43 protein-coding genes are annotated in these 46976 nt (G+C 53.5%); 35 read left to right on the forward strand and 8 right to left on the reverse strand.

Annotated features, from left to right (window positions below):
* Positions 1-821: 821 nt before the first annotated feature.
* The 6 genes from M0R70_13685 to prmA form a co-directional block, all read right to left on the reverse strand.
* Positions 822-2192: a cbb3-type cytochrome c oxidase subunit I gene (locus M0R70_13685; GenBank protein ID MCK9420416.1), complete on the reverse strand. Its 1371-nt coding sequence runs from the start codon at positions 2190-2192 to the stop codon at positions 822-824.
* 110 nt (positions 2193-2302) lie between these two features.
* Positions 2303-2980, reverse strand: a complete 678-nt coding sequence (locus M0R70_13690) for a c-type cytochrome (protein MCK9420417.1) — start codon at positions 2978-2980, stop codon at positions 2303-2305.
* A 390-nt stretch (positions 2981-3370) separates the two neighbouring features.
* Positions 3371-3685, reverse strand: a complete 315-nt coding sequence (locus M0R70_13695; protein ID MCK9420418.1) for a cupin domain-containing protein — start codon at positions 3683-3685, stop codon at positions 3371-3373.
* Positions 3686-3840: 155 nt separating this feature from the next.
* Positions 3841-5766, reverse strand: a complete 1926-nt coding sequence (locus tag M0R70_13700) for a response regulator (protein ID MCK9420419.1) — start codon at positions 5764-5766, stop codon at positions 3841-3843.
* A 238-nt stretch (positions 5767-6004) separates the two neighbouring features.
* The gene (locus tag M0R70_13705; GenBank protein ID MCK9420420.1) at positions 6005-6877 is read right to left on the reverse strand and encodes a cytochrome B5; all 873 of its coding nucleotides are present in this window, start codon (positions 6875-6877) and stop codon (positions 6005-6007) included.
* A 173-nt stretch (positions 6878-7050) separates the two neighbouring features.
* Positions 7051-7905: a 50S ribosomal protein L11 methyltransferase gene (gene prmA, locus M0R70_13710; protein MCK9420421.1), complete on the reverse strand. Its 855-nt coding sequence runs from the start codon at positions 7903-7905 to the stop codon at positions 7051-7053.
* 180 nt (positions 7906-8085) lie between these two features.
* Between prmA and rplU the strand changes: the two genes are divergently transcribed.
* The 21 genes from rplU to M0R70_13815 all read left to right on the forward strand — a co-directional run bounded on the left by rplU (position 8086) and on the right by M0R70_13815 (position 28171).
* Positions 8086-8397, forward strand: a complete 312-nt coding sequence (gene rplU, locus M0R70_13715) for a 50S ribosomal protein L21 (protein ID MCK9420422.1) — start codon at positions 8086-8088, stop codon at positions 8395-8397.
* Positions 8398-8527: 130 nt separating this feature from the next.
* Entirely contained in the window at positions 8528-8800 is a 273-nt protein-coding gene (gene rpmA, locus M0R70_13720) for a 50S ribosomal protein L27 (GenBank protein ID MCK9420423.1), read from the forward strand.
* A gap of 454 nt (positions 8801-9254) precedes the next feature.
* Positions 9255-10310: a GTPase ObgE gene (gene obgE, locus M0R70_13725; GenBank protein MCK9420424.1), complete on the forward strand. Its 1056-nt coding sequence runs from the start codon at positions 9255-9257 to the stop codon at positions 10308-10310.
* Between the two features lie 146 nt (positions 10311-10456).
* Positions 10457-11599 (forward strand): glutamate 5-kinase, encoded by a 1143-nt coding sequence (gene proB, locus M0R70_13730; protein MCK9420425.1) that lies wholly within the window; start codon positions 10457-10459, stop codon positions 11597-11599.
* A 105-nt stretch (positions 11600-11704) separates the two neighbouring features.
* Complete coding sequence (locus M0R70_13735; protein MCK9420426.1) at positions 11705-12217, forward strand: TlpA family protein disulfide reductase; 513 nt, start codon at positions 11705-11707, stop codon at positions 12215-12217.
* A 126-nt stretch (positions 12218-12343) separates the two neighbouring features.
* Entirely contained in the window at positions 12344-12544 is a 201-nt protein-coding gene (locus tag M0R70_13740) for a type II toxin-antitoxin system HicB family antitoxin (protein ID MCK9420427.1), read from the forward strand.
* A gap of 95 nt (positions 12545-12639) precedes the next feature.
* A complete protein-coding gene (locus M0R70_13745; protein MCK9420428.1) occupies positions 12640-12765 on the forward strand; it encodes a type II toxin-antitoxin system HicA family toxin in 126 nt (41 codons plus the stop codon).
* Between the two features lie 74 nt (positions 12766-12839).
* A complete protein-coding gene (locus M0R70_13750) occupies positions 12840-14096 on the forward strand; it encodes a glutamate-5-semialdehyde dehydrogenase (protein ID MCK9420429.1) in 1257 nt (418 codons plus the stop codon).
* Positions 14097-14234: 138 nt separating this feature from the next.
* On the forward strand, positions 14235-14894 hold the full coding sequence (gene nadD / locus M0R70_13755; protein ID MCK9420430.1) for a nicotinate-nucleotide adenylyltransferase: 660 nt from the start codon (positions 14235-14237) through the stop codon (positions 14892-14894).
* On the forward strand, positions 14887-15264 hold the full coding sequence (gene rsfS, locus M0R70_13760; GenBank protein MCK9420431.1) for a ribosome silencing factor: 378 nt from the start codon (positions 14887-14889) through the stop codon (positions 15262-15264). Before nadD ends, rsfS begins: the two co-directional genes overlap by 8 nt.
* Entirely contained in the window at positions 15261-15731 is a 471-nt protein-coding gene (locus tag M0R70_13765; protein ID MCK9420432.1) for a 23S rRNA (pseudouridine(1915)-N(3))-methyltransferase RlmH, read from the forward strand. Before rsfS ends, M0R70_13765 begins: the two co-directional genes overlap by 4 nt.
* A 60-nt stretch (positions 15732-15791) precedes the next feature.
* Positions 15792-17099 (forward strand): tetratricopeptide repeat protein, encoded by a 1308-nt coding sequence (locus M0R70_13770; protein ID MCK9420433.1) that lies wholly within the window; start codon positions 15792-15794, stop codon positions 17097-17099.
* Positions 17100-17433: 334 nt separating this feature from the next.
* Positions 17434-18987: a 2,3-bisphosphoglycerate-independent phosphoglycerate mutase gene (gene gpmI / locus M0R70_13775; protein MCK9420434.1), complete on the forward strand. Its 1554-nt coding sequence runs from the start codon at positions 17434-17436 to the stop codon at positions 18985-18987.
* Positions 18988-19173: 186 nt separating this feature from the next.
* Positions 19174-19896 carry a ComF family protein gene (locus tag M0R70_13780; GenBank protein ID MCK9420435.1) on the forward strand — a complete coding sequence of 241 codons (723 nt, stop codon included), beginning with the start codon at positions 19174-19176 and terminating at the stop codon, positions 19894-19896.
* Positions 19897-20054: 158 nt separating this feature from the next.
* Entirely contained in the window at positions 20055-20915 is an 861-nt protein-coding gene (locus tag M0R70_13785) for an LPP20 family lipoprotein (GenBank protein ID MCK9420436.1), read from the forward strand.
* Between the two features lie 97 nt (positions 20916-21012).
* On the forward strand, positions 21013-22164 hold the full coding sequence (locus M0R70_13790) for an S-layer homology domain-containing protein (protein MCK9420437.1): 1152 nt from the start codon (positions 21013-21015) through the stop codon (positions 22162-22164).
* Positions 22165-22370: 206 nt separating this feature from the next.
* Positions 22371-23753 carry a transglutaminase domain-containing protein gene (locus M0R70_13795; GenBank protein MCK9420438.1) on the forward strand — a complete coding sequence of 461 codons (1383 nt, stop codon included), beginning with the start codon at positions 22371-22373 and terminating at the stop codon, positions 23751-23753.
* Between the two features lie 63 nt (positions 23754-23816).
* Positions 23817-24863, forward strand: a complete 1047-nt coding sequence (locus M0R70_13800; protein ID MCK9420439.1) for a hypothetical protein — start codon at positions 23817-23819, stop codon at positions 24861-24863.
* 132 nt (positions 24864-24995) lie between these two features.
* A complete protein-coding gene (locus M0R70_13805) occupies positions 24996-26369 on the forward strand; it encodes a DUF799 family lipoprotein (GenBank protein ID MCK9420440.1) in 1374 nt (457 codons plus the stop codon).
* A 40-nt stretch (positions 26370-26409) separates the two neighbouring features.
* A complete protein-coding gene (locus M0R70_13810; protein MCK9420441.1) occupies positions 26410-27378 on the forward strand; it encodes a CsgG/HfaB family protein in 969 nt (322 codons plus the stop codon).
* A 31-nt stretch (positions 27379-27409) separates the two neighbouring features.
* Positions 27410-28171, forward strand: a complete 762-nt coding sequence (locus M0R70_13815) for a FecR family protein (protein MCK9420442.1) — start codon at positions 27410-27412, stop codon at positions 28169-28171.
* 172 nt (positions 28172-28343) lie between these two features.
* On the opposite strand, the gene M0R70_13820 is transcribed toward M0R70_13815, so the two are convergent.
* The gene (locus tag M0R70_13820) at positions 28344-29000 is read right to left on the reverse strand and encodes a hypothetical protein (protein MCK9420443.1); all 657 of its coding nucleotides are present in this window, start codon (positions 28998-29000) and stop codon (positions 28344-28346) included.
* Between the two features lie 222 nt (positions 29001-29222).
* On the opposite strand from M0R70_13820, the gene M0R70_13825 reads away from it, so the two are divergent.
* From M0R70_13825 to M0R70_13840, 4 genes are all read left to right on the forward strand, one after another.
* On the forward strand, positions 29223-29672 hold the full coding sequence (locus M0R70_13825; GenBank protein ID MCK9420444.1) for a transcriptional repressor: 450 nt from the start codon (positions 29223-29225) through the stop codon (positions 29670-29672).
* 43 nt (positions 29673-29715) lie between these two features.
* Positions 29716-31701 carry a ferrous iron transport protein B gene (gene feoB, locus M0R70_13830; GenBank protein ID MCK9420445.1) on the forward strand — a complete coding sequence of 662 codons (1986 nt, stop codon included), beginning with the start codon at positions 29716-29718 and terminating at the stop codon, positions 31699-31701.
* 106 nt (positions 31702-31807) lie between these two features.
* Complete coding sequence (locus M0R70_13835) at positions 31808-32518, forward strand: metal-dependent transcriptional regulator (protein MCK9420446.1); 711 nt, start codon at positions 31808-31810, stop codon at positions 32516-32518.
* A 174-nt stretch (positions 32519-32692) separates the two neighbouring features.
* Complete coding sequence (locus M0R70_13840) at positions 32693-33361, forward strand: response regulator (protein ID MCK9420447.1); 669 nt, start codon at positions 32693-32695, stop codon at positions 33359-33361.
* A gap of 65 nt (positions 33362-33426) precedes the next feature.
* On the opposite strand, the gene M0R70_13845 is transcribed toward M0R70_13840, so the two are convergent.
* The gene (locus M0R70_13845; protein ID MCK9420448.1) at positions 33427-33981 is read right to left on the reverse strand and encodes a DUF4416 family protein; all 555 of its coding nucleotides are present in this window, start codon (positions 33979-33981) and stop codon (positions 33427-33429) included.
* 162 nt (positions 33982-34143) lie between these two features.
* Between M0R70_13845 and M0R70_13850 the strand changes: the two genes are divergently transcribed.
* From M0R70_13850 to M0R70_13895, 10 genes are all read left to right on the forward strand, one after another.
* Complete coding sequence (locus M0R70_13850; protein MCK9420449.1) at positions 34144-34551, forward strand: Rrf2 family transcriptional regulator; 408 nt, start codon at positions 34144-34146, stop codon at positions 34549-34551.
* 42 nt (positions 34552-34593) lie between these two features.
* A complete protein-coding gene (locus M0R70_13855) occupies positions 34594-35988 on the forward strand; it encodes a cbb3-type cytochrome c oxidase subunit I (GenBank protein ID MCK9420450.1) in 1395 nt (464 codons plus the stop codon).
* 68 nt (positions 35989-36056) lie between these two features.
* On the forward strand, positions 36057-36629 hold the full coding sequence (locus tag M0R70_13860) for a cbb3-type cytochrome c oxidase subunit II (protein MCK9420451.1): 573 nt from the start codon (positions 36057-36059) through the stop codon (positions 36627-36629).
* A gap of 1 nt (position 36630) precedes the next feature.
* Complete coding sequence (locus M0R70_13865; protein ID MCK9420452.1) at positions 36631-36771, forward strand: cbb3-type cytochrome c oxidase subunit 3; 141 nt, start codon at positions 36631-36633, stop codon at positions 36769-36771.
* Between the two features lie 188 nt (positions 36772-36959).
* Positions 36960-37436: a c-type cytochrome gene (locus M0R70_13870; protein MCK9420453.1), complete on the forward strand. Its 477-nt coding sequence runs from the start codon at positions 36960-36962 to the stop codon at positions 37434-37436.
* A gap of 6 nt (positions 37437-37442) precedes the next feature.
* Positions 37443-38693: a 4Fe-4S binding protein gene (locus M0R70_13875; GenBank protein ID MCK9420454.1), complete on the forward strand. Its 1251-nt coding sequence runs from the start codon at positions 37443-37445 to the stop codon at positions 38691-38693.
* 1 nt (position 38694) lies between these two features.
* The gene (locus tag M0R70_13880; protein ID MCK9420455.1) at positions 38695-41247 is read left to right on the forward strand and encodes a heavy metal translocating P-type ATPase metal-binding domain-containing protein; all 2553 of its coding nucleotides are present in this window, start codon (positions 38695-38697) and stop codon (positions 41245-41247) included.
* A 210-nt stretch (positions 41248-41457) separates the two neighbouring features.
* Positions 41458-41601, forward strand: a complete 144-nt coding sequence (gene ccoS / locus M0R70_13885) for a cbb3-type cytochrome oxidase assembly protein CcoS (GenBank protein ID MCK9420456.1) — start codon at positions 41458-41460, stop codon at positions 41599-41601.
* Positions 41602-41652: 51 nt separating this feature from the next.
* A complete protein-coding gene (locus M0R70_13890; protein ID MCK9420457.1) occupies positions 41653-42249 on the forward strand; it encodes a nucleoside deaminase in 597 nt (198 codons plus the stop codon).
* Positions 42250-43625: 1376 nt separating this feature from the next.
* Positions 43626-46976: hypothetical protein (locus M0R70_13895; GenBank protein MCK9420458.1), on the forward strand; the 3351-nt coding region annotated here is incomplete at its 3' end.

Raw genomic sequence — 46976 nt, forward strand, 5'->3', positions numbered from 1 at the left:
GTGAAACCCTGTTCCAGGCCGAGGCCCCAGACCTGGCCGAACATGATCAGCTCATGGGTGTCCGTGTCATACCGGAAGATATTCAGCACCGGCATGAGGAAGATGAAGAGGATGAAAGAAACCTGTGATATTCGTCTGTACGTGATCAACTTCATAGTACTTTATAGCACGGTCATCCTCTCTATGGTTATGACCTGTATCATAATAAAAAAGGAACTTCCGGGTTTTGTATGGGTAGTTTTTCACCCTTTATCTATTTTCTTGCATATCCCCTTCGTGGCCTGAATTAAATTTTTGACCCGACTAAGGCCACGTCCGCTCGCCCGCGTAAACTCGGCCTACGGCCTCAGACACCGTGCTCTTGCGATAACGCTGGTGCAGGCAGTACTTTGCGTTCGCCCCAGAGGGACGCTGCCTTAGGCCAAGACGGGTGCCCAAAAATTTTATAGGGCCGCTCCGGGGACATGCGGGGTTGGTTTAAAGACGTTTCACCAAAAGCTTCCCATGCGAAAATCTAGGCATGCGACCGAGTCCGAGGGTTAAACATTTCGGACTGTCTGAGCCCGAAGGGCGAGTTTCCGAAATGTACCGAGGACGACCGAGCATGCCGTAAAGGATTTTCGCCGGGTGCCCTTCTTTCGGTCACATTTCTTGGGCAAGCAAGAAAGGTGACAACAAATGTGAAAAAGGGGCGATAATACTGCATAATAAGTCATATAGGCGCTTATTCCACCCACATGAAAGTCAGAAGAGCCATAAAAAAAGAGGACGGTAAATTCACCGTCCTCTTTAATAGCCATGAATATCCTGTTTTTCTTACCTTACGCGCGGACCGCCGCCCTTTCCCGGAGCGTGAAAAAATCATATGCGAAGATCCCGACGCCGACCAGGAACCCGACGCCGAAGATCGCTCGGAAGATCCAGAACCAGAGATTGTAGGTAGTCTTGACCGCGACATAATCAAGGCCCATGAGCCGCTCCATGTATACCTGGACCATGCCCGCACCGGTGATGGTGATGACGATGAAGACCATTGAGATGGTCATCCACCAGAACGCAAGGTACGCCCGGGAGGGGTCATAGTCCTTGATACCGCGAATGGACGGCAGGGTCACGTAAATTATTGCGATGATGAGCAGGACGTAGGCCCCGTAGAACGCTAGGTGGCCATGGGCCGTGGTGATCTGCGTGCCGTGGGTCCACTGGTTCACCTGCGGCAGGGTATGGATCACTCCCCAGAGACCTGCGCCCACGAAGTTGAATATGGCATGGGCCACGGTATAGAACAGCCCGGCTTTGTTCGTCACGTTCCGCGCTTCCCTCGTGGTCCTGAAAGCGTCCCATACCATGAGCAGGAGCGGGACGGGTTCAAGGGCGCTGAAAAAACCGCCTATCCAGTGCCAGTACTTCGGCGTGCCGATGAAATAATAGTGATGGCCCGTGCCGAGGATGCCGGTGAACAGCACGAGTCCCACTTCAATGTACATCCACTTCTCGAGCACTTCGCGCTTGGCGCCGATGGTCTTCATCAGCATGAAGGCGAGCAGCGCGCCGGCAATCACTTCCCAGGAACCCTCGACCCAGAGATGGATGACCCACCACCACCAGTACTGGTCCTTGATCATGTTCTTCGAATAATACATGCCCGGCAGGTACATGAGGGCCAGGAACACGAGCCCGAAAAGCAGTACCCCCTGGATGCCGGTCCACTTCCTGGTCTTGAGCATGGTCATGAACATGTTGAAGAGGAAGGTCAGCACCGAGACCACGATCAGCACATCGGCCCATCGGGGCGCCTCGATGTACTCGCGCCCTTCATTCAGCAGCTGGGCGCCCAGAACGAGCTTGTTCGCCTGCGGATCGAGGCCCATCCAGATGTATCCCACGATGACCAGCGTGACCGTAACCACGGTCGCCCAGAACTGAATCAGGGCAAGGGGGACGCTCCAAACCTCGGTCTCCGATTCCTCGGGGACCACGTAGTAGGTCGCGCCCATGAGCCCCGACAGGAGCCATACAACCAGGGCGTTGATATGCAGCGTCCTGATGGTATTGAAGTTCAGGATGAAGATATCGGGATACATGAACTGGATCGCCGCGATGATCCCGACCAGCACCTGCACGAGGAAAAGAATGACGGAGAATGTGTAAAAATACTGCGCAATTTTTTGGCTCTGATATTTGACGGTCATTAGTTTCACCTCCTAAGAATGATAAACCACTTCGTCTGATGCCCCTCACTTCAACTCCCCTCCCGCGCCGGGAGAGAAAACAAGTTCAGGGGTGACGAGACGAGAGAGGGTCATTGTAACGTGACGAGATATGCTGCCAGCGATTTAATGTCATCATCCGGTACGCCGGCATACGGGGGCATCGCCGAGTTCGGTACGACAGAACGCGGATCTTTCAGATGTTTCACATGCCATTCCACATCCTTCCGGGTCTTGCCGACGTTCGTCAGATCAGGACCGCTGGTCCCGCCGATGCCGTAGATGGTGTGGCATCCGGAACAGCCCTGCGACTGGTATATCTGCTGGCCCCGGGACTGTTCCTTCCCGCCGAGGCCCGCTGCAGCGGCCAGGATCGGTTTGGGCGGCCAGCCGTTGGTGTCAATCTTGGATATCCAGGTGAGAAATGTGACGAGGTTTTCCGCCTCCTCGGAGCTGAGCCCCAGATTCGGCATCGCGGCCTTCGGGTTGACACCCCGGGGGTCCATCAGAAACTGCTTGAGGTATCCGGCCGGTTTACGATCAACGACCTTGGTCATGTCCGGGGCAAAGTATGACCCGTTGCCCAGGATGGTGTGACACCCGATGCAATCGTACTTCTGCCAGACCAGTTTTCCGGCCTCCACCTCCTTCGTGATCTCCGGGGCCCGACCATCGATCTGTTTCATCGTGTCGTACGTGAGGCCGAGAAAGATCACGAAAAAGAAGAGACTGCCGAAAATAAACAAATTCCTTGCAACCTTGTTGCTCATATGCACCTCCTTCAGCGTTATTGAGTTTCCTTTGCAGAGAGAATAATCAAAATCGAGTTATTTGACTATGATATGAATCATAGTATAGATGATGATTAAAGCGGATGTGAAAGTATTCGATAAAAGTTGTAACTGTAACTTTTATTCCCGTTAGCATGATTTGCATACTTTTGTAGCAAGAAGGTGCGGACATTTGGAGACAACTGCGCGTTTATCTGCATAGACGATAAGCAGGGCAAATGCGATTCTGACAGGAAAATAAAGTATGGATAGTGTTAACCTGCAAAAAGCAAAAGCCCCCATCTACCGAGACGGGGGCTTTATTATTGGTTATATCAGAGTACCAGATCACTGTTCTTGGTCGCCGATGGAATTCGAAGACCTCAGCGCTTACTCCACCGGCGTAACGATCGCCATGACCACGAGCTTTTCTCCCTTGTCAGCGGCAAAACCGTGCTGTACGTTGGGCTCGCACAGGATGCAGGTCTTCTCATCCGCTTCCATCTTCTCCTCGCCCACGGTAAAGGTCCCTTTGCCCTGGACACAGTACATCATGAGACGAAGCGGCGCCTTATGGGGATCGAGCTTCTGGCCCGCATCAAGGCACATGAGGGCAACGCGCATTTCAGGTTTGTCCGAAAGCATCTCGCGCGAGATCCGGTCGGGTTTGAATTGAATCAATTTCTTCAGGTCGAGCACTTCCATGGTATCCTCCGTATGGCGGGTTAACGTTCTCGGTTAAATGTTCAGGGTTCAGAGTTCTATAGAAACCCATCAATTCCATTGTTTCGCATTTCTTATTCGAGCTTACGATAGCATGAATGCGATGAAGAAGCTATGACCTGCGTCATACGGAATACTCAGGTTTTATCTCCCGCGATCACCGCATGTACCGTTTCGCTCAGCGCCTTGAGCGTGTAGGGTTTGGATACGACGCCGCTGAAGCCATAGTCTTTGAAGCGAGACATGATGGGGTCATCTGAATAACCGCTTGAGACGATCGCTTTTACCCCCGGATCGATCCTGCGCAGTTTGATCACCGCTTCCTTGCCGCCCATGCCTCCCGGTATGGTCAGGTCCATGATGACAGCGTCGAACGGCTTGCCGTTTTTCAGGGCTTGTTCATAGAGGGTGACCGCTTCATTCCCATCAAGCGCACTGACCACTTCGTAGCCGAGATGAGTGAGTGATCTCTGAAGTACGTCCCTCACAATATCTTCGTCGTCCATGACCAGTATCCTGCCGGTCCCGTGCAGGGGTGCTCGACCGGTGTCTGGAGCGGCGGGAACGGTCTGCACTGAAGAGGCGGGAAGATACAGGGAAAATGTTGATCCAGCGCCCGGCGTTGATGTAACGGTGACGTGTCCATCGTGATGTTTCATGATCGAGTAGCAGGTGGCAAGACCGAGACCGATCCCCTTATCTTTCGTGGTGAAATAAGGATCGAAGATCTTTTTGAGGTTGTCATTCGGAATGCCGATGCCCTGGTCCGCCACGGATATCCTGATGTAGTCCCCCGGTTTGAGCAGAAGAGAATTGTCCGTCTTCAAGGTGACATTCTCACCGCTCACTGTAATCGTGCCGCCTTCAGGCATGGACTGATCGGCGTTCATGACCAGGTTGTTGATCACCTGCCCCAGTTGTCCCTCGTCCGCTTCGATGACCCGGAGGTCGGGCGCGATCTTGAATTCGCACCGGGACTTGGAACCCCGGATGGCAAAGCCGGCGGAATCCACGATCAGTGTTTTCACCGCAAGAGGCTTCTTGACAGGTGAGCCTCCCCGGGCGAAGGTGAGTAATTGCTGGGTGAGGCTCTGCGCCCGTGAAGTCGCTTGCTCGGCGATATCCAGAAAGCTTGATACGCTTTCGCCGGGCAGCGTGTTCAGCTTTGCCAGGGAAATATTGCCGATGATCGCGGTGAGCAGGTTGTTAAAATCATGAGCAAGGCCGCCGGCCAGAACGCCGAGTGATTCGAGCTTCTGTGACCTCAACATGTTTTCCTTCATCAATTTTTGTTCCGTAATATCATTCGCGAGAATAAGATGCGCCCGGACATCGCCGAGCATGAGGTTGTGCGAGGTGATCTCAACGTCGATGAGAGACCCGTTTTTCAGCCGGTGCTTCCAAACTCCGCGTTGTTTTTCTCCCTGGTCTATCTTTGACAGGATGCTCAGCAAAGCCGGCATTTCTTCCGGAGTATAGACGTCGCTGACGTTCAAAGAAAGAAACTCCTCGTACGTATAGCCGTAATGGGCCAGGGCGGCTTCATTGACCGCCACGAATTTGAGCGTCTGGAGATCGTAGGCCATGCTGGGGATGGGGTTGCTGTCAAAGAGCAACCGGTAGCGTTCTTCGCTTTCACGGAGCACCCCGAGCATCTTCTGCCGATCCCTGAGCATCTGCTGCCGGTACAGCACCTGGTCGATCACGGTAGGGAGCAGGTCGAGGTATTTCATGTCCGTGTCTTTGACGATGTAATCCGCGGCCCCGAGCTTGAGGGCCTCGACCGCCACCATTTCATTGCCTTCGCCGGTAACCATGATCGTCGGGGGCAGCGCGTTTTTGGCTGAAAGAGCGCGTATGACATCGATCCCGCCCAGGAACGGCATATTGTAATCGATGAGCAGAAGCTCGTAGTGATTTGCATCGAGCATCGAGAGACCTTCTTCGCCATTGGTGGCGATGTCGATGACAAATCCGCGCCGCTGGAGGATCTTCTGGAGCAGGCGCGCGAGACCCGGGTCATCTTCCATATAAAGTATGCGGGTGAGAATTGTTTCGGTCACGTTGTGCTCCTTCACGGTAAGTATATCACAGAGTTCGATAGCGATTCGGTTCTGCGCAGGGGCGATCATTCCCGGTTTACATTAACAGGTTGTTGAAAAAGTCATGAGAGTGGTTCGACAAGCTCACCACGAACGGATAAAGAACAACTATTTCAATGCTCGTTCCGTTCGCCCTGAGCCCGTCGAAGGGTAAACGGAACCTTTTTCAACAACCTGTTAAGTCTCTTTCAAAGGACGTTTACCACCATCTCCAGAGCGCGATAACAAACGTGATGACGAAAACGAGAATGAGATTCATGTAGGCAAAAAAATAGAAGAGCTTCATGTGGAACGGCCGCCTGGGTTTTTCTGCGGGAGCAAGCAGCCTTCCCGCTCGAGGCATTGCCAGTATCTTATCTTCACCGTGAGGCGCGGTCTTCAGGATGTCCGTCAGATCATTGCCTGCCGCATGTTTCATCATGTGCGAGCCATTCTTCCAGAGCCTGCTTCCGGTCATGTCGTAGATGAGCCCCTTGTATGCCACGTAGGCCGGGCGTCCGTCTTTTCCGTCAAACTGGCCGAGGGCGTCGAGCGTGGAGGCGCCGTCGGCGTCCATTGCGGGGACAAGCGTCTTCTGTTTTCTCAATTTTGGCCCGATATAGATGGTAACGACAAGGGCGCTGGAAAGCATGATGAGGTACAGGGATATTTTGATACCCAGGAGGATGCCGAACCGTGTAGTGAAGAACGTGTCCCACGACGGTATTCTTGCAATGGTCAGGAGCGTGCCCGTTATCAGGAGCACGAGCATCGAGAGCCAGCCGAGCCTGAGCTCGCCCTTGGGCAGGCCCTTCGAGGCATACGCCGGCTTCAGGAGGATGTGTACATACATGATCGTCCCGAACCACATGATGGCCGCTATCATGTGGAGGTAGCCGATGATAAGGCGCACGACATGCTGGGTCATGGTCAATGGGCGGATGAGGCCCCTGGACTTCATATCGAATAGATAATCACTGCCCTCCCGGGTAAGCTGACCGCCGCCGATGACATCGACGTGACACTGCCCGCACGCGAAGCCTGTCTGACGCGCGTAGTCCGGAGTGGCGAAAGCGAAACGGGGGGAAAACACGAGCATTCCAATAAAGGAAATGAGTAGAAAAGTGAATAACCGTAGCGGTCGTGTATTTGTCATCTCTGTAATTATAAACAAACAGGTTTTAATTGTACAGTCATATTTAATCAGTCAACGCTCGGTTTAAAACAGTGTTCGATGAGCAGCGTAATGGAAAAGGAGTATGCGACTCAGGATTTCCTGTCCCGTTCCATGACCAGCGACACCCACTTGCCATCACGGTATGTTTCCCGTAACAACAATCCCGCCTGTTCCATTGCCTCGATCACCTCGCCGTTCTGACCAACGAGGATGCCCGAGAGAATAGCAATGCCGCCGGGGTTCATGCGCGAAAACAGCGCCGGAGCAAGCAGGACCAGGACTCCGGATATGAGGTTTGCCGCAATGACATCAAAGTGCTCATCGAGTTCTTCAAGAAGGTCTTCGCGTATCTCAACATCCGGGACATTATTAATGACGATGTTTTCCCGTGCGGCATCGATGGCGAGGATGTCCGTATCAATGCCGATGACATGCCGGTATCCGAGTTTCCTTGCGGCAATGGCGAGGATTCCCGTACCGGTGCCGAGATCAAGAAAGTTCTCTTTGTCGGTCTTTGGCGCATAGTGCTCCATGAGCACAAGGCAGGACCGTGTGGTCTCATGGTGGCCGGTTCCGAAAGCCATTCCGGGGTCTATGACCAGGTTGATCCGGTCCTTTTTTTCTTTTTCCCAGGGTGGAAGGATGGTGAACCGCTGTCCCGCATCAACGGGCTGAAAGCTCTTTTTCCATGTTTCGTTCCAGTCCTTTTCAGGAATGAGGGCATACTCATAGGTCAGTTCATGGCTATGTCCCGCTTTTTCAAGCAATGTTTGAAGGAGCGTAAGGTCGTTCTTGATCGTGTCGATGTCAAGGGATGACGGGAAATAGACCGTGAGGGAGTCATCATTTTCTATCATGCCGAGACATCCCGTTTCGGTCAGCCGCTGGATGAGTGCATCCCTGAAGGCGTCGGATATTCTGATGAAGAATTCATAATAGGGCATGGATTGATTGATCGAACTGTTGTTCAATTGTAGCAGGATGTCAGGGAACATGTCAAACAAGGAGGGGAAGCAGGTTTTTTTCTAATAAACCTGTTTTTTCCCTTGACAAGTCCACAAGTTACATGGTATTTTATGCGCTCTCATTACGAGTGAATGTGTTCGTTCAAGGAGGCGGTAAATATGTACGCAGTTATCACGAGCGGTGGAAAACAGTACAAGGTATCTCCCGGTGATATCGTCAGGGTGGAGACCCTTGAAGGTCAAAAAGGCGATATGATCGAGATCAAGGATGTATTCATGATCGTCGATGGCGACACGATGTCCGTGGGCACGCCCATGCTCGCATCGGCAAAGGTAACAGGTGAGGTCGTGGAGCAGGGCAGGGGCGAGAAGCTTATTATATTCAAACACCGCAGGCGCAAGGGTTACCGCAATACCAACGGTCATCGTCAGAATTACACGGCGATCAAGGTAAAAGAGATTACGGCGTAAGACCACAAAACATTACCACGAAGGCACCCCCGACAGAAACATTCGAGGGCGGGCTCCGACACGAAGAAAAAAGAGAGAATTTCTTAGTGTCTTGGTGTCTGAGTGATTTACGGATTTTGGAGGATTTGATATGGCTCATAAAAAAGGCGTTGGCAGTTCAAGGAACGGAAGAGACAGCAAACCGCAGTACCTTGGCGTAAAGAGGTATGACGGCGAGAAGGTGCACGCGGGAACGATCATCATGCGTCAGCGCGGGACCAGGATCCACCCGGGTGAGAACGTGGGCAAGGGCTGCGACGATACGCTCTTTGCAAAGATCAACGGCGTGGTAAAGTTCGAGCGCTATGACAAGACCCGCAAGCAGGTGAGCGTGTACGCAGCAGAGGCGGCAGCAGAGGCGTAACCGGTTCACAAAAAGAATTAATTGCGAAGGCGGCATAGATGTTTATGCCGCCTTTTTTATTCTTTATACCTTTCCAGCTTGCCCCATTAATGGATGGTCATTCAAAGGGTATTATTATATTGAATACAGAGAAAAGGAAGAATATCCATTAACGGGGCTTGCATTTTAGGGCATATAACGGTATATTTCATTGAAAACATTGTTCAAATCTCCCTTTTAGAATTGCAACTACTCAGGTCAGTTACTTCGCTTTGTCGCAAGGAGCGCTGGGGACATTGATTTTCCCGGCATGAACAGCATTCGCGGCGCTTCCGCTTCGCCCGCGCCGCCTGGATTTTCAGTGGACCGCCGCTGAATCCGGCAGACGCGCTCTTATTGCGACTACGCTCCGCAACCGACCCGAGTAATTACTTAATATTGAGAGAAGGCGAGCCAGGGGGATTTCAAAACAGAGATGTCTAATTTTATTGATAGAGTCAAGATCGAAGTGATAGCAGGCCACGGCGGGCCGGGCTGCGTGAGTTTCCGGCGCGAGGCCTATGTTCCGCGGGGGGGGCCGAACGGGGGCAACGGCGGCAAGGGCGGCGACGTGATCATCAAGGCCGACAAGCAGCTTGGTACGCTGATCGACCTCAAGTACCAGCAGCAGTATCGCGCAAAGGACGGTGAGCAAGGCCGCGGCAAGGACCAGTATGGCGCCGATGCGGACGATGTCATTGTCCGCGTGCCCGTGGGTACGATCGTGAACGATGCCGAGAACCACACCATGATTGTTGACCTCGACACGGACGGAATGTACTACGTCATTGCCAAGGGCGGCAGGGGCGGCAAAGGGAACACCTTTTTCAAGACCGCCACGAACCAGGCGCCCCGGCACGCACAACCGGGTGAAGAGGGAGAAGAACAGTGGCTGTTCCTTGAGCTTAAGCTCCTTGCCGACGTCGGGCTCGTGGGGCTTCCGAATGCGGGCAAGTCCACGCTCATATCGCGCATTTCGGCAGCCAAGCCCAAGATCGCGGATTACCCGTTCACCACGCTGTCACCGGTGCTCGGCGTGGTGAAACCGGATAACAGGACAAGCTTGGTTGTCGCCGATATCCCCGGACTGATCGAGAATGCGCACAAGGGAGCGGGGCTGGGTTTCGAGTTTCTGCGCCACGTGGAGCGGACATCAATCCTTCTGCATCTGGTCGATGTGTCAGGCATCGTGCCGGGCGATCCGGTCGAGAACTTTAAAAAGATCAATACGGAACTGGGGCTCTACAGCGAAGCCCTGAAGAACAAGTATATGGCTGTCGCGGCGACCAAGATCGACGCCGCTGATCCCGGCATGCTTGAATCATTGACTGACCACTGTCTTGGGAACGGGTACAAATTTTTCCCCATCTCGGCCGTGAGCGGTGCGGGCCTGGAGCCTCTTCTCAGATTTTTAGCGGACCGGGTGGAAGAGGAGAGGGAGAGAAGGGCGAAAGAGAGTGCGGAATGCGGAGTGAGGAGTCAGCATTCATAGCAAGAATGATGGACCTGCAAAAAATCGGATTTTCACACGAAGTCACAAAGAGCACAAAGAAAGGCGCTGAAAATTTATTGATTTATTCTTTGTGTCTTCGTGTCTTTGTGTGAGACAAAGACTTTTACGACTTTGTTAAGAATAAGATGAAAAATATTCAAATCAATCGAAAAACCATATTCTCCAGATCCCGGCGGATCGTGATCAAGGTCGGCAGCGCGGTATTGACCTCATCTGACCGGGGACTCGACCAGAGCCGCATCGAGCGGCTCGCGTCGGACATCGTTGCCATCATGGCACAGGGTCACGAGGTGGTCCTGGTCTCATCGGGAGCGATCGCGGCCGGACTGGCAAAGCTGGGACTGAAGAAGACAAAGGGCATGCCTCTATCACTCAAACAGGCTGCGGCGGCCATCGGACAGTCCGGCCTCATGTGGATGTATGAAAAGACCTTCGACACGCACGGGAAAAAGGTCGCGCAGGTGCTGCTCACGCGAGAGGACCTCTCGAACCGTACAAGATTTTTGAATGCCCGAAACACGCTCCAGACGCTTTTGGATTACGGTGTCATCCCCATCATCAACGAGAACGATACGGTCTCGGTGGATGAGATCAAGTTCGGTGACAATGACAACCTGTCCAGCATGGTGGTGCATCTTACCGATGCGGACCTGCTGGTCATCCTCTCGGATATCGAGGGTCTCTATACTGCGGACCCCAAAATAGATTCTTCGGCAGTACTGATCCCTCTTGTGGAAAAGATCACCGCCGAGGTTGAGCGCTGCGCGGGTGGTTCCCATACGACCATTGGCACGGGGGGCATGTGTTCGAAGCTCATGACCGCGAAGAAGGTCGGTGCGTACGGCGTGCCCATGGTGATCGTGGACGGGAAGAAGAACGGCGTGCTTCAGGCATTATTCGAGGGCGCGGAGGTCGGCACGCTCTTTTTGCCGAAGCCGGAAAAGCAGGACAGCCGGAAGCACTGGATCGCGTACACGGTCTGCTCCAACGGCAGGGTCATGGTGGATGACGGCGCGCTTGAAGCCCTGATGAACAAGGGCAAGAGCCTGCTGCCGGGCGGCATCGTGAAGGTGGAGGGGAACTTCAAGGTCGGCGACTGTGTGACCTGTGTTGACCGGTCTGAACGTGCATTCGCGAGGGGTCTGGTCAAGTATTCTTCGGCCGATCTGGAACGGATCAAGGGGCTCAAGACGTCGCAGATCGAAGCCGTGCTCGGGCACAAGGACTATGACGAAGTGATACACCGGGATGATCTGGTGATACTCTGAATCGTTGTTTTCTTTGCCGTCATTCCCGAAATGTTTTATCGGGAATCCATTTTTAACAAGATCCCCGATAGGTGCGTTCGGGGATGACAACAAAAAGATATTCAAGTGCATAAAATATTTTTCGTAATATTGTCGACTTTTCTGCTCGCTTCTTCAGCTTTTGCCGCACTCAAGTTGAATGAAAACGCTCCGACTTTTTCCCTTCGCGACAGGGAGGGAAGGGACTTTTATCTGAGCGATGTGGTCGGGCCGAAGAGCAAGACGAGAGCCGGCGGTGTTGTCCTGAGCTTTTTCGCTTCGTGGTGCGTGCCCTGCAGGAAAGAGCTTCCGCTTATCAACGCGCTGGTGGATGAATTTAATAGTAAGGGCGTCAAGGTTGTTATCGTGGACGTCAAAGACGATGCTGATGCCATTGGGGAGCTTCTTGACGAACTGAAAGTGGACAAGCCCATTGTTTTGAGCGACCGCTACGGAAAGACAGCAGAGAAGTATCAGGTTAGAACTTTACCGGTGACGTTTTTTATAGGCGCTGATGGAAAAGTGAAGCATATCATTTTCGGCGAGATTCAAGACAAACAGGAATTGAAAACAGGCGGCGAGAAGTTGTTTAAAAAGTAGCAAGTGGAGCATGCTCAGGGAGTAAAGCGAGGCGGTTTCTTAGATTAACATTCATGTATTATAATTGCTATTTACGCCGCTCTTTGTTAATCTTTATCAGACAGCATGGCGCAGGAAGGTGCAGAATTGAAACTTCATATCAAAATAGAGCAGGATGAATCAGGGTACTATGTTGCTGAAGTTCCGGCCCTTCCCGGGTGTCTTTCCCAGGGGAAAACACATGAAGAAGCTCTTGCGAACATCAAGGAGGCAATAGAGGGGTGGATCGAAGTGATGGAGTCCAAACAGCCTCTTAATTTCGCAACGCTTACGGAAGTTACTGTATAATGGGCAAGGACCTGAAGCTCTGCTCGGGTTTCGATGCAGTCAGATAATTTCAGAAAGCAGGATGGACCGTTGCCCGCCAAAAAGGTTCTCACGTGATGCTCACAAAACCGGGTTATCAATGGACGGTGTCGGTACCTCTCCATGATGAACTGGGGCCTGGCCTCTTGCGTAAACTGCTCAAACAAGCCGAGCTTATCCCGGAACAGATTAATGATCTTTAATCCTGATCGTGACGCGTCTTGGTTCTACAATAAACAATTAAGATATCAAAAAGAACATATCACATGGGGGTTCCATGGACATAAAACAATACATTTCCGATAAAGCAAAAAAAGCCAAGGCCGCATCCCGGGTGCTTGCGAACATCTCGACGGAGATCAAGAACAGCGCGCTTTTCAAGATGGCCGCAGGGCTTGAGAAAGAATCAGCGAAGTTGATCGCCGAGAACAAGAAGGACCTAGTTGCCGCGGAACAAAAGGGCCTGTCCAAGGCCATGATCGACCGCTTGACGCTGAACGCGGAGCGCATCAAGGCCATGGCGGACGGGCTTCGCGAGGTGGCGGCGCTTCCCGATCCCGTCGGCGAGGTGCTCGGCATCCGGCGAAGACCGAACGGAATGGAAGTAGGAAAGATGCGCGTACCGATCGGGCTTATCGGCATCATCTACGAATCGCGGCCAAATGTGACCGCTGATACGGCGGCGCTCTGCCTCAAGTCCGGCAACGGGGTAATACTTCGCGGGGGGTCCGAGGCCGTGCATTCGAACACGGCCATCGTTGAGGTACTCTCCAGGGCAGGAGCAGAGGCGGGCATTCCTGAAGGAGCAGTATCGTTCATCGAGAACCCCGACCGCGCCTGCGTCATGGCGATGCTGAAACTGAACGGCATTATCGATCTCATCATCCCGCGCGGCGGCGAAGGGCTCATCCGCATGGTATCGGAGAACTCCACCATCCCGGTGATAAAACATGACAAGGGCGTCTGCCACGTCTATGTGGACAGCAAGGCCGACCTCGCCATGGCAGAGGAGATCTGTTTTAACGCCAAGGTCCAGCGGCCGGGCACGTGCAACGCCATGGAGGCCATGCTGGTTCACCAGAACGTGGCGAAGACATTCCTTCCCGCGATCATCAACAGGATGAAGAAGGCCGGCGTCGAGATCCGCGGCTGCGCGAAGACCAGGGCGATCGTCCACGACATCAAGGACGCAACGGACAAGGACTGGGACACGGAGTACAACGACCTAATTGTGAATGTGAAGACCGTCACGAGCATGGAAGAGGCCATGGAGCATATCGCGGTCCACGGTTCACAGCATTCCGAAGCCATTGTTACGAACGACTACCGGAACGCTCACCGGTTCCAGCGCGAGGTTGACGCATCAGCTGTTTTCGTGAATGCATCCACGCGGCTGAATGACGGGTTTGAGTTCGGGCTTGGGGCTGAGATCGGCATTTCCACCACCCGGATCCACGCACGCGGCCCCATGGGCCTGGAAGAACTCACCTCGACCAAGTTTATCGTGAACGGAGACGGACAGATTAGGAAGTAGGGGCGACGGACGACAGACGATGGACGAGGGACGAAGGACGAGAGACGTAAAAGCTTTTACGTCCGTCGTCCAAGCGAAGCGGTCGTCTATCGTCCATCGTGTAATGCCATCGTCCCTCGTGGTCTAACCGGAGGTCATTTGTCGCAAAGACTCGGCATCCTCGGCGGAACATTCAATCCCATCCACTACGGCCACCTTGCCGCGGCTGAAGAGGTCCGGGGCCGGCTGAAGCTGGAACGGATACTGTTCATCCCTTCTCATCTTCCGCCTCATAAATTTGAAGGGGAGGTCCCGTCAGCTCTTCAACGGCTGGAGCTGGTGCGGCTCGCGACATTGGATAACCCGTTTTTTGAACCTTCGGAGATCGAGATCAAACGGGGCGGGAGATCCTACACCGTTGATACGGTCGAGGCGCTCCGGCAGGAATTCCCCGGCACGGAACTTTTTTTTATCACCGGTCTTGATTCGTTCCTCGAGATACAGACCTGGCACCAGTGGGAGCAGCTTCTGACCCTCTGCAATTTTGTGGTGATCTCCAGGCCGGGATATCATTTTGTTGATCTTGCGAAGATCAGTTTCATGAAAGGCGCCGCACACGAACTGGCAGGGCTGGACCGGGGTGACCTGCAGCAGGCAGTGGTCCGGTCCGCCGCATTCACCATCTTTCTGGAGATGATTCCGCTCTTCGACATATCATCCACTGACATCCGCAACAGGGTGAAAGCGGGTGTAAGCATCAAATATCTCTTGCCTGATGCAATCGAAACCTATATAATTACAAATAAGTTATATGCTTAATTCATCGGAAACCGCGCAGCTTTGCGCCGAGGCTGCGGACAGCAAAAAGGCCTTTGAAATCCTGGTTCTTGATCTCAGCAAACTTACCTCGATCTGCGATTATTTTGTGATCTGCTCGGGGAGCAATTCCACTCAGGTTGGGGCCATTGCCGAGGGGATAAGCCGGGACCTTGCGACGGTCGGCGTCCATCCTTCACACGTGGAAGGAGCGACGGAGGCGAACTGGGTGCTCATGGACTATGGTGATGTGGTGGTACATGTTTTTGAAGAGCAGACCAGGACCTACTACAGTCTTGAGAAGCTCTGGGGAGAGGCCCCCCGAATAGCCCCTGCCGCGGGGCCCAGGAAGCTGGCCGGCGCTTCAAAATGAAATTGACCGTCATCTGCATGGGAAAGACCAAGGAACGGTTCATTCAGGATGGGATCGCCAAGTATTCCGGATACCTGAAACATTATTCGGATTGCGAGATCAAGGAATTGAAAGAAGAGAAGATCCACGACCTCAGGGACGCTCCGCTTATCAGGAAGAAAGAAGCGGAGAGGATCTTCACGTCAGTCCCGGCGAACGCGTTTCTGGTGGCATTGGATGAGCGTGGGCAGGAATTCACCTCTCACGAGTTCGCGGAGTTCTTAAACAAGTCGCTCGAGTCGGGTGTGAGGGACATTGTGTTCGTGATCGGCGGCGCACTGGGTCTGGATGAGAGTGTGACCGGGCGCGCGAATAAGACAATAGCCATGTCTCGATGGACACTTACCCATGAGATGGCGAGGCTGGTGCTGCTTGAGCAGTTATACCGGGCGTTCACGATCATTAAAGGGAAGACGTATCATTATTAAAGACGAGTGCGGAGTACGGATTTCGGAGTGCGGAATTTTTAGATTAAGAAAGGACCGAGGATGAGATTTATCGTCACGTTGCTTCTGATCGCAGCAGTGATTTTCATTATGCTCCTGAGGGAGTTAAATCAGGGGATCATTACGGTCAACCTTCTCCCTTCCAAATCCTACGATATCACCAAATCCACCTTCTTCCTCCTGTCCCTGGCTTTCGGCGCCGGCATGGTATTCCTCCTCTATCTGCTGCGGGATGTCAAACGGTTCCTGCGAGGACTGCGGGTCCAGCGTGAGCAGAAAAAACGTCTCAAGGTCCAGGACCTCTATACCAAGGGCCTGAATTCCATGCTTGCCAAGCGGAATTCAGAGGCGATCAGCTTTTTTCAGAAGGTGCTCACTCTTGACTCGAACCACGTGGACACGCTTCTTCGCATGGGGATCAGCCAGCTCCGTGAGAAGAACCCGCAGGAGGCCATCCTGCTTCACCAAAAGGCACTGAGTCTGGATGAAGATAACCAGGAGGTCATGTTCTCGCTCGCCACGGACTATGAAGAAGCAAAGCGCTACGACGACGCACTTGGAATGTACCAGAACATCCTCTCCAAGGATTCATCCAACCTGACGGCATTGATCAAGATGCGCGATCTTTACCAGAAGCTGAACTACTGGGATAATTTATACGAGACGCAGCGCAAGCTGGTTGCCAATCCCCTCTCCTCCTCGGAACAGGAGGTCGAGCATCGCAAGCTTGTCGGTTTTAAATATGAATTCGGGCGCTCGCTGCTTGAAGCGGGCGATCTTGAGCGGGGGAAAAAGATATTCCGCGGCGTGATCAAGCTCGACAAGGATTTCATCCCCGCGTACCTCGGCCTGGGTGAGATATACCTTGACGAGGGTAAGGTCAAGGACGCGGCCGAACTCTGGGAAAAGGCCTATAAAATGACGTCCTCGGTACTGCTTCTTTACCGTCTCGAGGATCTTTACCTGAAACAGGGTGAACCGGGCAAGGCCATTGAGCTCTATACCCAGGCGGTGAGTTGGCAGCCTCAGGACATTATGATCAAATTCTTTCTCGGGAAACTCTACTATCGTCTTGAGATGATCGACGAGGCCTTCGACATCCTCTCCGCCGTGGACTGGGGGGACAAGGAGTTTCGGGACGTTCACAAACTGCTCGGCAATATCTATTTGCGCCGCGGCTCCCTTGGTCTAGCGGCGTCGGAGTTCAAAAAAGCGCTTGGCTTTAAGAAGCAGATTATCATACCCTACGTCTGCTCAAACTGCGATCTCAGGACCGTTGACTGGTCCGGCCGGTGCCCGAACTGCGGCAGATGGAACACCTTCGGGGTCAATCTCGAAAAGAACTGCTGATACCGCAAATACCAAATTTCAAGCATCGCCCGGCACTCGCGGCAGGCACTCGTTACCGCTGGGTGCGGGCAAATCCCAAATATATTCCAATACACAAGCATCAATAAGCAAACGCTTGGGATTCTATACTGGGATCTTGGAATTTAGTAACTACTCAGGTAAAAACATTATCCGCAGATTACGCCGATTTCATCACGCCTGGGCGTGACGTCCATCTGCGCAATCTGCGGATAAAAAAGATTCTCTGTTGTAAACTTTTCTGAATTCATCAGACATGCTGAATAGTTACGGAATTAATTTTTAATTTGGAGTTTTATCGGGTACGGGAGCTTTCATGTCAAGCAAGCGAGTAGTGCTGTTGGTCCTCGATGGATGGGGAATCAACACGAGCAAAAAAGGAAATGCCATTGCCTCGGCAAAAACCCCGGTCTATACCGGGATAATGCGCGAGTACCCGCATGTATTACTCCAGGCATCGGGAGAGGCGGTTGGTCTTCCCGAAGGACAGATGGGAAATTCCGAGGTGGGTCACCTGAACCTCGGAGCCGGCAGGACCGTGTACCAGGACTCGACACGGATCAGCAAGGCGATCAGTGACGGTGAGTTCTTTCACAATCCGGTCCTGCTTTCGACAATGGAAACCGTCAAACAATCCGGGGCGAAACTTCATCTGATGGGACTCCTTTCGGATGGCGGCGTCCATAGCCGGATGGACCATATTATCGCGATGTTCGATATGGTAAAGGCCCAGGGAATCACGAATGTCTTCTTCCACGCATTCCTGGACGGCAGGGACACTCCGCCCTCGAGTGCCATCCAATACATCACTCAGCTTGAAGAACATTTTGCCAGGATAGGCATCGGCAAGATTGCCTCGGTTTCAGGAAGATTTTATGCCATGGACCGCGATAAACGCTGGGAAAGGATCCAAAAGGCTTATGAGGTCCTGGTCATGGGCGAGGGGATAAGAAAATACTCGGCTCTCGATGCAGTCCAGCAGAGTTATGATCACCATAAGACCGACGAGTTTGTGCTCCCGACAGTGCTGCTCAACGGGAATACGAACAGGAGCATTGCCACGATCCAGAACAATGATGCGGTTATCTTCTGTAATTTCCGGTCAGACAGGGCCCGGGAAATCACCCGGGCGCTCACGGATCCGGAATTCGCGGCGTTCAAGCGGGACCAGGTCCCGAAGCTTTCCTCCTTTGTTTGTCTGACGACATACGACGAGACTTTTGAGCTGCCGGTGGCTTTTGGGCCGGTGCGGCTCGTCAATATCCTTGGAGAAGTGCTGAGCACGCACGGAATACGTCAACTCCGCATTGCGGAGACCGAGAAATACGCCCATGTCACCTTTTTTTTCAATGGAGGAGAAGAGCGCCCATTTGCTCTTGAAGAGCGGGTGCTGGTGGCGTCGTCGCGCGATGTTCCTACCTATGACAAAAAACCGGAGATGAGCGCGCGTGAGATCACCGATAAGCTCGTTGAACATATCGCATCACGCCAGTATGGCTTTATTCTCGCTAATTACGCTAATCCGGACATGGTCGGCCATACCGGGGTGATCGAGGCAACGGTCAAAGCGGTGGAAGTGATCGATGAATGCCTGGGTCGCGTGCTGACCGCGGCACGGGAAGAGGGAATGGTGGTGTTCATCACCGCCGACCATGGCAATGCCGAGATCATGCTCGATGCCTCGACCGGCCAGCCGCACACAGCGCACACGACCGATCCTGTTCCTTTTATTATCGTGCAAAAAAATGTTCGGGTCAGGGAATCCGGAATCCTTGCCGACGTTGCGCCGACCGTGCTCGACCTCATGGGTATCAGCATCCCAACGGAGATGACCGGAAAAAGTCTCATTCTCGAGGCGAACGCTAAATAACGCGTAGTTTTCAATGATAAAAATCGTCATACCCGCGAAGGCGGGTATCCAGTATCCATGCGACGACCTGAACAAACATAGATTCCCGTTTGCACGGGAATGACGAAAAAATGTTTTTATTTTATCCGAGATCATCCTATATAAGGTCAGCATTTGTGATTTGATTATTTACTATTTCGAGGTGCTATGCGCTTCTTCAGACGAATTCTGGATGTTATCCTTCCTACCTCCTGTTCCTTCTGCAATGATCCGGTTGGTGATTCCAACATCCCTTTTTTCTGTTCCGCCTGCTGGGCTGATTTCACCCTGATACACGGTCCGGTATGTCCATGCTGCGGAAGGCCCTTCGACTCGCCCGAGACGCTCACCCACAGTCCCGAGCATGTGTGCCATGAGTGCAGGCGGGAGCCGCCCCAGTTCGATCAGGCATTGTCGGTCGGATATTTTGAGGGTTCGTTGCGCGAGGCCGTGCACCAGTTCAAATACAGACCATGCAGGACCCTGGGATCGCCGCTGGGTGAATGGATGGCGGCGAATGTCCGTTTGGTCATGGACATCGATCTCGTAATGCCGGTGCCGCTCCACGTGAGCAGGCTTAAAGAGCGGGGCTTCAACCAGGCGCTCCTGCTCGCGCACCGGATGAGCGAAGCGCACCATATTCCGTTCTCCTGCGACAACCTCTGCCGGACAAGGCCCACCAGGCCGCAGGTGGAACTGTCAGGAGTGGAGCGGATACGGAACGTGGCCGGCGCTTTTGCGCTCCGACAGCCTGAAGTGGTGGCTGATAGAAACGTCGTTCTCATTGATGATGTTTTTACCACCGGCGCTACCATGAATGAATGTGCTTCGGTGCTCAAGCAGGCGGGGGCGGCGCATGTGACGGCGTTCACGCTTGCAAGGGCGGTGTAAACGGCATGATGAACGGCAGGTAATCTTGACAATTACTCTGTGGTTAGGTATAGTTTGACGTATGTTTATCCAGCCTAAACCATGAACCTTGAACCCGACAACCTGAGCAGTTACCCTGGATTTATCCATTTCAGAAAATCAACCGAAGGAGGTATACCATGTTCGTAACGAGATCAGCAGTTTTCGCAATAATCGTCTTAATCCTATTCACCGTTGTGGCAGGAAACGCATCAGCCCAGCTTGCGGGCACGATCAAGGATGTTGAGCAGTCGGTGGGCTCCTCGGGAAGGGTGGACTGGACCACAGGAGTGCTGACGGCGGTAGGTATCGGCGCTCCACCGGCACAACCCGCCAACGCGGCGCAGGCGAGGGCCATGGCAGAACGTGCGGCACAGGTGGTTGCGTACCGGAACCTGCTCGAGGCCGTGAAAGGGGTCCGGGTTGATTCCACTACTACGGTCGAGAATTTCATCATTACGAGCGATGTCATCAGGACCGAGGTGAGCGGTATCATCCAGGGGGCCACGATCATGGACAAAAAATACATGTCCGATGGTTCTGTGGAGGTGACCGTGGGGATGAAGCTTACGGGCGCGCTTGCCGAGTCCCTTCTCCCGAAGACGCCGCCGACACCCCCGACCGGTCTTACCGGCACGCTGGCGCCCGCTGCTCCAGGGCAGTTGTATACCGGCCTGATCGTGGACGCGCGGGGACTCGGTGTAAAGCCTGCCATGGCCCCGAAGATCCTGAATGAAGACGGCAAGGAAGTCTACGGCTCCGCCTGGATAAACCGGGATTATGCCGTGCGTGAGGGCATGGTCGGCTATCTCAAGGACCCTGTTCAGGCACAGACGAACCCCCGGGTAACGGATAAGCCCCTCATGGTAAAGGCAATCAAGGTTGCGGGAGACGCGAGAGTGGATATGGTCATCACCAACGCTGACGCAGCCATGCTGCACAGCGCTTCAGAGAACCTGAGCATGCTTCAGAAGTGCAGGGTCATTGTTCTGGTCGATTGATCTTATCCACAGACAGTTGTGGTGATTGTCGAATAGAGCGGGGCGGAGTGATTGCCCTGGTCCAAACTAAAACGTGCGAAATGATCGGAGGTTGGTAATGTCTACACAGATGAAACGCCTTATAGTGCTGGTGGCGGCCATGGCTCTCGTAATTGCCGGATGCGGCAAGAAGATAGCTCCCCCCGTGTCGGTGATGGACTCTCCCGAGTATCATTACAATAACGGACTGAAGTACCTCGACAGGGACCAGAGTGACGATGCCATGAAGTCCTTTGACCGTGCCGTCGCGCTCGACCCCAAGTCGCCGCTCGGGTATATCGGCAGGGGATTGGCATTCGGCAAAAAGGGAGAATTTAAACCCGCTCTCGACAACATGTCAAAGGCCAAAGGCCTTGACAAGGGCATTGAGGCCCCTATCGGTATGATCCGTCTTTACAGCATGCAGCGGGCTGCTGGCTGGGTCCCGGATGCTGAAAGCGAGTTCAAGGCCGCAAAGAAGAAAGACCCGGAGAGCGCACGGCTCCATTACTATATGGGGATGGCCTACAAGGTCGCCATGGATTTCGACAAGGCCGAGGAAATGTTCAAGATCGTTCTGGACATGAACAAGGAGTTCACCGGGGAGGCCAATGCCGAGTGGTCCCTGATCCAGAAGATCCAGCGGGCCGCGCCGGGGACCGAGATCGGCAAGAAGATAGCCCTCATCGACAAGATCGACCGCGCTGATACAGCCGCACTCTTCGACCAGGAGATGAACCTGGAAAAGCTCTTCACCAAGCGCGGCGTCAAGACCTATGATACGGAATTCAAGGCGCCGACAGAAGCATCCATAGCAATGAATACCGAAAAGGTCATCAAAATGGAACCCGCGACGGATATCGCGGACCATTGGCTCAAGCCAAGTATCGATCTGGTGCTCAAACTCCAGGTGCGCGGTCTCGAAGCGGGACCGAACCACACGTTCGAGCCGGACAAGCTTATCACCAAGGGCGAGTTCGCCCTCATGCTCGAAGATATCCTGATCAAGGTGTCCGGTGACGAGAAATTGGCCACCAGGTTCCTGGGGGCCACGTCGCCCTTTCCGGACATCAGGAACGATCAGTATTTTTTCAGCGCCGCCATGACCGCAACTTCGAGGGGATTCATAGAGGCCGACAAGGCTACCGGCGAGTTTAAACCGGGAGACCCGGTTTCAGGCGCGGATGCGCTTCTCTCCATCCGTGAGTTCAAGAACCAGCTGAAATTCTAAGTTGTTCGATACAGCCCGCTCCGCGTTTGCGGGGCGGGCTTTTTTGATGGAACGATGAACCTTTCCATTAAGTATTTAGTAAATACATATCGTTAAGAAAACATAAAGTTGCATTATAAAAACTCACCAAAAAGGTTAAACTAACAATGCTTGACACCTGGTTGATTTCACCGTGTCCATCCGGGGCGAATTGCCGATTTTTCAGGATGAAAACGTATCTCTCTACCTTCATACTGGCATTATTGCTTCCGGTATGCGCTCAAAACGCCTTGGCAGGGCTTAAGGTGCTTGAGGGAGAGCACACGGTCGTGTATGACATCGTGAACCCTCGGGGAGTCGCCTTTATTCCTGAATATTCCAACGAGTCATTTGATCAGAAAGTGGTCAATCTTGACGAGTTCAGCAAGCGAGTGACCATAACCTCGAAGATGGGTCCCTTGAAGACGCGGGTCCCTTTCCCGGTCTCCACGCAGCGGTTGCCGGCGGCTGTGTCACGCTATCTGATGCCGGAGCAGGACCGCCAGTCTCAGGATCCTGACATCGTGCGCCTGTCAGCGGAGGTCACCCGGGGAAGCAGGTATGCCCATGAAGCGGCGAATGCCGTTCTCTCCTGGTTGGCGGACAACCTTACCTTTGATACGAGCATCACGGTCCCGAGCGATGCTGTTTCCGCGTTCAAATACAAAAAGGCCTATTGCGTCGGCTATTCCAACCTCGCGGTTGCCCTGCTGCGGGCCGCCGGGATCCCGGCACGGGTTGCGCACGGATACCTGCCCCCGGGCTACGAGTGGGGATTTTCCAAGGAGTACTGGGGCGTCAAGGTAAATGACGGCGGGTACCATGCCTATCTGGAAATATATTATCACGACACGGGATGGGTATTCTCCGATGCCGAGCATTCCCATAATTTCGTCGACCCATTCCACATAATTCTTCGTCTCGATGACATGCAAATGCCCGGGGCCTACAAGGGGGGCTACCTGGACGTGGACAAGGCCACGTTCTACACCATCTTCAAAGAAGAGGACAGTACGGTTATGGTCGACGAACTGCCCTTCCCGAAACAGAAGCGGCTCGGCAGGCGGCTTGATGAGCGCCAGCATTCCGCGCTCGTGACCGGCCGGGTGATCGACAAAACGGATCAACCGGTAAAGAAAGGCTCGGTGGTCCTGTGGAAGGACGGGAGAGGGGAGTCCTCTCATTTTGTTGAGGGAAAATATGCGGCGTCGTTGTCGAACCCGGGCAAATACCGCGTGGAACTGAAAGGCCCGGGTTTTGCAAAATCGTCCCGGGAACTTCAGGTTGAGCAGGGACAGGTATACACGCTGAACTTTACGCTGCAGCCAGGCGGTGTGATCAAAGGCAAGGTCACTGATGCGGGCGGCCAACCTCTGCAGGAAGGCGATGTATTCTATAAAGAGGGATCCGCCAGCTACGGCGTCTCGATCGACCGGGATGGGACCTATAAAATAGAAGGGCTGGCTCCGGGTCAGTATAAAGTCTCGGTCATGACCGGGGAGAAGGAATCCTCGGGGAGCGCGCAGGTTGAGGCCGGTAAAGAGACGGTCATGGATTTTGTGGTAAAATAGGCACTCAGGAGTCAGATACATCCTGGCAGGTGTATTGATCCCAAAATACCCAGAGGTGAAAGCATGCAAAGGCATCTCGTCATCGTATTATTCCTATCCGTCATAACAGGGTATGGTCCGGTCTCAGCGCAGACCAATGGTCCTGGAGACGCTGTTGAGGCTGTTAACTCAGGCAAGATCAATTGGACTGCAGGCGAGGTCTCTGCCACCGGAATAGGAGTGCCGCCGGCTCAGCCCGCGAACGCAGCGCAGGCCCGCGCCATGGCCGAACGCGCGGCTTTTGTTGTAGCGATTCGGAACCTTCTTGAAGTGGTGAAGGGAGTTCGTGTGGATTCTGAGACGGTGGTGGGGAACTTCATGGTCCAAAGCGACGTTATCAGGACGCGGGTTGAAGGGATCGTCAAGGGCGCCCGGGTCGTCAAAAAGCAGTATCTGTCCGACGGCTCTGTCGAGATGCTGGTTGCCATGCCGCTGAAAGGCTCATTGATGGACACCATCGTTCCGGAAAACTTCGGGAGACCTGCCGGAGGTCAGATCCCATTGAAGCCGATGCTGATACCTCAAAAACCCTCGGATATAAAACCATCGCAGCAACCTTCGAAACCCGCTGAACCTTCCCTGCCTCCTGTCCCCTCGCCCTCAGTGCCTGAGATGAAACCGGAGCCTGTTCAGCCGCCGCTCCCGCCGACAGCCGTGACACCGGAGAAGAAACCGGAGCCGCCGGGACCGGTCGCGCCATCACCGGAAGGGCCTTCGGTCGATTTCAAAGGCGGTGTGGCAACCGGCCTGGTGATCGATGGCAGGGGACTCGGTCTCAGGCCCGCGCTTCTGCCCAGGATCATCGATTCAGAGGGGCAGGAGATATACGTGGGACAGGTGGTCACCAGGACCAATGCCGTGGAACAGGGTGTCGCAGGCTATGCCAGGGACGTGAATGCCGCGGCGAACAATTTCCGGGTCACGGACAACCCGGCGGTCATTAAGGGTTTGCGCGCATCCGGTTCTGCCAGGACCGATATTGTCGTGGCCCAGGCGGACGCCGGGATGCTGCATCAGCTTGGAGGAAAGGGCGATTTTCTCCAGAACTGCAGGGTCATCATCGTTTATTGATGCGACGTTCCTGTCCCCGCACGCGGGGATTTGTAACTTGACAGGCATCGGCATTTATGCAAATATCGTTGTCGTTGTCAGCCGCATGTTCGCATGGTATAAATCATAGAACGCAATTAGAGGAAGCGCTGAATGCTTAAAAAACAGGTATGTTCTCTTGCCGCCATAACACTGGTTACCGTCATGGCAGGTTGTCATCCTCCATCTTCGAATCTGCCCCGTGACTACGGCAACCCGATCAAACGGGTGGCTGTCCTGACGATGAAGAACGACACCAATGATGTGGACGGGCCTGATGTGATGAGAAAAAAAATGGCCCAGGCATTGGAACAACGGTCCTATGTCGTGAAAGACCTGAAAGAAACAGACCAGATCCTGCGAGACCGGATGGGGATCACCCTGGGAGGGCAGCTTAGCCTGACGACGGCGGAAAAACTCGGGCAAGAGTTGGGGGTTGAGGGTGTGCTGTATGGAACGCTTATGGATTTCAATGAAACGACATTGGGCGCAATAAATGTCAGGAAGGTCCGTGGGAAGTTCAAGCTCGTGAATACGATGACCGGACAGACCGTATGGGAGCGGGGCCTCGGCGTGAGAAGCGAGTTGGTCATGCATAGTCAATATGGAGCAGCGGCGGCCATAGCCGCACGTGCCGTCGATGCCAGGGACAAGGACGTCCCCTGGGTGACCGTCGAGACCATGACGACGGGAAGAAAGAACCTCGGGGAGTCATTTGCCATCGGTCTCGGCACAAAGCTGCTGAGTCAGGCTATCGGCAAGCACCTGGACCACGAATCAACAGAGTTGGCAAGACGGGTCACTGATAACCTCCACTGGGGTCCGGGTCCGGGGGCTGTTGCCACTATGCCATCGCCGAAGATCGTGATGCCTGAGATCAAGATGCCCGAACCACCGTCCTTCGGGTACATGGACTGGGAGGGGAAGAGGGATTTTTCGGCAGTCCTCTATTCCGTATCATTCGACAAAAACCGGAACGAGCCGTTTTCCATGGAGATACCGATTGCGGTCGCATTCAACCGTATGCGGATGGACATGGATCTGTCGAAGATGAACAAGGGTGACTCAGCTTCGGTGCTCAGTAAAATGATTCTGATCACCAGGGGCGACAAAAAGGTGAGTTACACGCTGTATCCTGATGCTCAAAAATACCTGGTCCATACGGAGAATGAAGCGACTGAAGAAAAACCAAGGGTCGAAAAGACCCTGGTGGGCAGCGAGGTGATCGATAAGCATCCTACGGACAAATACAAGGTGAAGATCATCTATAAGGACGGAAAGGACGAGGAAGGGTTTATCTGGAACGCAAAAGACCTCAACGGCATGACCATCAGGAGCGAAGTGGAGAACAAGGACTACAAGGTCACGACGGCTGTCAGGAACATCATAGTGAAGACCCCGGCCGCCGCAATGTTCGAGATCCCGGCGGGCTATACCGAGGCAAAGGGATTCATGGACCTGATGGCGGCGGAGCCGAAGAATAAATAGAACGAAAAACATATCTCAAGAATGCCAAGGAGGGTACATAATGAAAAAGTTTTCAATAATGATGAGTTCAGGTGTGTTGCTGTTGATAATCGCTTTCGCTGCAGGATGTTCGCCATCCATGTCCGGGGCCGTCAAGGACGACACAACCCTGACCGATACTTCCAAACAGTTGAAGACAAGCAGCGATGTGGGGGACTACAAGGGGCCGAAGCTGAGGGTCGGTGTGGTCAATTTCCAGAACAAAACCCCATCGAGAGTACTTGGTATCGGCGAGGCAGCGGCCGAGATCCTCGGAACGATCCTGCAGAAGACCGAACGGTTCATCGTTATCCCCCAGCAGGACCTGGAGTCCATTCTCGCGCAGCAGCGGCAGGGGGCTTCCGGCGCCTTCAATCCCGAGACTGTGGCAAAGATGGGTGAGATCATGGGCCTGAACGCGATCGTGACCGGATCGATCTCCGCCTATTCCGAGACGGAAGAGGGTTACGATTATGTGGTGAGTAAAGGGAAAAAACAGATCGCCCGGGTCACCGTTGATTATCGGATCGTTGATACCACGACCGGGGTCCAGCTTTTGGCTGATTCAGGCGCGGGGATCTATGAGAAGTCAGCGGGATCGGTCCTCGGCATGGGGACCAAGGCCGCGTATGACACCGACCTCCGCGACGGCGCTCTTCGTGACGCCCTCAATAAGGCCATGGTCAACATGATGAAACAACTCGGCAAGCGCAAGTGGAACGGACGGGTTGCGCAGGTTGACGGATCAAACCTTTACATCAACGCCGGTGAGAAATCCGGACTCAACGTTGGAGAGAAGCTTGATGTGTTCAGGCCGGGCAAGGAGATCATCGATCCCGTCACCAAGCAGAAACTGGGGACCACCGAGAGCAAGATAGGACAGGCCCTGGTGCAGCAGAACGACATCGGAGACCAGGCCGATCTCTCCATCGCGGTCCCCACGTCGGGCACCGGTTTCAAGCCCGGCGATATCGTTAAACTCAGCAGGTAGGTCGCGAGGCCGCGGCAGGAAGGATGATACCATGCTGAAGCAATCTCTAACACTGTCGATCGTTTTGCTTCTGGCATTCGTGTGCGTTTCAACACCCGTACACGCCGCCGAGTCAGGCGGAAGCGATGCCGTGGTCACCGTTATCCAGGGCACGGCGCGCGTGTACTCCAGAGAGGCGACCAAGGGACGTGGTATCAAAAAAGGAGACCGCATCAAGGAAGACCAGGAGGTACGGGTCGCAAAAAAGTCTCGCATCGAGATGCGGTTTCCCGACGGAACGGTGATGAGGCTTGCGGAAAAATCCAGGCTCAAGATGAACGATCTGGCCTTCAATAAAAAGACCGAGAGCAAGAACGTCGAGGTCGATCTCGCCGTGGGAAAACTCTGGGCCACGGTGAAAAAACTGGGTACTCCTGACTCGTCGGTCGTGGTCAAGACCTCGAATGCCGTTGCCGGCGTGCGTGGCACCGTGTACCAGGTCAACGTGTTTGAGGACAAGAGCGCGAAGGTCAAGGTGTACGACGGAGAGGTTTTTGTGGCCAATCCGCCGAGGGACGCGGCACAGCCGACCGACAAGGTGACCGCGCCGCACCCCGTTGCCGGACCCCATGCGGTACCGCCGCCCATGCACGAGGTGTCGATGGAGGAGTGGACCGTCATTGTCAAGGCCATGCAGCAGATCAGCATCTCGCCGCAGGGCGTTGCGTCGAAGCCCCAGGTTATTGATCCCCAGGCTGATACGGACGCCTGGGTCAAGTGGAATCAGGAGCGGGATAAAGAATTAACATTCTAAGGAGCTCGGGGAATTGGCGATGACATGGCCGTCCGGTTTGTAACCGGACGGCCTTTATTTTGGCGCGCCGGGCAGGGTTACCCGGGGATGATAGGAAGACCGCCTGCTGCAGGATGCGCTGAGTATTGGTAACGATCAAGTATGAAACTTACGGGTCAGGTTCAACTCGCTATCAGAAATAGGAGACCATCAGCATGGGTGCAAGATCTTCTCGGTTCGGGCCCGTTGTGTCGGTGATCTCAATAAGCCCGGGGGATACAAATCCGAGATCTTCCAATATTCGAATCTGGAAGTCAGCCAGCCCCAAACGCTGTGCCTCGGTCATCAGTGAAGTGACATCCACGGATACATGGTATCCGATGTCGGCTGAGGAAATGGCGGGCACGATTGTCGTGAATGCTATCGCCGGCTGGAGAGTTCGGTCAAAATCCGTTCCTACCAACGTTGGTGGCTGAAAGGAAACAAGTTCGATACGAATCGGGATCGTGTTGCCCGGCGATAGAAGCACGATGTTGCTGATAACAATGTCGAGCGTCGCCGAATCAATGGTGGCGTTCCCCGGGACCCCGCCGGTCAAGGGGAAGTCCAGGAACGCACGATATTCCACATTTGTTGCCGGATCTATCCCGGAAAACACACTTTGCGTGTTGCCCTGTGTTATCGTGGAAGTTCCCTCAGTATTGACTGCGATATCACCATCGTACGCAGGATTGCTGAGGATAAATGAACTGTATATCTGGGGAGAACTGCTGTGATCACTGCCGCACCCTATCGGGGAGAGGACCAGGAACACCAGTATTGCCGAAAAGAACGTCCGTTTCATTCCCATTACTACCTCCCTTTTTATAATCTGCCGCAACCCGCGGTTCTGTTGCTGAAATTTGTATCATAGTTTACCACAAATTGAATGTCTTTGAAAGTTGAATTCTCCAATGCACAAAAGAAAATGGAAACAGGACGTCACGTATGTCGGTTGTTCGAAAACCTGTTGACAGCGTCTTCGCCCCATGATATAAAGGTGAATATTGAAAATGGTTATCAATATCGTATTATGCGGAAAAAGCCGACAGAACATTTGAGTGAATACCTCGTCGATCAGGGGTTAAAGTCAACCAGCCAGCGGGACAAGATTCTTGATGTCTTTGTCAAAGCCGGCAGGCACCTGAGCGCCGAGGAACTGTATGCCCGGGTCAGGAAATCGCATCCCGGAATCGGCTTTGCCACGGTATACCGGACGCTCAAGCTCCTGGCCGAAGCGGGTCTTGCCCAGGAGCGCAGGTTCGATGACGGATTTACCCGTTATGAGCACGCGAGCCCCGACGCCCACCACGATCATCTTATCTGCACACAATGCGGCGCCATCATCGAGTTCGAGAACGAGCGCATAGAGGCGCTCCAGCAGGACGTGGCAAGGAAGAATCGCTTCAAGGTACAGAACCATAAACTGGAGCTCTATGGCTTGTGCGAGGTCTGCCAGGGCAAGAAAAAAAGCAGTCAGTAGTCAGGAATGATAAAATAGCGCTGAAAGTGAGGATGTTCATATAGTGCACGACCATGATTCAAATGATGAAAATCGTTATCGCGACTCTCCTTTACATAAGGTCCTCCTGATCGGCAATCCCAATGTCGGCAAGAGCGCGCTTTTCGGTCTCCTGACAGGGACCTATGTCACCGTGTCCAACTACCCGGGCACCACAGTGGAGGTCACTTACGGAAATGCGGTCCTGAATAAAACAAAGACCCTGGTGATAGACACCCCCGGCGTGAACAGCCTGGTTCCCATGTCCGAGGACGAGAAGGTGACCCGCGACATGCTGTTGTCTGACCGGGCCGACGTGATCGTGCAGGTTGCCGATACCAAAAACCTGCGGAGGGGTCTTTTAATCACACTTCAGCTGGCGGAAATGGGCGTACCCTTTATTCTTGATCTCAACATGGACGATGAGGCCAGAAGCCGCGGTATCGTCATCAATCAGGAGACGCTCTCAAAGATCCTCGGCATTGAAGTGGTAAAAACCGTCGCCATCCGGAGGAGCGGCATCGACAGGCTGTTGAAAGGCATTCAGCATCCCCGGCCGTCCGGTATCGAGGTTCGGTTCGATGAGGTGATCGAAGGCGGGATCAGGGACATTGCCGCGTTGTTGCCGGAAGCGAATATCTCGCGTCGGGCGCTCGCGCTCATGGTCCTTGCGGGCGACGAAAGTCTCAAGGGATGGCTCCATGCGAACCTTCAGGACCACGTGATCGCAGAGATCGAAAAGATCCGGCAGGGGGTGCAGGCACGATTCAACAACTCTCTCGGTTATCTGATCAACCAGCGACGGATGAAAAAGGCCGATGAGATCCTGGCGCAGGTGTTGAGCCTCCACGAGGCCGGCAAAAGTTCAACGATCGCATTCCTTATCGGCAAGTGGTCCATGCATCCGGTCTATGGGCTGCCGATCCTGCTTGCGGTGCTTTATGTGGTCTATCAGTTCGTCGGTGTTTTGGGCGCCGGTACGGCGGTCAACTTTCTGGAGAAGATGGTCTTTGGCGAATACCTGAACCCCTGGGCGATAAAGATCGTTCATGTTATCCTGCCTGTCCCGTTTCTTCAGGAAATGATCATCGGAGAGTACGGCCTGGTGACCATGGCGCTCACCTATGCTATTGCCATTGTTCTGCCGATCGTGGGTTTCTTCTTTATTGCCTTTGGATTGCTGGAAGATTCAGGTTACTTGCCGAGGCTTGCGGTCATGGTGAATAAGGTTTTCAAGATCATGGGGCTGAATGGTAAAGCGGTGCTCCCGATGATCCTCGGGCTGGGGTGTGATACCATGGCAACTCTGACGACGCGCATCCTTGAGACTAAAAAAGAAAGAATACTGGTAACGCTCCTCCTGGCGCTCGGTGTGCCCTGTTCAGCCCAGCTCGGCGTTATCCTGGGGATGGTTGCCGGGCTTTCGGCCCTTGCGACGTTTATCTGGCTCGGCACACTTGTCGGTGTCATTCTTCTGGTGGGGTATCTTGCGGCGAAGGTCATCCCCGGCGAGCCGTCTGACTTCGTTCTCGAGTTGCCGCCGATCCGTGTGCCGCAGCTCGCGAACATCCTGGTCAAGACCGCCGCCCGCGTGCAATGGTATTTGAAAGAGGCGGTGCCGCTCTTTATTCTGGGCACGTTCATCCTCTTTATCGGGCACAAGATAGGGGCACTGGCGTATATCCAAAAACTGACGGATCCGATCGTGGTCACGTTCCTTGGACTGCCAAGCAGGGCGGCTGAAGCGTTCGTGATCGGTTTTCTGCGTCGTGACTACGGCGCAGCCGGCCTCTTCATGCTTGCCAAAGAGGGCCTGCTCGACCCGATACAGATCGTGGTGAGTCTTACGGTGATGACGCTGTTCGTGCCCTGCATAGCGAACTTTTTCATGATGGTGAAGGAGCGGGGAATGAAGACCGCGTTGTATATGGCGGCATTCATATTCCCTTTCGCCTTTGGTGTGGGAGGGGTGATGAATTGGGTGCTCAGGTTTTTTAAAGTCGCGTTGTGAGGGATGACGGACGAGGGACGAGGGACGAAAAAGACTAAATCGTCCATCGTCATAGTGAGCGAAGCGAACGATCGTCCATCGTCCATCGTGAAACAAAGGAGGCGCCATGTCAGAACACAAGCGAATTGACTCCGTTGAAGGCAAAGCAGGCCATCCCGCGCTGTGCGTACTGCCGGAGATCGAGAAAGAGGATGAACTTTTCGAGATCATCTGGACCCTGCGGGAAGATGGGGTCCTGTCCATGGACGAGATCGTTCAGAATTGCACCATCCAGGGATGTGAGGATATCCTTAAAGATCTTGCCGGGAACGGATGGCTCGAGATAAAAGGCCAGTCCGTGGAGCTGCTTGCCAAGGGTGAAAAAAGGGCGCGGGAGCTGGTCCGGAGACACCGTCTTTCGCTGCGGATGTTCTACGATCTTTTTGCCCTGGACGGCGCCGAGGCAGAGGCGTGCAAGTTCGAGCACATTCTTTCCCCCGAGGTGACGGACAGCGTCTGCACCCTGCTCGGCCATCCGCCGAATTCGCCGGACGGCAAACCCATTCCAAGAGGCGAATGCTGCGCCATGTTCCGGCAGGAGATGAAACCCCTTGTCGCGCCGCTTGCCGATCTCGTGCCGGGAGAACAGGCAAAGATAGTATTCATCACGCCGGGCTCTCATTCCCGACTTGACCGGCTTTCCGCGATGGGGGTAGTTCCGGGCAGTATCGTCAAGCTTCATCAGAAACGGCCGTCTTATGTGATCCAGCTTGGCGAGACCATGATCGCCGTGGACAAAGACATTACGAAAGAGATCTTTGTGAAAAAGACCAGGTAAACGGTCCGGAAATATCAACGGCTCAGCGATCTCAGCATGAACACCCGGCTCCCGGATATTGTTATTCCGTTCACCGTAATAGCTGAAATATTGCAGAAGGCTCCTCTGATGGAAATCGGGCAGGACAGGTAGTCAACCACCACAATCCCTTACCGTGAAAGAGCGGAACCGACTATGAAAAAGATACTGATCGCGGATGACCTGAAAAAACTCCTCTTGAAGAGAAACGACTATCTCAACATTGCGGGCATCAGGGTATATACGGCGGCCACTAATGATGAGCTGCTGAGTCTTCACCGGGAGGAAAAGGCCAATCTCATCATCACGCATCTCGACATGAGCGGCATCAAGAACGTGGATCTCTTCAGGATCATCAGGAACGATAAAGACCTGCGGGATGTCTCGCTTATCATGATCTGCAAGGGCAACCTGGTCAACCGGGAACTTTGCAAACAATGCGGCGCCAACGCGATCATAACGATCCCGGTTGATCCGGACCTCCTGCACGGCAATGTGCGGAAACTGCTCAATGTAGCGCCGAGAAGTATCTACCGGGCCGCGCTCGCTGTTGCCATCGAGGGCAAGTTCAAGGACAGGCCGCTTCCCTTTTGGACCGAAAACATCAGCGTGAGCGGAATGCTCATCAAAACAGAGGAACCGCTTTCAAGAGACGACGGAATTTTCTTTTCGTTCTACCTTCCCAATGGCGCACACGTCAGCGGATATGGTGAGATCATAAGGGTCATTCAGGTGGAGGACGAGCCTGGTGTTTTTCTTTACGGGGTCAGGTTCACTTCGATCGATCCGGATGTCAAGTACGCGATCAAAGCGGCGATGAAATAAATCTATCAATCCAACGCATGCTGTTGCTCCGCATTCCTGATTGCCCTTCACCACTCTTTGCAAAATTATTTCCGCGCCGGTCGTTGCAGTGCGGATCGCAAAAGCTCCCGCGCCTCGTTGAACATCGTTATGTAGGGTTCCGAACCATAGTCGAGGTAGGTATGATCGAAGGGGGTAAAGCTCCGGTCTTTATTGCCGTAACGGAGCGTCACTTCGGCATAGATGCCTTTGCCGATGTACAGGCGGTGAGAGTAGTCTTTGGTTGTTGCAAGCACGACCTTGGCTTCGGTCACATATCCGGGGTCGAGGTTGATCCTGCGCCGCACACGGTTCTCTGCCTGAACGGCGAAGTTTTTCTCGATCCTGGTGGTATTGATCTTTATCGCCGACAGATCGCCGGGGTCCATCACGTGCTCAAAGAAAATAAACTTCCGTAAAATCCCGGCCCCCATCTCATCCTGGTAAAAATCCGAATTAGTCCACGGAACGATCTCACTCTGGTAATCGACAGGGCCATATTCCTTTCGCACGATGTCGGCACATGCGTCGAACAGCGCGGGCTCAGGTGAAAGCATCCCGATGAACAGCTTGACGGGTATGGGAAGACGTATCTCTTTCATACTATCGTTATTACCTGTAGAAATAGATGCAGGTTAACTCTTGTGCGCAATATTATATCACAAAGTAGTGATGTACTGCCTTAAGATAGTAAGGTTTCATCATCCCATAAAAAGCAGTATGTCGGGGCTTGACAAAGACCGCAGGTTTGATATAGTGAAGACATGCATATCACCCGCGAAGGAGATTACGGCATTAGAAGTGTGCTGTATCTCGCCCGTCAGCCGTTCAACAAAGTAAGTTTCGTGAACGAGATCTCCGAGGAATACAAGATACCGCGGAGTTTTCTCGCGAAGATACTCCAGAAGCTGGTGAAGGCGAAGATCGTCAGGTCCTACCGCGGCGTGAAGGGCGGTTTCTCGCTTGCCAAACAAGCGAAGGAGATCACGACGCTGGACGTGCTGAACGCGATCGAGGGCAAGATCGCCATCAACCTTTGCCTTGTCGACAAAAAGAAATGCAATTTTTCAAAACACTGTCCGACCTATTTTCTGTGGGTCAATGTTCAATCAAAAATAGTCGAAACACTTAAAAAGACCAATTTCGAAGACCTGGCAAAACAAAAAGTGTAATACGCCTTCCTGAACAATAATTCCAGGTATGGGGACAACCTAATGGCGGAGATTACCTATGATTACCGCGCAGTAAAGGGATTCGCATTATCCTCTCTCTTCTGGGGGATCATTGGACTTCTCGTCGGGGTCCTCATTTCGCTCCAGCTTGTCTACCCGCAGTTGAATTTCACATCCTGGCTCACGTACGGCAGGCTGCGTCCGCTCCATACCAATGCGCTCATCTATGGTTTCACCATCCCGGCGGCATTCAGCATCTTTTTCTACCTTGTTCAGCGGCTCGGCAGGACGTCCCTTGCCTTTCCCGGCCTGGCGCGGGTCATGCTTGTTGTGTTCAACATAGCCATTGCGCTCGCGGCGCTGTCACTCTTAGCCGGCATGAACTCAAGCAAGGAATATGCGGAGCTTGAATGGCCGCTCGACATAGGCGTCGTCATCCTGTGGGTGATGTTTTCGATCATCATTATCGGCACCATCATGAAACGCAAAGAAGAACAGATGTATGTTTCGCTGTGGTACATCCTGGCCACGGTGGTTGGTGTGGCCATTGTGTACATCGGGAACAACCTCGCGGTACCGGTCTCGTGGTTCAAATCCTATTCAGTGTATGCCGGCGCCAATGATGCCAACGTGCAGTGGTGGTTCGGGCATAATGCCGTGGCCTTTGTGTTCACGACGATCCCGCTTGCGATCTTCTATTACATCCTTCCCAAGACAACGGGTGCTCCGCTCTACAGCCACCGGCTTTCGATCGTCGGGTTCTGGGCCTTGGTCTTTGCCTATCTCTGGACAGGCGCCCACCACCTGATCTATACTCCTCTGCCGGACTGGATCCAGACCGTGGCAATCGCTTTCAGTATCTTTCTGATCGCGCCGTCCTGGGCCTCGGTGATCAATGGATACGGGACCATGAACAACCAGTGGGCGCAGATGCGGTCGAACTATCTTGTCAAGTTCATCGTGCTCGGCATAACGTTCTACGGCCTCCAGACCATCCAGGGACCGAGCCAGGCGATCCGTGCCTTCAGCGCGCTTGTTCACTATACCGACTGGGTCCCGGGCCATGTGCACATGGGCACCATGGGATGGGTCACGATGACGATATCCGCCGGGTTCTACTACATGATCCCCCGCGTATACAACACGGAAGTATACAGCGTTAAACTTGCGAACCTCCATTTCTGGCTTGTGCTGGTTGGACAGCTCATTTACTCCGTGACCATGTGGGTAACCGGTATCAGGCAGGGAGCCATGTGGCAGGCTATGGACAAGGACGGCAGTTTGCTCTATCCAAATTTCATTCAGACCTTGACGCCCAATTATCCTTTTTGGAACATGAGGACAGCTGGAGGAATCATCTTTTTTGCCGGATTTCTCGTGTTTGTTTTTAACATTTACAAAACGATCAGGAACACCCCGGCAACGCGGAACGCGTAGAGCAGGGGCAGAGGGTATTAGGGCGCAAGAATGATCGATCATGCCCGCTGCGTTCGAAGGAGTTCACCATGAATGTCGATAAAAAGCCGGTTGTGTTCATCCTTCTTGCCACGCTTGCGATCCTTGTGGGAACGCTTTTGACCACGTTCATTCCGCTTTTTGTAGGAAGCGCTTCACCCTCGATAGAGAAAGTGATCTTCTATAAGCCAATTGAGGTCGAAGGCCGCGACATCTATATCCGTGAGGGATGCAACAACTGTCATACGCAGACGGTGCGGCCGCTCCCATTCGAGACGGCCCGGTACGGGAACTATTCAAAGCTCGAAGAATCAGCCATAGACCGGCCCCATTTGTGGGGGTCCAGGCGCACAGGACCGGACCTTGCACGGGTAGGCACGAAATATCCCGCCGCGTGGCACTATCTGCATATGAAAAATCCTCAGAGCATGTATGCGCAGTCGAACATGCCTGCCTACGCATGGCTTGCTGATAATAAGATCGATACGCGTTATACGGAAAAGAAGATGAAGACCCTCGGCTACCCCTATGCAATCGAAGACATGAAGGCACTGGAAGGGAAGACCGAGATGGATGCGCTCGTAACGTATCTTGTGCGACTGGGGAAGGAGTTGAAACCATAGTATGGGGTTCAAGGCCTGGCTTTACTTTGGTTTTACGATGCTTCTCGTCGTCGTTCTGCTCGGTATCATGGTCTATTTCTTCCGTAGTAAACGAAAAGACCGGGTAGAATCGCCGAAGTACCGGATGCTGGATGATGAGTAATCAAATTCTACCCCAACATGGAAAGAAGATTTCACCACAAAGACACTAAGACACAAAGAAAATCTTTTAAATTATGTTGTTAATCAAGACACAAAGATATTTTTGTATTTCTTCGTGTCTTCGTGGTAAATAGGGATCCGGTTTGTCCGGGCCAGGATTTAGAATTTTCATCAACAGGGAGCTGAACCATGGGTGAATACGATGGCATACGGGAACGTGAAGAGGGCAGGAAAAAAATGCCCTTTGGCATGCTGGTCCTTTTTTTGTCTCTGCTCGTGTGCGGGTTGGTCTATCTGTATCTGTTCTCACCCCTGACCACGGGATGGAAACAGGTAGGGCAGTATGAGAAACGCATGGAAGCCCACAAAACCGCCGTCATTACTCACGAGGTAAAGGAAGTGGCATCCGGCATATCAGAGACCAGGGAGGACAAGGGGCCGGCGATCTATGTCTCTGACTGCGCCATGTGCCACGGGGAAAAATTAGAGGGAGGGATCGGCCCTGCTTTGACGGGTCCGAAGTTCCTCTTTGGCAATACACTTGCTGATCATATCCGGGTCATTGCCGACGGTACGCCGAACGGCATGCCGGGGTTCAAAAGGCAGCTCGGTCCGGATAAGATCCGTGCGGTGGCCCACTATATTCACTTTCGTCACGCCCATTAAGCCGGCATGAAACCAGCGACCTATCACGCCCGCCGATGGTTCTTCGCATTGCTGCAGGCTGTGCTGATGCTTGGTTTGCCTTTCCTCAGGATACACGGTGAAAGCGCCCTCCGCTTCGATGTTCCATCTCTCAAACTGTACTTTTTCGGTTCTGTCATCTGGATCAGTGAAGCATACTTCTTCCTGCTTGTCTTACTCCTGTTCTTCATCGGCGTAATGCTCTTCACGGTCCTCTACGGCCGCATCTGGTGCGGCTGGGCATGCCCCCAGACAGTACTGTCTGATTTCGCGAGGTCCCTTGAACGAAGAGCGGCGTGGTTCACCCGCAATCAGGTCCTCCGCACGACGATATCGCATGTCAGCATGCTGCTTCTATCACTCCTTGTTTCCGCCGACCTGATCTGGTTCTTCGTTTCTCCCTATGACATGTTTGCGGAGATCAAGAACCGAACACTGGGCCCCTGGGTGTTCTGGTCATGGACCCTGTTCACCGTTCTGATCTATCTCAATCTGGCATTCATCCGCCAGAGATTCTGCAGATCGGTTTGCCCCTATTCGAGGCTTCAGAGCGCATTTTTTGATGACAGGACGCTGACCATCGCTTTTAACCGGAAACGTGAAGAGGAGTGTCTCGGTTGTGAGGCCTGTGTGCGTACCTGTCCTTCAGGCATTGACATCCGGGATGGTCTCCAGGTGGAATGCATCAACTGCGCTGAGTGCATCGATGCCTGCGCAGGACAGATTGCGGAGCAGGGGAAGGAACCGCTCATCGAATATTCCCGGGGCGATTCCAGCGACGGAGCTCAAAAAGGGCCGCGTGCCCGCGCTATCGGGCTTTCGCTCGTCTTCGCGTTCATTGCCGCGATGCTCGCGTATCAGATCTATGCTCGAATGCCTGTCGATTTCTGGGTGTTCCGCGACGAGGTGCAATCCTACCAGCAGGCAGGCACGAAAGGCGGCATGCTGAACGCCTACCTCCTGACCGTGGAGAACAGGAGCCTGGTTCCCGCGGGTTACCGCCTGAGCATTTCGGGCATCAAGGATGCTGAATTAATGGTTCCTCGGAACCCCATCCTGCTCCACCCCAATTCCTCATTGAGGATCAAGGTGTACGTGTTTGCGCGGAGAAAGAACCTCGTCAACCGTGTCACGCGGCTGCGTTTTACACTGGAAAATATATCTTCCCGGGAGATCAGGATGGTACGGGAAGCGACGTTCATCTCTCCCGAACGATCGGACAAAGGAGGAGAGACATAACGTGTTGTCTTCACACAGTACCTTGTTGATCTGCGATCATTGCCTCCTGCCGGTTTCCGAAAAGGACGCCCTGTATGAAGCGGTTCCCTCGGGACATAAGATCTTCTGCTGCCATGCCTGCCGGGCAATTTATCTCCTCATAATAGAGGAGGGGCTCCAGGACTTCTATAAAAAGCGCGACTGGAAGTCTTTCGGCATCCCTGATGTCCTGCGGGAAACATTGGAACAGGAATCCTCCTTCCCGGTCAAGGAACTCGCATCGCTCATTCCTTATATCCGGGGCGATGGCGCGATCAAAGAAGCGGACCTGGTGATCGCGGGAATACGCTGCTCGTCCTGCATCTGGCTGAATGAGAAGATCCTCGAGCGGACCAGGGGTATTATTTCGGCACGCGTCAATTTCGCCACGCACCGGGCGCTCATCAAATGGGACAGTTCTCAGACCACGCTTGGCAGGATCATTTCACGGATCACGTCCATCGGATACCGCGCGCGTCCCTACACGCCCGCGGCGCAGGAAGCCTTCATTCAAAAACAGAACCGCGACCTGCTGATCCGGTTAGGCACTGCCTTGTTCTTCTCCATGCAGCTCATGATCGTGAGCTTCGGCCTCTACGCCGGCTTTTTCCAGGGTATCGAGCCTGCGGCCAAAAGAGTGCTTGATCTCGCGGCCTTTCTCATGTGCACGCCGGTCCTGTTCTACTCGGGATGGCCGTTTCTTCATGGCGCGTTCCGCGGGATAAGGAACCGGACCTTGAACATGGACCTCCTGATATCTCTTGGTTCGCTGTCCGCCTATTTTCTGAGCATACACCAGCTGTTCTCAAGCGGTGAGGTCTATTTCGATACTGCTGCCATGATCATCACCTTCGTTCTGCTCGGCAGGTTCCTCGAAAATTCGGCAAAGCACAAGGCATCGCAGGCAGTTTCACGGCTCCTGTCGCTTCAGCCTCAGGAAGCGAGGATGATTAGAGGAGATGATCGCATTCTCGTATCGATCATTGAGGTGCGAACGGGTGACAGGATCGAAGTGCGGCCGGGAGAAAAAATACCCCTGGATGGTATTGTGCTCAGCGGCACCTCAGAGGTGGACGAGTCTCTGGTGACCGGCGAGTCACGGCCGAATGAAAAATCAGCCGGCAGGGAGGTCATCGGCGGTTCGATGAACGGGTCCGGGACGCTGGTTCTCGAAGTTACCCGCGTGGGCAAGGATTCAACCCTTTCACAGATCACCAGTCTTGTTGAGAATGCCCAGGCATCCACGGCGCCGATCCAGAGACTGGCGGACAGGATAGCGGTTTATTTCATCCCCTTCGTCATTCTTATGGGACTGGCAACGTTCATTTTTTGGTCGCAGCAATCAAGCGGCGCCATACCGATACTTCATGCCGTCGCTGTGCTGGTTATCGCATGTCCTTGCGCGCTCGGACTTGCCACGCCGGTCGCTGTCCTTGCCGGTACGGGGAGGGCGGCACGCAGCGGCATCCTGATAAAAGGAGGGGACATCCTTGAGCGATTGCAGAAGGTGGATACCGTTGTCCTGGACAAGACCGGCACGATCACGACGGGGAAGATGAAGGTTGTGGAAGTGTGGAGTGAGCAGAATAATGCACTGAACGCCCCTCACCCCGGCCCTCTCCCCGCAGGGGCGAGGGTGAGAGCAGAAAGTCCTCTCCCTACAGGGGAGAGGATTGAGGTGAGGGGGGACGCTTACGAAGAGGTATTGCAATTCGCCGCATCAGCAGAACAGGGGTCCGAGCATCTTGTGGGACAGGCGATCGTGAGTCATGCAAAAGAGCAGGGGATAGATTTGTTAAACTACGAGTCTTTTCAAGCTTTGCCGGGACGGGGTATTGTTGCGAAAATCAATGGCGCATCAATACGTGTTGGGAAACATGTTTTTCTTGAACAAGAGGGTGTTCAGATAGATTCGGAGACAGCGGTAGCGGCTGAACGGCTCGAACATGGCGGGAAAACGGTTGTATGGGTTGCGCGGGACAAGGCTGTTCTCGGCATCATCGCCTTGATGGATACTCCAAAAAAAGATGCGAAAGGTTCCATTGAGCGATTGATAAGCATGCAGATTGACATTCTCATGATAACCGGGGATAATCAGACCACGGCGGATGCCGTTGCGGAAAAGACCGGGATCCATACCGTACGCGCGGGCGTTCTTCCCGCTGGAAAGTCTGAAGAGATATCAAGACTACGGGCGGCAGGCAAGGTCGTGGCCATGGTAGGCGATGGTATCAATGATGCGCCTGCGCTCGCGGCCGCGGATGTGGGCATGGCAATGGCAGCGGGTTCGGACATTGCCATGGAATCCGCTGATGTGGTCCTGATGCGATCGGACCTTTCGAGCGTTGTTCGGGCTGTTGAGGTCTCAAGGAAAACATTCACGATCATCAGACAGAACCTGTTCTGGGCATTTTTTTATAATGTCGCCGCGATCCCGCTCGCCATGGCGGGCGTGCTCAGTCCTATTGTGGCAGCGGCAGCCATGGCAATGAGTTCCGTGACCGTGGTGATGAATTCCTTGAGGCTGAGAGGATAGTGATCCCATCCCGTAATCCCTCCCATCAAGGGAGGGACTGCTGCCTGGATTCTTCCTCAACATCCTCTCCCCTGGTGGGAGAGGACCGAGGTGAGTGGTTCGACAGGCTCACCACGAACGGGGGAAAGGCAATGATTTCAATCCAACATTCGTTCGCCCTGAGCTTGTCGAAGGGTGATTTATGCAAGAGGCTCAAAGGAATAAATTATTATGCTCTGGACCATCACCGCGCTCATCATTCTCATGTTCTTCATCGGCCTCGCAGCCTGGTTCCTCTTTCTCTGGGCAGCACAGACCGGCCAGTTCGACGATATTGAACGGCCGAAGCACAGGATGATGGATGATGACAGCTGAGAATCAGTGTGACGACCGGAGAGAGACACCGTGCAGACCAGGAGATCTGAAATGAAACTGCCGGAGATCAGCATTCATCTGCCCCCATGGGTGGAAGACTTTTTGACCGAATCCCCTGCGATCTTCCCGGGTGTGGAGGACAGGATGCGGTTCGTTCTGGCGCTTGCACGCCAGAATGTCCAACGAGCGACCGGCGGTCCGTTTGCCGCCGCGGTGTTCGACAAGGACGGGCGCCTGATCGCTCCCGGTGTCAATATGGTGGTTACTTCAAAATGCTCTGTTTTCCACTCCGAGATCGTGGCGCTGGCCATTGCTCAAAAGGTTCTCGGCAGGTACGATCTCAGTGACGGCGGAATGGTGCACTTCGATCTTTTTTCCACGACTGAGCCATGCGCCATGTGCTTTGGCGCCATCCCGTGGTCCGGCGTGAGACGATTGGTGTGCGGGGCGCGTGGCGAAGATGCCCTGGCAATCGGCTTCGATGAAGGGCCCAAGTTGGATGACTGGGTTTCATCGCTCAACGATCGAGGCATAGCAGTGCTTCGCGACATCCTCCGTAAGGATGCCGTGGCGGTGCTCCAGGAATACGTGACTGCAGGCGGGACGATCTATCACGCTGGTCGTCCGGTTACAGTCTCAAAAAGGTGACCCCCCGGTACAGGGGTCCGGTACTATACGAGTAAGCCCGGCTTCGAAAACGTCAAGATCAGGTTGCATCGCGCCAGAAAAAAACAAAAAAGAGCTCGAAACACACTGCAGCTTCTACCACAATGACCAGAATGAGTTGTGCTGCGAACGCAAAACCCCGCCTACCGATGAAAAAAAATAACACTATGTGTATCTTTTCCCGTCTGTCTTTCGTCTAAATAGTCAGAAAGGAGGGAATGCGTCATGGGACTTGATATTCACACCAAAGAGCGGGTACCACTTGTTCCATTCGGCATATTTTCCCCTATGACATTTATAGGTGGGAAGGTCAGTTCATGGGATAGCTCCCAATGTTCAGCGGCGAGCGTAAAAGCCATCCGCATTAAATTCATTTTCTGCTCTCTACACCACCACATTTCTAAAACTCCTGCAGTGTCCGGATAGAAAAATAGTTCTATCCGATAAGATAGGATAACTAGCTTATCAACCCCTTGCATTTTCAGCACAAGAAAAATGTCCTATCCAATCACCGGCAGGATGTTACTGGACGTCACTGACGTGCGGTATGGGCGTGGAAGCGGGCAGCGTCCTAATGACAACGGAGAGTGGAAAGTGAAGAGAGCATTGAGGCCATACCCAAGAGACTCGATACTCGAATATGGAAATGATCGCTGTCGGACCTCGGTAACGGTGAACTGCCGGCCCTGACTTAAGTATCATACTGCGAAGAAGGCGACGGATGATAAACAAACGTAGGTGTATCCTATTTCATTTGATTCTCGTCTATTGAATAAATGTTAGGCATTATTCTTTCCGAACTGGTGAACAACAGCCGAATCGTTCAAGTATTATTGAGCTTTTGCTGATATTAATATAATAAACGCAGAGGTGAAAAATAGCCGATTATTGCTCCGGGTTGAATCGCGCGAGATGAAGCTCAGAACGGTACGGTCCTGACATAACAGACGGAGGTTGCTGGACATCGACGGCTTGCGGAATGGGCCTGCAACGGTGAGACGTCTCACACGGAAAGGAGGTGATACACATGAAACGTGATATCAGTACCAAAACCTTCTGGTGATACTGTTCCTGGTATTCGTGTGCAGGATTGGATTGCACGTACATGAGCATCAACTTCAACATGATTGTTCAGTTGTGACGATGTGATTGTGTTCAATCAAAAGCAATGGCTCTGCTCTATGAGGCGCTGCCCTTCTTCAGATAAGTCTAAACTTAAAAGGAGGAACAAAATCATGAATACCGGAAAGTGTCTTGCAGTTTTTGTATTATCTATTCTGTGTATTGGTTTGATCAGGACACAAGCATCAGCTGATGTACCCTACCTACCGGTACATACTGTCAACAACAACTTCACCATGATTGGTCCAGATGGCGTCAGTTATAGCGGCAGCAATGACGTCGCGTTCACCTGGGATGGTACCAGAAAGACTTCGGTTGCAGCATCCGGCCAGATCTCCAATGCGGTATTGGCCTCAACCTGTTTGTTATATGGTTTACCGTTGAGGGCGCATGATGTGGCCATCTATGGACCCGGCACCTATACTGTCTACACAGATTGTCCGGCAGGGAGCCCCGGTTGTGGAACAGGCCTGCCGATCACCTTTACGGTTGGTGCGACAGAACTTGGCGTTCACCTGCTCTTTGACTGGTTTGGCAACAATAGCATGGAGGATGTGGTGAACATATGGCAGCCGAACGCCGTATTTGGACCGTCACCCCTGTGGACGGGGGATTGCGGAGCTAATGCAGCGGATAAGGTTTGGGACTGGATGTCAAAAGACTGGGATGGTGACGGCATCAACGGAGCGCCGATGATGGATGGCCCGTTTGTCGGTTTTGTTGTCAACTTCAATGTAATGGGAGTCTTGGAGACTTTCAATAACAACCTCACCATGCTTGATGCATCCGGCGTCACGTTTGGAGGCGCCAATGACGTTACCTTCACCTGGGACAGGACCATGAAGACAGCGGTTGCTGCATCCGGCCAGGTCTCCAATGCAACACTTACCTCTTCCTGTGATCTCTTTGGTGATCCATGGTCGGTACATGATATGGCCGTCTATGCTCCCGGCACTTACACGGTCTACGCAGGTTGTCCGGCAGGCAGTCCCGGCTGTGGAGAAGGTAATCCGGTCACCTTTACCGTCAATCCTGGTGAGCTTGGCGTCCACCTGCTCTTTGACTGGAATGTCAACAATAACATGGATGCGGTGAATGTATGGCGATCAGGCGTGTTTGGACCGTCAGACATGTGGGCAGGGGCCTGCGGCGGAGGCGAACCTTATCAGCTTTGGGACTGGATGTCATACGACTGGGATGGGGACGGCATAAACGGTTATCCCCTGGTGGACGGCGCGTTTGCGGGTGCGTGGGCTGTAAACTTCAATGTGATGGGTGATCTCTGTGATGGATGGGAGACACGCTGCAACGATAACAACGTTTGCACAACCGATTCCTGCAATCCGGTCACCGGCGTCTGTGTTCACACACCCAAGAACTGCGATGACGGGAATATCTGCACAACCGATTCGTGTGTTTCAATTATTCCGGGCGGCTGCGTACACAACCCCAATACCTTGTCCTGCGACGACAACAACGCATGCACCATAGGCGATAAGTGTAAAAACGCGGTCTGCGCGGGGACGCAAAAGAACTGCGACGACAATGATTCATGCACTACTGATTCCTGCAATACGACAACAGGCAATTGTTTGCGAACTCTGGATCCGAGCTGTGATTGCACAGGAAAGCCGAATGGGACCTCCTGTAGTGATCTCAACGCCTGTACCGTGGGCGACACGTGTTTGAACGGCAGCTGCCAGCCCGGCGCTCCCAGGACCTGCAATGACAACAACGTCTGCACCACCGACACGTGCAGTACGTTGAATGGATGCTCGTTCACGAACAACACGGGACCGTGCAGTGACAGAAACACCTGCACCGATAACGATTATTGTTTGAACGGTCTCTGCAAGTCCGGGGTGCTCAGGAACTGCGACGACGGGAATGTCTGCACCGACGACAAGTATGTTCCCGTTATTGCCGCTTGCTGCATCCACGTCCCCAATACCAAGTCCTGCAACGACAATAACGCCTGCACCTCAAACGATAAGTGTGCAAATTCCATCTGCGCGGGAACTGCCAAGACCTGCGAAGACTATGACTCGTGTACCACCAACTCCTGTGATCCGGCCTCGGGCAGTTGTGTATATCCCCCGGTGCCGGATTGTATCTGCGCGGGAAAGCCGAATGGCTCCCCCTGTACTGACGGCAATGCCTGTACCGTGGATCAGTGCGTCAATCAGGTGTGCGTCAGTACGGCCAGGACGTGCAACGACAACAATGTCTGCACCACCGATACTTGCAACACGGCGACCGGGTGCGTCTTTACGAACAACACGCTGTCGTGCAGTGATAACAACACCTGCACCGTGGGCGATGTGTGTTTGAACGGCGTCTGCAAGCCCGGGGCGACCATGAACTGCGATGACGGGAATATCTGCACAACCGATTCAAGTGTCCCGGTTCTTCCCGGTTGCTGCGTACACGGCGCCAATACCCTGCCTTGCAACGATAACAACGTCTGCACCACAGGCGATGTGTGTAAAAACAAGGTTTGCATGGTAACGACGATGAACTGCGACGACGGCAACCTGTGCACAACTGATTCCTGCAATCCGGCAAGCGGGTGCGTTTATGATCCAATACCAAGATGTATATATACGGAAGGCAACAACTTGACCCTGCTCCAGCCTGACGGCATCGTTATTGGCGGCAGCAATGACATTACGTTCACCTGGGACGGCACGCTGAAAAGCACGGTTGATGTATCCGGCCAGGTTTCTAATGCGACACTCTCCTCGCCATGTCATGTCTGGTTTGATGCAACGTGGTCGGCGCATGATGTGGCCATTTATGGACCTGGCACCTATACGGCCTACACAGATTGTGAGCCAGGAAGTCCCGGCTGTGGATCAGGCATTCCGATCACCTTTACCGTTGGTGAGGGAGAGATCGGCGGCCACATGCTCTTTGACTTGAATAGTCAAAATAACCACGATGTCGTGGATATATGGACGACGAACGCTGTATTTGGACCGTCATCCATGTGGACGGGGGATTGCGGAGCTAATTCAGCGGTGAAGGTTTGGGACTTTATGTCAAAAGACTGGGATGGTGACGGCATCAACGGAGCTCCCATGTTAGATGGATCGTTTCAAGGTCTTATCGTCAACTTCAATGTAATGGGAGTCTTGGAGACTTTCAATAACAACCTCACCATGCTTGATGCATCCGGCGTCACGTTTGGAGGCGCCAATGACGTTACCTTCACCTGGGACAGGACCATGAAGACATCTGTTGCCGTGTCCGGCCAGGTTTCCAATGCAACACTTTCATCTTCCTGTGATCTTTTTGGTGATCCATGGTCGGTGCATGATATGGCCATCTATGCACCCGGCACCTATACGGTCTACGCAGACTGTCCGGCAGGCGGCCCCGGCTGTGGAGAAGGCACTCCGGTCACTTTTACGGTGGGTGCGTCAGAACTTGGCGTCCACCTGCTCTTTGACTGGAATGGCAACAATAACATGGATGCGGTGAATGTATGGCGATCAGGCGTGTTTGGACCGTCAGACATGTGGGCAGGGGCCTGCGGCGGAGGCGAACCTTATCAGCTTTGGGACTGGATGTCATACGACTGGGAT

It is taken from the genome of Nitrospirota bacterium, assembly GCA_023229435.1.
In the GTDB taxonomy this organism is placed as follows: domain Bacteria; phylum Nitrospirota; class UBA9217; order UBA9217; family UBA9217; genus JALNZF01.

What these genes read in the sequence shown, in the direction of transcription:
- M0R70_13685 (MCK9420416.1), bottom strand. Translation starts at nt 2,192, where the DNA reads ATGACCGTCAAATATCAGAGCCAAAAAATTGCGCAGTATTTTTACACA.
- M0R70_13690 (MCK9420417.1), bottom strand. Translation starts at nt 2,980, where the DNA reads ATGAGCAACAAGGTTGCAAGGAATTTGTTTATTTTCGGCAGTCTCTTC.
- M0R70_13695 (MCK9420418.1), bottom strand. Translation starts at nt 3,685, where the DNA reads ATGGAAGTGCTCGACCTGAAGAAATTGATTCAATTCAAACCCGACCGG.
- prmA (MCK9420421.1), bottom strand. Translation starts at nt 7,905, where the DNA reads ATGCCCTATTATGAATTCTTCATCAGAATATCCGACGCCTTCAGGGAT.
- rplU (MCK9420422.1), top strand. Translation starts at nt 8,086, where the DNA reads ATGTACGCAGTTATCACGAGCGGTGGAAAACAGTACAAGGTATCTCCC.
- rpmA (MCK9420423.1), top strand. Translation starts at nt 8,528, where the DNA reads ATGGCTCATAAAAAAGGCGTTGGCAGTTCAAGGAACGGAAGAGACAGC.
- obgE (MCK9420424.1), top strand. Translation starts at nt 9,255, where the DNA reads ATGTCTAATTTTATTGATAGAGTCAAGATCGAAGTGATAGCAGGCCAC.
- proB (MCK9420425.1), top strand. Translation starts at nt 10,457, where the DNA reads ATGAAAAATATTCAAATCAATCGAAAAACCATATTCTCCAGATCCCGG.
- M0R70_13745 (MCK9420428.1), top strand. Translation starts at nt 12,640, where the DNA reads ATGCTCACAAAACCGGGTTATCAATGGACGGTGTCGGTACCTCTCCAT.
- M0R70_13750 (MCK9420429.1), top strand. Translation starts at nt 12,840, where the DNA reads ATGGACATAAAACAATACATTTCCGATAAAGCAAAAAAAGCCAAGGCC.
- rsfS (MCK9420431.1), top strand. Translation starts at nt 14,887, where the DNA reads ATGCTTAATTCATCGGAAACCGCGCAGCTTTGCGCCGAGGCTGCGGAC.
- M0R70_13765 (MCK9420432.1), top strand. Translation starts at nt 15,261, where the DNA reads ATGAAATTGACCGTCATCTGCATGGGAAAGACCAAGGAACGGTTCATT.
- M0R70_13770 (MCK9420433.1), top strand. Translation starts at nt 15,792, where the DNA reads ATGAGATTTATCGTCACGTTGCTTCTGATCGCAGCAGTGATTTTCATT.
- gpmI (MCK9420434.1), top strand. Translation starts at nt 17,434, where the DNA reads ATGTCAAGCAAGCGAGTAGTGCTGTTGGTCCTCGATGGATGGGGAATC.
- M0R70_13780 (MCK9420435.1), top strand. Translation starts at nt 19,174, where the DNA reads ATGCGCTTCTTCAGACGAATTCTGGATGTTATCCTTCCTACCTCCTGT.
- M0R70_13785 (MCK9420436.1), top strand. Translation starts at nt 20,055, where the DNA reads ATGTTCGTAACGAGATCAGCAGTTTTCGCAATAATCGTCTTAATCCTA.
- M0R70_13790 (MCK9420437.1), top strand. Translation starts at nt 21,013, where the DNA reads ATGTCTACACAGATGAAACGCCTTATAGTGCTGGTGGCGGCCATGGCT.
- M0R70_13795 (MCK9420438.1), top strand. Translation starts at nt 22,371, where the DNA reads ATGAAAACGTATCTCTCTACCTTCATACTGGCATTATTGCTTCCGGTA.
- M0R70_13800 (MCK9420439.1), top strand. Translation starts at nt 23,817, where the DNA reads ATGCAAAGGCATCTCGTCATCGTATTATTCCTATCCGTCATAACAGGG.
- M0R70_13805 (MCK9420440.1), top strand. Translation starts at nt 24,996, where the DNA reads ATGCTTAAAAAACAGGTATGTTCTCTTGCCGCCATAACACTGGTTACC.
- M0R70_13810 (MCK9420441.1), top strand. Translation starts at nt 26,410, where the DNA reads ATGAAAAAGTTTTCAATAATGATGAGTTCAGGTGTGTTGCTGTTGATA.
- M0R70_13815 (MCK9420442.1), top strand. Translation starts at nt 27,410, where the DNA reads ATGCTGAAGCAATCTCTAACACTGTCGATCGTTTTGCTTCTGGCATTC.
- M0R70_13820 (MCK9420443.1), bottom strand. Translation starts at nt 29,000, where the DNA reads ATGGGAATGAAACGGACGTTCTTTTCGGCAATACTGGTGTTCCTGGTC.
- M0R70_13825 (MCK9420444.1), top strand. Translation starts at nt 29,223, where the DNA reads ATGCGGAAAAAGCCGACAGAACATTTGAGTGAATACCTCGTCGATCAG.
- M0R70_13835 (MCK9420446.1), top strand. Translation starts at nt 31,808, where the DNA reads ATGTCAGAACACAAGCGAATTGACTCCGTTGAAGGCAAAGCAGGCCAT.
- M0R70_13840 (MCK9420447.1), top strand. Translation starts at nt 32,693, where the DNA reads ATGAAAAAGATACTGATCGCGGATGACCTGAAAAAACTCCTCTTGAAG.
- M0R70_13845 (MCK9420448.1), bottom strand. Translation starts at nt 33,981, where the DNA reads ATGAAAGAGATACGTCTTCCCATACCCGTCAAGCTGTTCATCGGGATG.
- M0R70_13850 (MCK9420449.1), top strand. Translation starts at nt 34,144, where the DNA reads ATGCATATCACCCGCGAAGGAGATTACGGCATTAGAAGTGTGCTGTAT.
- M0R70_13855 (MCK9420450.1), top strand. Translation starts at nt 34,594, where the DNA reads ATGGCGGAGATTACCTATGATTACCGCGCAGTAAAGGGATTCGCATTA.
- M0R70_13860 (MCK9420451.1), top strand. Translation starts at nt 36,057, where the DNA reads ATGAATGTCGATAAAAAGCCGGTTGTGTTCATCCTTCTTGCCACGCTT.
- M0R70_13865 (MCK9420452.1), top strand. Translation starts at nt 36,631, where the DNA reads ATGGGGTTCAAGGCCTGGCTTTACTTTGGTTTTACGATGCTTCTCGTC.
- M0R70_13870 (MCK9420453.1), top strand. Translation starts at nt 36,960, where the DNA reads ATGGGTGAATACGATGGCATACGGGAACGTGAAGAGGGCAGGAAAAAA.
- M0R70_13875 (MCK9420454.1), top strand. Translation starts at nt 37,443, where the DNA reads ATGAAACCAGCGACCTATCACGCCCGCCGATGGTTCTTCGCATTGCTG.
- ccoS (MCK9420456.1), top strand. Translation starts at nt 41,458, where the DNA reads ATGCTCTGGACCATCACCGCGCTCATCATTCTCATGTTCTTCATCGGC.
- M0R70_13890 (MCK9420457.1), top strand. Translation starts at nt 41,653, where the DNA reads ATGAAACTGCCGGAGATCAGCATTCATCTGCCCCCATGGGTGGAAGAC.